Source organism: Dactylosporangium cerinum, assembly GCF_042653625.1.
Classification (GTDB): Bacteria; Actinomycetota; Actinomycetes; order Mycobacteriales; family Micromonosporaceae; genus Dactylosporangium; species Dactylosporangium cerinum.
In genome coordinates, this window is the sequence record NZ_JBHSIU010000019.1 from 201,763 (window position 1) to 258,239 (window position 56,477).

53 protein-coding genes (1 of these 53 running past the window's edge) are annotated in these 56,477 nt (G+C 71.4%); 29 read left to right on the top strand and 24 right to left on the bottom strand.

What is annotated here, in order from left to right; all coding sequences use genetic code 11:
- Nucleotides 1-320 precede the first annotated feature (320 nt).
- The 6 genes from ACFPIJ_RS18685 to ACFPIJ_RS18710 all read left to right on the top strand — a co-directional run bounded on the left by ACFPIJ_RS18685 (nt 321) and on the right by ACFPIJ_RS18710 (nt 4,976).
- Entirely contained in the window at nt 321-464 is a 144-nt protein-coding gene (locus tag ACFPIJ_RS18685; protein WP_380116406.1) for a hypothetical protein, read from the top strand.
- Nucleotides 465-709: 245 nt separating this feature from the next.
- The gene (locus tag ACFPIJ_RS18690; protein WP_380116824.1) at nt 710-1,216 is read left to right on the top strand and encodes a barstar family protein; all 507 of its coding nucleotides are present in this window, start codon (nt 710-712) and stop codon (nt 1,214-1,216) included.
- Nucleotides 1,217-2,068: 852 nt separating this feature from the next.
- Nucleotides 2,069-2,689 carry a hypothetical protein gene (locus ACFPIJ_RS18695; RefSeq protein ID WP_380116407.1) on the top strand — a complete coding sequence of 207 codons (621 nt, stop codon included), beginning with the start codon at nt 2,069-2,071 and terminating at the stop codon, nt 2,687-2,689.
- A gap of 363 nt (nt 2,690-3,052) precedes the next feature.
- Nucleotides 3,053-3,469, top strand: a complete 417-nt coding sequence (locus ACFPIJ_RS18700; RefSeq protein ID WP_380116408.1) for a hypothetical protein — start codon at nt 3,053-3,055, stop codon at nt 3,467-3,469.
- A 494-nt stretch (nt 3,470-3,963) separates the two neighbouring features.
- Nucleotides 3,964-4,152, top strand: coding sequence for a hypothetical protein (locus ACFPIJ_RS18705; RefSeq protein WP_380116409.1), 189 nt, complete (start codon nt 3,964-3,966; stop codon nt 4,150-4,152).
- 23 nt (nt 4,153-4,175) lie between these two features.
- Nucleotides 4,176-4,976: a WD40 repeat domain-containing protein gene (locus ACFPIJ_RS18710; RefSeq protein ID WP_380116410.1), complete on the top strand. Its 801-nt coding sequence runs from the start codon at nt 4,176-4,178 to the stop codon at nt 4,974-4,976.
- Nucleotides 4,977-5,029: 53 nt separating this feature from the next.
- Here ACFPIJ_RS18710 and metH read toward each other — a convergent pair whose 3' ends face one another.
- On the bottom strand, nt 5,030-8,680 hold the full coding sequence (gene metH / locus ACFPIJ_RS18715) for a methionine synthase (RefSeq protein ID WP_380116411.1): 3,651 nt from the start codon (nt 8,678-8,680) through the stop codon (nt 5,030-5,032).
- Nucleotides 8,681-8,816: 136 nt separating this feature from the next.
- On the opposite strand from metH, the gene ACFPIJ_RS18720 reads away from it, so the two are divergent.
- From ACFPIJ_RS18720 to ACFPIJ_RS18730, 3 genes are all read left to right on the top strand, one after another.
- Nucleotides 8,817-10,256, top strand: coding sequence for a glycine hydroxymethyltransferase (locus tag ACFPIJ_RS18720; RefSeq protein ID WP_380116412.1), 1,440 nt, complete (start codon nt 8,817-8,819; stop codon nt 10,254-10,256).
- A gap of 96 nt (nt 10,257-10,352) precedes the next feature.
- Nucleotides 10,353-11,111 carry an aspartate/glutamate racemase family protein gene (locus ACFPIJ_RS18725; protein WP_380116413.1) on the top strand — a complete coding sequence of 253 codons (759 nt, stop codon included), beginning with the start codon at nt 10,353-10,355 and terminating at the stop codon, nt 11,109-11,111.
- Entirely contained in the window at nt 11,108-12,514 is a 1,407-nt protein-coding gene (locus ACFPIJ_RS18730; protein ID WP_380116414.1) for an MFS transporter, read from the top strand. Before ACFPIJ_RS18725 ends, ACFPIJ_RS18730 begins: the two co-directional genes overlap by 4 nt.
- Here ACFPIJ_RS18730 and ACFPIJ_RS18735 read toward each other — a convergent pair.
- Entirely contained in the window at nt 12,450-13,634 is a 1,185-nt protein-coding gene (locus ACFPIJ_RS18735) for an FAD-dependent monooxygenase (RefSeq protein WP_380116415.1), read from the bottom strand. The two genes, ACFPIJ_RS18730 and ACFPIJ_RS18735, sit on opposite strands and share 65 nt — an antisense overlap.
- Nucleotides 13,635-13,719: 85 nt before the next feature.
- Between ACFPIJ_RS18735 and ACFPIJ_RS18740 the strand changes: the two genes are divergently transcribed.
- Nucleotides 13,720-14,985: a DUF2786 domain-containing protein gene (locus ACFPIJ_RS18740; protein WP_380116416.1), complete on the top strand. Its 1,266-nt coding sequence runs from the start codon at nt 13,720-13,722 to the stop codon at nt 14,983-14,985.
- Nucleotides 14,986-15,083: 98 nt separating this feature from the next.
- Nucleotides 15,084-15,641, top strand: coding sequence for a hypothetical protein (locus ACFPIJ_RS18745; RefSeq protein ID WP_380116417.1), 558 nt, complete (start codon nt 15,084-15,086; stop codon nt 15,639-15,641).
- On the opposite strand, the gene ACFPIJ_RS18750 is transcribed toward ACFPIJ_RS18745, so the two are convergent.
- Nucleotides 15,609-16,304 (bottom strand): DUF998 domain-containing protein, encoded by a 696-nt coding sequence (locus ACFPIJ_RS18750; protein ID WP_380116418.1) that lies wholly within the window; start codon nt 16,302-16,304, stop codon nt 15,609-15,611. The two genes, ACFPIJ_RS18745 and ACFPIJ_RS18750, sit on opposite strands and share 33 nt — an antisense overlap.
- A gap of 177 nt (nt 16,305-16,481) precedes the next feature.
- On the opposite strand from ACFPIJ_RS18750, the gene ACFPIJ_RS18755 reads away from it, so the two are divergent.
- The gene (locus ACFPIJ_RS18755) at nt 16,482-17,588 is read left to right on the top strand and encodes a glycosyltransferase (RefSeq protein WP_380116419.1); all 1,107 of its coding nucleotides are present in this window, start codon (nt 16,482-16,484) and stop codon (nt 17,586-17,588) included.
- On the opposite strand, the gene ACFPIJ_RS18760 is transcribed toward ACFPIJ_RS18755, so the two are convergent.
- Together ACFPIJ_RS18760 and ACFPIJ_RS18765 are read right to left on the bottom strand one after the other, a co-directional pair.
- Nucleotides 17,473-20,634, bottom strand: coding sequence for a hypothetical protein (locus ACFPIJ_RS18760; RefSeq protein WP_380116420.1), 3,162 nt, complete (start codon nt 20,632-20,634; stop codon nt 17,473-17,475). The genes ACFPIJ_RS18755 and ACFPIJ_RS18760 overlap by 116 nt on opposite strands.
- A 65-nt stretch (nt 20,635-20,699) precedes the next feature.
- On the bottom strand, nt 20,700-23,402 hold the full coding sequence (locus tag ACFPIJ_RS18765) for a CHAT domain-containing protein (protein WP_380116421.1): 2,703 nt from the start codon (nt 23,400-23,402) through the stop codon (nt 20,700-20,702).
- 155 nt (nt 23,403-23,557) lie between these two features.
- On the opposite strand from ACFPIJ_RS18765, the gene ACFPIJ_RS18770 reads away from it, so the two are divergent.
- The 3 genes from ACFPIJ_RS18770 (at nt 23,558) to ACFPIJ_RS18780 (ending at nt 26,793) form a co-directional block, all read left to right on the top strand.
- Entirely contained in the window at nt 23,558-24,772 is a 1,215-nt protein-coding gene (locus tag ACFPIJ_RS18770; RefSeq protein ID WP_380116422.1) for a S8 family peptidase, read from the top strand.
- 108 nt (nt 24,773-24,880) lie between these two features.
- The gene (locus ACFPIJ_RS18775; protein WP_380116423.1) at nt 24,881-26,002 is read left to right on the top strand and encodes a hypothetical protein; all 1,122 of its coding nucleotides are present in this window, start codon (nt 24,881-24,883) and stop codon (nt 26,000-26,002) included.
- Nucleotides 25,999-26,793, top strand: a complete 795-nt coding sequence (locus tag ACFPIJ_RS18780) for an SDR family NAD(P)-dependent oxidoreductase (RefSeq protein ID WP_380116424.1) — start codon at nt 25,999-26,001, stop codon at nt 26,791-26,793. Before ACFPIJ_RS18775 ends, ACFPIJ_RS18780 begins: the two co-directional genes overlap by 4 nt.
- Nucleotides 26,794-26,826: 33 nt before the next feature.
- Here ACFPIJ_RS18780 and ACFPIJ_RS18785 read toward each other — a convergent pair whose 3' ends face one another.
- The 9 genes from ACFPIJ_RS18785 to ACFPIJ_RS18825 all read right to left on the bottom strand — a co-directional run bounded on the left by ACFPIJ_RS18785 (nt 26,827) and on the right by ACFPIJ_RS18825 (nt 35,384).
- Nucleotides 26,827-27,435, bottom strand: coding sequence for a response regulator transcription factor (locus tag ACFPIJ_RS18785; RefSeq protein WP_380116425.1), 609 nt, complete (start codon nt 27,433-27,435; stop codon nt 26,827-26,829).
- Nucleotides 27,436-27,446: 11 nt separating this feature from the next.
- On the bottom strand, nt 27,447-28,544 hold the full coding sequence (locus tag ACFPIJ_RS18790; protein WP_380116426.1) for a sensor histidine kinase: 1,098 nt from the start codon (nt 28,542-28,544) through the stop codon (nt 27,447-27,449).
- 10 nt (nt 28,545-28,554) lie between these two features.
- Entirely contained in the window at nt 28,555-29,292 is a 738-nt protein-coding gene (locus ACFPIJ_RS18795) for an ABC transporter permease (RefSeq protein ID WP_380116427.1), read from the bottom strand.
- A gap of 1 nt (nt 29,293) precedes the next feature.
- On the bottom strand, nt 29,294-30,328 hold the full coding sequence (locus ACFPIJ_RS18800; RefSeq protein WP_380116428.1) for an ABC transporter ATP-binding protein: 1,035 nt from the start codon (nt 30,326-30,328) through the stop codon (nt 29,294-29,296).
- A gap of 83 nt (nt 30,329-30,411) precedes the next feature.
- Complete coding sequence (locus ACFPIJ_RS18805) at nt 30,412-31,383, bottom strand: ABC transporter ATP-binding protein (protein WP_380116429.1); 972 nt, start codon at nt 31,381-31,383, stop codon at nt 30,412-30,414.
- Nucleotides 31,380-32,192 (bottom strand): ABC transporter permease, encoded by an 813-nt coding sequence (locus ACFPIJ_RS18810; protein WP_380116430.1) that lies wholly within the window; start codon nt 32,190-32,192, stop codon nt 31,380-31,382. The genes ACFPIJ_RS18805 and ACFPIJ_RS18810 overlap by 4 nt, the downstream gene beginning before the upstream one ends.
- Nucleotides 32,185-32,979: an ABC transporter permease gene (locus ACFPIJ_RS18815; RefSeq protein ID WP_380116431.1), complete on the bottom strand. Its 795-nt coding sequence runs from the start codon at nt 32,977-32,979 to the stop codon at nt 32,185-32,187. The genes ACFPIJ_RS18810 and ACFPIJ_RS18815 overlap by 8 nt, the downstream gene beginning before the upstream one ends.
- Before the next feature lie 11 nt (nt 32,980-32,990).
- Nucleotides 32,991-34,304 carry an HNH endonuclease signature motif containing protein gene (locus ACFPIJ_RS18820; RefSeq protein WP_380116432.1) on the bottom strand — a complete coding sequence of 438 codons (1,314 nt, stop codon included), beginning with the start codon at nt 34,302-34,304 and terminating at the stop codon, nt 32,991-32,993.
- A gap of 90 nt (nt 34,305-34,394) precedes the next feature.
- The gene (locus tag ACFPIJ_RS18825; RefSeq protein ID WP_380116433.1) at nt 34,395-35,384 is read right to left on the bottom strand and encodes a helix-turn-helix domain-containing protein; all 990 of its coding nucleotides are present in this window, start codon (nt 35,382-35,384) and stop codon (nt 34,395-34,397) included.
- A 70-nt stretch (nt 35,385-35,454) separates the two neighbouring features.
- Here ACFPIJ_RS18825 and ACFPIJ_RS18830 point away from each other — a divergent pair, with 70 nt between their 5' ends.
- The gene (locus ACFPIJ_RS18830; RefSeq protein WP_380116434.1) at nt 35,455-35,916 is read left to right on the top strand and encodes a rhodanese-like domain-containing protein; all 462 of its coding nucleotides are present in this window, start codon (nt 35,455-35,457) and stop codon (nt 35,914-35,916) included.
- Here ACFPIJ_RS18830 and ACFPIJ_RS18835 read toward each other — a convergent pair.
- Nucleotides 35,902-36,900 carry a zinc-binding dehydrogenase gene (locus ACFPIJ_RS18835; RefSeq protein WP_380116435.1) on the bottom strand — a complete coding sequence of 333 codons (999 nt, stop codon included), beginning with the start codon at nt 36,898-36,900 and terminating at the stop codon, nt 35,902-35,904. The genes ACFPIJ_RS18830 and ACFPIJ_RS18835 overlap by 15 nt on opposite strands.
- A gap of 44 nt (nt 36,901-36,944) precedes the next feature.
- Nucleotides 36,945-37,637, bottom strand: a complete 693-nt coding sequence (locus tag ACFPIJ_RS18840; protein WP_380116436.1) for a class I SAM-dependent methyltransferase — start codon at nt 37,635-37,637, stop codon at nt 36,945-36,947.
- 115 nt (nt 37,638-37,752) lie between these two features.
- On the opposite strand from ACFPIJ_RS18840, the gene ACFPIJ_RS18845 reads away from it, so the two are divergent.
- The 9 genes from ACFPIJ_RS18845 to ACFPIJ_RS18885 all read left to right on the top strand — a co-directional run bounded on the left by ACFPIJ_RS18845 (nt 37,753) and on the right by ACFPIJ_RS18885 (nt 48,378).
- Nucleotides 37,753-38,304 carry a (2Fe-2S)-binding protein gene (locus ACFPIJ_RS18845; RefSeq protein ID WP_380116825.1) on the top strand — a complete coding sequence of 184 codons (552 nt, stop codon included), beginning with the start codon at nt 37,753-37,755 and terminating at the stop codon, nt 38,302-38,304.
- Entirely contained in the window at nt 38,301-39,287 is a 987-nt protein-coding gene (locus tag ACFPIJ_RS18850) for an FAD binding domain-containing protein (protein WP_380116437.1), read from the top strand. The genes ACFPIJ_RS18845 and ACFPIJ_RS18850 overlap by 4 nt, the downstream gene beginning before the upstream one ends.
- On the top strand, nt 39,284-41,440 hold the full coding sequence (locus ACFPIJ_RS18855) for a xanthine dehydrogenase family protein molybdopterin-binding subunit (RefSeq protein WP_380116438.1): 2,157 nt from the start codon (nt 39,284-39,286) through the stop codon (nt 41,438-41,440). Before ACFPIJ_RS18850 ends, ACFPIJ_RS18855 begins: the two co-directional genes overlap by 4 nt.
- Nucleotides 41,441-41,591: 151 nt before the next feature.
- Nucleotides 41,592-42,659, top strand: coding sequence for a LacI family DNA-binding transcriptional regulator (locus tag ACFPIJ_RS18860; RefSeq protein ID WP_380116439.1), 1,068 nt, complete (start codon nt 41,592-41,594; stop codon nt 42,657-42,659).
- 5 nt (nt 42,660-42,664) lie between these two features.
- Nucleotides 42,665-44,281, top strand: a complete 1,617-nt coding sequence (locus ACFPIJ_RS18865) for an FAD-dependent oxidoreductase (RefSeq protein WP_380116826.1) — start codon at nt 42,665-42,667, stop codon at nt 44,279-44,281.
- A 40-nt stretch (nt 44,282-44,321) separates the two neighbouring features.
- Entirely contained in the window at nt 44,322-45,602 is a 1,281-nt protein-coding gene (locus tag ACFPIJ_RS18870) for an ABC transporter substrate-binding protein (RefSeq protein WP_380116440.1), read from the top strand.
- Nucleotides 45,599-46,483 carry a carbohydrate ABC transporter permease gene (locus tag ACFPIJ_RS18875; RefSeq protein WP_380116441.1) on the top strand — a complete coding sequence of 295 codons (885 nt, stop codon included), beginning with the start codon at nt 45,599-45,601 and terminating at the stop codon, nt 46,481-46,483. Before ACFPIJ_RS18870 ends, ACFPIJ_RS18875 begins: the two co-directional genes overlap by 4 nt.
- Nucleotides 46,473-47,303, top strand: a complete 831-nt coding sequence (locus ACFPIJ_RS18880; protein ID WP_380116442.1) for a carbohydrate ABC transporter permease — start codon at nt 46,473-46,475, stop codon at nt 47,301-47,303. The genes ACFPIJ_RS18875 and ACFPIJ_RS18880 overlap by 11 nt, the downstream gene beginning before the upstream one ends.
- Before the next feature lie 13 nt (nt 47,304-47,316).
- Nucleotides 47,317-48,378 (top strand): LacI family DNA-binding transcriptional regulator, encoded by a 1,062-nt coding sequence (locus ACFPIJ_RS18885; RefSeq protein ID WP_380116444.1) that lies wholly within the window; start codon nt 47,317-47,319, stop codon nt 48,376-48,378.
- Between the two features lie 105 nt (nt 48,379-48,483).
- Here the strand turns inward: ACFPIJ_RS18885 and ACFPIJ_RS18890 are convergent, their stop codons facing one another.
- Both ACFPIJ_RS18890 and ACFPIJ_RS18895 read right to left on the bottom strand, forming a co-directional pair.
- Nucleotides 48,484-48,840 carry a histone-like nucleoid-structuring protein Lsr2 gene (locus ACFPIJ_RS18890; RefSeq protein WP_203852988.1) on the bottom strand — a complete coding sequence of 119 codons (357 nt, stop codon included), beginning with the start codon at nt 48,838-48,840 and terminating at the stop codon, nt 48,484-48,486.
- Nucleotides 48,841-49,204: 364 nt separating this feature from the next.
- Nucleotides 49,205-49,561, bottom strand: coding sequence for a TIGR02611 family protein (locus ACFPIJ_RS18895; protein ID WP_380116445.1), 357 nt, complete (start codon nt 49,559-49,561; stop codon nt 49,205-49,207).
- Between the two features lie 398 nt (nt 49,562-49,959).
- Here ACFPIJ_RS18895 and ACFPIJ_RS18900 point away from each other — a divergent pair, with 398 nt between their 5' ends.
- Complete coding sequence (locus ACFPIJ_RS18900) at nt 49,960-50,391, top strand: SsgA family sporulation/cell division regulator (RefSeq protein ID WP_380116446.1); 432 nt, start codon at nt 49,960-49,962, stop codon at nt 50,389-50,391.
- A 137-nt stretch (nt 50,392-50,528) separates the two neighbouring features.
- Here ACFPIJ_RS18900 and ACFPIJ_RS18905 read toward each other — a convergent pair whose 3' ends face one another.
- Nucleotides 50,529-50,828 carry a DUF4873 domain-containing protein gene (locus tag ACFPIJ_RS18905; RefSeq protein ID WP_380116447.1) on the bottom strand — a complete coding sequence of 100 codons (300 nt, stop codon included), beginning with the start codon at nt 50,826-50,828 and terminating at the stop codon, nt 50,529-50,531.
- Nucleotides 50,829-50,902: 74 nt separating this feature from the next.
- Here ACFPIJ_RS18905 and ACFPIJ_RS18910 point away from each other — a divergent pair, with 74 nt between their 5' ends.
- Together ACFPIJ_RS18910 and ACFPIJ_RS18915 are read left to right on the top strand one after the other, a co-directional pair.
- Nucleotides 50,903-51,805, top strand: coding sequence for an AurF N-oxygenase family protein (locus tag ACFPIJ_RS18910; protein ID WP_380116448.1), 903 nt, complete (start codon nt 50,903-50,905; stop codon nt 51,803-51,805).
- A gap of 28 nt (nt 51,806-51,833) precedes the next feature.
- Nucleotides 51,834-52,016, top strand: a complete 183-nt coding sequence (locus ACFPIJ_RS18915; protein ID WP_380116449.1) for a hypothetical protein — start codon at nt 51,834-51,836, stop codon at nt 52,014-52,016.
- A gap of 164 nt (nt 52,017-52,180) precedes the next feature.
- Here ACFPIJ_RS18915 and ACFPIJ_RS18920 read toward each other — a convergent pair whose 3' ends face one another.
- The 4 genes from ACFPIJ_RS18920 to ACFPIJ_RS18935 form a co-directional block, all read right to left on the bottom strand.
- Nucleotides 52,181-52,855: a class F sortase gene (locus ACFPIJ_RS18920; protein ID WP_380116450.1), complete on the bottom strand. Its 675-nt coding sequence runs from the start codon at nt 52,853-52,855 to the stop codon at nt 52,181-52,183.
- A gap of 20 nt (nt 52,856-52,875) precedes the next feature.
- Complete coding sequence (locus ACFPIJ_RS18925) at nt 52,876-53,769, bottom strand: DUF4397 domain-containing protein (protein ID WP_380116452.1); 894 nt, start codon at nt 53,767-53,769, stop codon at nt 52,876-52,878.
- Between the two features lie 212 nt (nt 53,770-53,981).
- Complete coding sequence (locus ACFPIJ_RS18930; protein ID WP_380116454.1) at nt 53,982-54,809, bottom strand: CAP domain-containing protein; 828 nt, start codon at nt 54,807-54,809, stop codon at nt 53,982-53,984.
- Between the two features lie 106 nt (nt 54,810-54,915).
- Nucleotides 54,916-55,551 (bottom strand): TetR/AcrR family transcriptional regulator, encoded by a 636-nt coding sequence (locus ACFPIJ_RS18935; protein WP_380116455.1) that lies wholly within the window; start codon nt 55,549-55,551, stop codon nt 54,916-54,918.
- Between the two features lie 33 nt (nt 55,552-55,584).
- Between ACFPIJ_RS18935 and ACFPIJ_RS18940 the strand changes: the two genes are divergently transcribed.
- Entirely contained in the window at nt 55,585-56,253 is a 669-nt protein-coding gene (locus ACFPIJ_RS18940; protein WP_380116456.1) for a pentapeptide repeat-containing protein, read from the top strand.
- On the opposite strand, the gene ACFPIJ_RS18945 is transcribed toward ACFPIJ_RS18940, so the two are convergent.
- Nucleotides 56,198-56,477, bottom strand: partial view of an STAS domain-containing protein gene (locus ACFPIJ_RS18945; RefSeq protein ID WP_380116457.1) — the 3' portion only. 185 nt of this gene lie beyond the right edge of the window; 280 of the gene's 465 nt are visible here — the last part of the coding sequence; its start codon lies off the right edge, out of view — the gene reads right to left on this strand; it ends in the stop codon at nt 56,198-56,200. The genes ACFPIJ_RS18940 and ACFPIJ_RS18945 overlap by 56 nt on opposite strands.

A 56,477-nucleotide genomic window follows, 5' to 3' on the forward strand; every position in this document is an offset into this window, starting at 1 on the left:
TCAAGTCGGCTTTGCCGGAATGCACACTCCGTTCGTGTTGGCGAGGGTCAGCCTTTTGTCGCTTGTGGACGCCAGCGCTTGAGTGGGAAGATCGCGGGACCTTACTACTCGAGGCAAGATGGGGGTCACGTGGGGAAGAACGCAGACAATGAATGGCTGTATGGAGTTATTATAGTCCTTCTAATTATAGTCGGCTGTCTTTGCTGCGGGAATTATGAGGGGTACTATTCAGGCTACTAGGGCGTGCCTTGTTGACCATCCGGCGCTGGATGCAGTAGGTAGATGGCCGTATCACGACGGCATGCGCTGACTGGCGAGGGATGGGCGCCGTTGCAGCCGTTACTGCCGGCCGGCCCGGGGAGGCGATCACCGCCGCCACCGAGGCAGTCGCCCTGTATCAGCAACTCGGCGGGACGTCAGGCAACCTCGCGCTCCTCGACGGCATCATCCGAACAATGCCGTAATACCGTGGCAGGCCAAGCGGGGGCAGCACCCCGACCACGCCGACAGCACAGCGCTGTTGCCCCGCGACGCCGAGAACGCTCTGGCCTGATTGCCCGCCGTGTCCGGTCTCAGGACCTCCGTGACACATCGGTATCAGGACCTAGGTGACAAGATCGGTAGGTTGTATCGGGCCCAGTTCGCCTATCGTGTGGCGGTGACCGCGTTTGATGCTGATGCTGATGCTGAGCGGCTTGACTACTGGTTGATGGCCAACACGTTCGTGACGCTGTTCTGGCGTCCCAGCGTCTTCGATGAGGCCGTTCAATGGCTGGCTGGCCACGGGTACACGATCGTGCATCTCGACGCGCGACGCTGGGCGACGGAAGCAGACATGCATCGTGACGTTGCCAGTGCTCTGGACTTTCCCGACTACTACGGACACAACCTCGACGCGCTGAACGACTGCCTGCGAGATGTCGTCGCCTACCGGTACGGCACCACACGGGAAGCAACTGGTCTCCTTATCGCCTTCAACGGCTACCACGCCTTTGCTGAGGCAGATCCTCGGTGCGCCGCCGAGGTCTTGGACATCATTGCTGGGCAGGCCCGGTCGGCGGCGTTGATCGGTCACCGGATGCTGTGCCTGGTCCAGAGCGACGATCCGCAGATCGCGTTCGAACCAGTGGGTGCTATGCCGGTGTTGTGGAACCACCGTGAATGGCTCGATGCACGCCGGCGGCCTGGCAGCGATCCACACCCTCTGATCGCATGACCGTCTAGCCGGACGTGTCACACACGTCCCGAGACTGATCTGTCACGCATGTCGTGAGACCCGACACCTGATTGCCCGCCGCCAGGTGAGAACTTTCTGTACGTCTTCAAGGCGGCCCTGACGGGCCGCTCGCGCAGCTCGGGCCACGCCGCGCCTTGCCGCTTCGCTCCCGGCGCGGCGGTCCCGGCCGCGCGCAAGGTCCCGATGGGCACGCCGAAGCCCCGGCCATCCTCACTGACGAGGAGCCAGGGCTTCAGTACCGAGTTGTCGACGTCGATCAGTCAGCAGCGCCAGATAGCCAGAGAATCAGCATGACCCCGAGCCCGCCGATCACAAACCAGACGAACGCCGCCAATGCAACTTTCGAGAAGGCGGGAGGCGGATGCGAGTGTCTGGCCACCTGCGCATCATCGCCCGCAACTTGCAGAGGCCGCCACCCCGCGACTGTATGCAAGTCCACGCCGGGTCCGTCGCGGCTCGCTGTCTTGCCTCCGGCGGGCAGGGCCTCCGGCCGCTGCACCCGGGGGTGTGCCTCCGGCGGCCAGGGCTGCTCGCCCGTGGACCCCGGCAGCCCGGGAAGCCCGGGGGTGGCTCCGAGCCCTCCCGTTGCGCACCGGAGGCAGTCATGCCGCACCACCGGGGCGCCAGCGTCCGCGTAAACGATCCGGCCCGTCCGTCATGGCGCCCCGGCGGCACAGCATGACCGGGCAGAGCCTGCGCAACGGGAAGCCTCTCCGGGTCAGACGCATGTTGCGGAGCAACCGCGAAGACAGAATCGCTGCCCGTGCACGAGCCGGGGAAACTGTCGTACCCAACGTTTATCGTCAATGTCATCACGGTGGGGAGGACCGGATGGACGACAGCGCGCACAAAGCACGGCTCGCCAACGCCAGCACGTCGCTGGCGGAGTGGCTGAGCCCCATCGGCTTCTCGTCCGCCACCGCCAGTCAAGTGACCGCGCGGTTGACGGCTGAGGTCGAACGATGGGCCGAGCACTACGGATTCGCCTGCGCAACCGAGGGGTCCGTTCAGTACTACCGCGAAGGGCTGTTCGGCCCCCGCTGGACCAACGGCTACATCGACGTCGTCGGCATCCGACCGACCGGGCTGAGCCTCGCCGTCGAGATTGACAGGACCGACAAGGTCCGGTCGCTTGCCAAGCTCGCCAGCCGCGCCGCCGACGGAACGGTCGCCATCTGGCTGCGCTGGTGCCACGCCACCTCCATGCTGATGCCGCCCGGCGTGGCCGCAGTCGACTTCCGGGTGGACCGCTACTACACCAACACTGGTCCCCGGTTCCGACGGCAGCCGCACCTCACGTGGCCTGCCCCGCCGGCAAGGCTGAAGCCGCCGCCCAGGCTGACCTACCAGCCGCCCCTGTTCGACATCCCTCCGACCGTCGACCAGCCACAGCGCAAGCGACCAGGCGAGACCGACCCGCCAGCGCGGCCCGGACGCTATCCCGCAGCCTGACCCAGCCTGGAGAAGCCGAGGCAGAGGTCGGACTCCAGCTCGGCCGAGCAGCTCCCTCTTGGGAGAAATCTGGGAGACGATCTTGCCGAAAAGGCTCCAGAGCACCCTCGCAAGCCACCCGGTACCAACGCATTGACCAGGCATTTTGCGAAAACCGGCAGGTCCGCGAGAGAAGTTGACCTTATTCACACCGAAGAGGTCACTGGTTCGATCCCAGTATCGCCCACCGCAGCTCAAGGGCCATTTCCCATCGAGGGAAGTGGCCCTTGAGCTTTGCTCGGTGACTATCTGCGTGCCAGCGGGACGCTGCGGGACGGAAAAGTCGGTAGTGCTTCGCTCCCTGCGGCTGCCATTGTTGCCGTTGTGAGAGCTTCACCCGACAGTCATCTCGACCAGTACGAGCTGATCGCTCGCGACCGCCTGAGCCCCATCTTGGGCATGTTCCGCGACGTCGATGTCCCTGGTGGGCCGGAAGGCATGCATGACTTCGAGGTTGATCTTGCTGACGGGTCCGTCGCGGCGATCGAGGTGACCAGCGAGGTCGACTCGCAGCGTCTGAGGACGGGCGCGGCCGCGCAACGCACTTTCCCGCAGCTGACGCTGGACGGCTCCGTCCCGACGTGGGTCGTTGGCCTGGAAGACTCCGCCGAGGTCAAGAAGATCAAATCTTTGCTGCCATTGCTATTGGGAGACCTTGAGGCAGCCAATCGACGACACGTTTATGGCGGCTACGACCCCGCCGACCCGTTCGCGCTCCGGCTATCTCCGCGCAGGGCCTGAACAAGCTGAACAAGCTCAATCGGACAGGGACGCGAGCCACTCAGAAGCATCTGGTCGTCGTCGCTGACTCATTCAGCCAAGCCGGCATGGGCATTTCGCTGGCATTGCGCAGCCGGACAGAGCGAGGGGCGGCCGAGTACGGCATTCCGACGTTTACGCCGCCAACGCCATTGACGCACCTATGGCTGCTTCCGTCGATCAACGAGTGGGATGGCCTGGTGTGGGATGCGACATCAAGATGGTCGATCCTGGCCGGACGGCCCACCAGCTTCTAGGCGAACCAACCCCGAGACGTTGAAGATGACCGCTCTCCAGTTGATCCGTTACGGATCAGCGTCACATGATGCGTGACAGCTCCGGCTAGACGATCAAGTCGGTTGGACAGGTTACGCCGTGGGTTGGCATAGCGGTAGAACGGTCGTGCTCCAATACCGGTCGCGGTGCCCGCGTCGCGCTCGTAGGCTGCCGCTCAGCGGGTGTGCTGGGGAGGGTTTGTGAGCAGGAAGCGGTACGTCGCCCGTGGGGTACCGGGTGGGTATCGCATCTGGGACAACAGGGGTCGCCGGTGGTGGGGCGATCTCTATGAGTTGTGTCCGGACGACCTGCTGGCCGAACTGAACGGCGACGCGAATTACGAGAAGATCACTGCCCTTCTCAAGCGTTACCGGGCGTTGAAGCGGTAGAAAGCTTCCGTTGGACGCTCGGTGTGGGCGGCCGCGCCGTCCAGAGCATCGTGGCCCAGATCGACTTCCGCCCGCGTGACCTTGCCCTGTCGCCTTACGGCGACCTCGTCGTCATCGGTGCGCAGGAGGCGGTGGTCCTGTCCGCCGCCGGCGCCGCGCAGCACTGGAACGCCGTCACACGCTTCGCGACCAGCCCCGACCTGCGCGCCGCGTCGGTCGTCCACGACCGTCTCGCCGTGCATCGGGAGACACCTGACGGCACGGCCGCGCTGCACCTGGTCGACCCGGCGACCAGGACGGTGTCGATGTCGACCGGCATGACCGGCACCGGGATCGCGAAGTTCATCGGGCCGGACATCGTCTGCACCTATTCCAGGCGGTCGGAACTGACGATCCACGTGGGTGCCGGCCGCGCCGACCCCGCGGTGCATGCCGTCGTGGTGCCGCCGCTGGCCAGCCTGGACGTCCGCCTGCTCGACGACGGGCACGCCCTGCTGCTGCTCGGTCATGAGGACGGCAGGATCTCCTTGGCGGAGCTGTCCATCGACGCGGAGCAGTTGCGCGTGACCGAACTGTGGCAGCACCCGGCGCATACCAGGCCGGTCACCACTGTCACCATCTCCGGCGGGTTCATCGTCTCGGGAAGTGCGGACAGGACCATGCGCCTGTACCCGCTCAGGGATCGATGGGAGATCGGTGGACACCTGCCGCTGCACCGCAGCGTCCGATGCCGCGGCATGCTCATCGCCGGCGTCAGCGGTCCGCAGGAGCGCGAACTGCTCCAGACACTGATCGACACCGACCAGAAGGCGCTCGTGTCGTAGCCGGCGCGCGACCCGGACCTCCCGCCGCGGTGGCGGTGGCCCGGGCCCGGGCGTCAGGTGGGGTCGTAGGCGAGGTTGGGGCGCAGCCAGCGTTCGATCTCCTCGACCGGCAGGCCGCGGCGGGTCGCGTAGTCCTCGACCTGGTCGCGGTTGATGCGGCCGACCGTGAAGTACCGCGAGTCCGGGTGGGCGAAGATCAGGCCGCTGACGGCCGCCGCCGGGGTCATCGCGAACGACTCGGTCAGGGCGAGGCCGAGCTTGTCGGCCTCGAGGAGGTCGAACAGGGCCTGCTTGAGGGAGTGGTCGGGGCTGGCGGGGTAGCCCAGCGCCGGGCGGATGCCGCGGAACCGCTCCGCGTGCAGGTCCTCCAGGGCCGGGGCGGCGTCGGGCTCGAACCAGGCCCGGCGGGCCTCGAGGTGGATGTACTCGGCGAACGCCTCGGCGAGCCGGTCCGCGAGGGCCTTGACCATGATGGCGCGGTAGTCGTCGTTGTCGGCCTCGTAGCGGGCGGCGAGTTCCTCCGCGCCGTGGATGGCGACCGCGAACCCGCCGAGGTGGTCGGGGAACGCGTTCCCAGGCACGGGTGGGGCGACGTAGTCGGCGAGGCAGCGGTTGGGGCGGCCGTCCGGCTTCTCCGTCTGCTGGCGCAGCATGGGGAAGGTGACCGCGTTGTCCAGGACGACGTCGTCGCCGTGGGAGGCGGCGGGCCAGAAGCCGTAGGCGCCGCGGGCCGTCAGGGAGCCGTTGGCGATGATCTCGTCGAGCAGGGTGTTGCCCTCGGCGAAGAGCTCGGCGGCGACCGGCTGGTCCAGGATCGCGGGGTACTTGCCCTTCAGCTCCCAGGCGAGGAAGAAGAACTGCCAGTCGATCATCTCGCGGAGCGTCTGCAACGGCGGCTCGACGATCCGTACACCGGTGAAGTCCGGCACCGGAACGTCCGCGAACGACACGTCCGAGGCGTTTGCCCGGGCCTGCGCGAGGGTGAGCAGGGCGGTGTGCCGGCGCTCGGCGTGCTGGCGGCGCAGGCGCTCCTGCTCGTCGCGGTTGTCGGCGGTGAGCTGCGCCACCCGGTCCGCGTCGAGCAGGCCGGCGACGACCCCGACGACCCGCGAGGCGTCCTGCACGTGGACGGTGTTGCCCTCGTACGCCGGAGCCACCCGCACCGCCGTGTGCTGCCGCGACGTGGTGGCGCCGCCGATGAGCAGGGGCAGCGTCAGGCCGCGGCGCTGCATCTCGGCGGCGACCGCGACCATCTCGTCCAGCGACGGGGTGATGAGACCGGACAGGCCGATCGCGTCGGCGCCCTCCGCGACCGCGGTGTCGAGGATCTTCGCGGCAGGGACCATGACGCCGAGGTCGATGACCTCGTAGTTGTTGCAGCCGAGGACGACGCCGACGATGTTCTTGCCGATGTCGTGCACGTCGCCCTTGACGGTCGCCATGACGACCTTGCCCTGACCGCTGCGGCCGCTCTGCGCGGTGCCCGCGGCGCGGGCGGCCTCCTTCTCGGCCTCCATGAACGGCTCGAGGTACGCCACGGAACGCTTCATCACGCGGGCGCTCTTGACCACCTGCGGCAGGAACATCTTGCCGGCGCCGAACAGGTCGCCGACGACCTTCATGCCGTCCATCAGCGGACCCTCGATCACCTCCAGGGGACGCTTCGCCTCCAGGCGCGCCTCCTCGGTGTCGGCCTCGATGAAGTCGACGATGCCGTGCACCAGTGCGTGGGACAGCCGCTCACGGACCGGGGCCTCACGCCACGACAGGTCCACGACGCGCTGGGTGCCCGAGCCGCTGACCGTGCCGGCGAACGTGACGAGCCGGTCGGTTGCGTCCTCACGCCGGTCGAACAGCACGTCCTCGACCAGTTCGAGCAGGTCGGCGGGGATGTCCGCGTAGACGGCGAGCTGACCGGCGTTGACGATGCCCATGTCGAGCCCCGCGCGGACCGCGTGCAGCAGGAACGCCGAGTGCATCGCCTCACGCACGACGTCGTTGCCGCGGAAGGAGAAGGACAGGTTGGAGATGCCGCCGCTGGTGCGCGCGCCGGGGCAGCGCTGCTTGATCAGCGGCAGCGCGTCGATGAACGCCTTGGCGTAGCCGTTGTGCTCGGCGATGCCGGTGGCGACGGCGAGGACGTTCGGGTCGAAGATGATGTCCTCGGGCACGAACCCCGCGCGGTTGACCAGCAGGTCGTACGCCCGGCCGCAGATGTCCACCTTGCGCTGCGTCGTGTCGGCCTGGCCGAGCTCGTCGAAGGCCATCACGACGACGCCGGCGCCGTAGGAGCGGATGATCCGGGCCTGCTCCAGGAACGGCTCCTCACCCTCCTTGAGGCTGATCGAGTTGACGACGCCCTTGCCCTGCACGCACTTGAGGCCTGCCTCCAGCACGCTCCAGCGCGAGCTGTCGATCATGATCGGGATGCGGGCGACCTCGGGCTCGGTGGCGATGAGGTTCAGGAACGTGGTCATCGCCTGCTCGCTGTCGAGCAGGTCGGCGTCCATGTTGACGTCGAGGAGGTTGGCGCCGCCGCGGACCTGCTCGAGGGCCACGTCGACCGCGCCCTGGTGGTCGTCGGACTCGATGAGCCGGCGGAACCGCTTCGAACCGGTGACGTTGGTCCGCTCACCGATCATGACGAAGCCGGTGTCGGGGCCGATCTCGAACGGCTCCAGGCCGCTGAACCTGGTCGCCGGGGCGGGCGCCGGGACGTGGCGGGTCGGCAGCCCCCGGACCATTTCAGCGATCTTGCCGATGTGGGCGGGAGTAGTGCCGCAGCAGCCGCCGACGACGTTGACCAGGTGGTCGGACACGAAGCCCGCGAGCAGGCTGCCGGTCTCCGCCGGGGTCTGGTCGTAGCCGCCGAACGCGTTGGGCAGGCCGGCGTTCGGGTGCGCGGCGACATAGGTGCCGGCGAAGCGGGCCAGGTCCGCGACGTGGGGACGCATCTCGGCGGCGCCGAGGGAGCAGTTGACGCCGACGATGAGCGGGTCGGCGTGCTCGACCGAGCGCCAGAACGCCTCGACGGTCTGCCCGGACAGCGTCCGGCCGCTCAGGTCGACGATCGTCACCGAGATCCACAGCGGCAGGTGCGGCGCGACCTCGCGGGCCGCGGCGACGGCCGCCTTCACGTTGAGCGTGTCGAAGATCGTCTCGATGAGCAGCAGGTCGACGCCGCCCTCGGCGAGCGCGCTGATCTGCTCCGCGTAGGTGGCCTTGACCGTGTCGAACGTCACGGCCCGGTAGGACGGGTCGTCGACCTTCGGCGACAGCGACAGGGTGACGTTGAGCGGGCCGACGGACCCGGCGACGAACCGCGGGCGCTCCGGCGTGGAGAACTCGTCCGCCGCCTGCCGGGCCAGCCGCGCACCCTGCACGTTCATCTCGCGGACCAGCGACTCCAGGCCGTAGTCGGCCTGGGCGATGCTGGTGGCGGTGAACGTGTTGGTGGTGGTGATGTCGGCGCCCGCGGCGAGGTACTGCCGGTGCACATCGAGGATCACGTCGGGCCGGGTCAGGATCAGCAGGTCCGGGTCGCCGGTGACGTCCTGGACGTGGTCCGGGGCGATCAGATCACCGCGGTAGTCCTCGGGCTTGAGGCCGGCCGCCTGCAGCATGGTGCCCCACGCGCCGTCGAGCACGACCACACGCTCGTCGAGGAGCTTGCGGAGATCTGCAATCGCAGTTCTGATCGGCACCGGGATCCACCTTCCGTGGGTCAGACGGAAGGCGCCCTTACGGTGAGTGAAACCAGGTCGAGCGTGGCGGATCGTCGATGACCCGTCGCAGCGCCTCTCGCCCCGACCCCGAATTCTAGCCTGTTACCGTGGCGACATGAACGCCCAGAGTTCGGAATCGATCGCGGTCAATGCCGCACTCGACGTGGTCAGGGCCGTCGAGCCACGGATCGCGGACGCCATCGCCGGCGAGCTGACCGCCCAGCGCGAGTCGCTCAAACTCATCGCCAGCGAGAACTACGCCTCCCCTGCCACGCTGCTCGCGATGGGTAACTGGCTCAGCGACAAGTACGCCGAGGGCACCGTCGGCCGCCGCTTCTACGCCGGCTGCCAGCAGGTGGACACCGTCGAGTCGATCGCGGCCGAGCACGCCCGTGAACTGTTCGGCGCGTCACACGCGTACGTCCAACCACATTCTGGGATCGACGCGAACCTGGTCGCATTCTGGGCGGTCCTGGCGCAGCGGGTCGAGGCGCCGTTCCTGCGCGAGAAGTCGGTCCGCCAGGTCAACGACCTCACCGAGAGTGACTGGGCGCAGCTCCGCCACGACTTCGGCGACCAGCGCATGCTCGGCATGTCCCTGGACGCCGGCGGGCACCTGACCCACGGCTTCCGGCCGAACATCTCCGGCAAGATGTTCCACCAGCGCAGCTACGGCACCAACCCGACGACGGGCCTGCTGGACTACGACGCGCTGCGCGAGACCGCCCGTGAGTTCCGCCCGATGATCATCGTCGGCGGTTATTCGGCGTACCCCCGCAAGGTGAACTTCGCGACGCTGCGGGAGATCGCCGACGAGGTCGGCGCGACCCTCATGGTCGACATGGCGCACTTCGCCGGGCTCGTCGCCGGCAAGGTCTTCACCGGTGACTTCGACCCGGTGCCGCACGCCCACATCGTCACCACCACGACCCACAAGACCCTGCGCGGCCCGCGCGGCGGCATGGTCCTGTGCCAGCCGGAGCTCGCCGACCAGGTCGACCGCGGCTGCCCGATGGTGCTCGGCGGTCCCCTGCCGCACGTCATGGCCGCCAAGGCGGTCGCGCTCGCCGAGGCCCGCACCGCGTCGTTCCGCGACTACGCGCAGCGGGTCGTCGACAACGCCGCCGCGCTCGCCGAGGGGCTGCGGCGTCGCGGCGTGCGGCTCGTCACCGGCGGCACCGAGAACCACCTGGTGCTCATCGACGCCTCCCAGCTGGGCGGCGCTCCCACGGGACTGACGGGCCGGCAGGCGGAGGCGGCGCTGCTGGACGCCGGCATCGTCACCAACCGCAACGCGATCCCGCAGGACCCCAACGGCGCCTGGTACACCTCCGGCGTGCGCATCGGCACCCCCGCGCTCACCACCCGTGGCCTGGGTGTCGCCGAGATGGACACGATCGCCGAGCTCATCGCCACCGTGTTGAGCAGCACCCGGCCGGCCGCGGACTCGAAGGCCAAGTACACCCTCGACGAGTCGGTCGCGGCGAAGGTGTCGGGCCAGGCGTCCGAACTGCTCGCCGGTTTCCCGCTGTACCCGGAGATCACCCTGCGCTGAGCCGCAGTACTAGCCCACAGTGCTAGCCCGAAGTCGCAGCCGTACCCGCCTAGACATCGATCAGCGGGTATGGTTGCGGCCACGGGGGGTGGGTGCGTGCTGGGTGTCATCGGTGGCGTCGGTCCGGTCGCCACGATCGAGTTCTACCGGTTGCTCGTCGCGGAGGTCCAGGCCCGCACGGGCGCGTGGCCGGACCTGCTGGTGCACAGCCAGCCGATGCCGATGCGTCTCGTCCACGCGGTCCTCGCCGGCTCCGGTGGCGCGGCTGACGACGCTGCGATCGACGCCGGCGTCGACGCTGAGGTCGATGCGCTGCTCACCACCGCGCTGGACACCCTCGAGCGGGCCGGCTGCGACCTCGTCGCGATGCCCTGCAACACGTTCCACCGGCACCTGCGGCCGCTGCTCGCCGGGCGCAACCTGAAGCTCATCGACATGGTCAACGAGACCATCGACGCCGCCGCCGCCCGCGGCCTGCGCCGCCTGGTGCTGCTCGCCACCGGCACCAGCGTCGACCACGAGGCGTACGCGGCGGCCCGGCTGCGCGGCATCGAGATCCTGCGCCCCGCCGACCAGTCCCACGTCGTCGCCCTCGTCGAGCGCTGCGTCGGCACGGGCAGCGCCCCGCTGGACCTCGCCGCCGCGGTCAGGTCGGCGGAGCTGGCGGTGGCGGGGGCGGACGCCGACGGGGTACTGCTCGGCTGCACCGACCTGACGGTCCTGCGCGAGGGCCTGTCGCGGGTCACCCCGGTCGTGGACAGCCTCACCTGCCTCGTCGCCGCGTGCGCTGACGCACTGACCGATACAGCACTGACTGATACAGCACAGACCGATACAGCACAGACCCGCGCATGAGGGCCGTCGCGGTCTGCCTGAGCTTCTTCCTGGTCATGCTCGACAGCACGATCGTGACCGTCGCGCTGCCGTCGATCGGTGGTGGCACCGCGACGCTGCAGTGGGTCGTCGACGCGTACACGGTGGTGTTCGCGGCACTCGTCCTCGCCGGCGGTTCGCTCGCCGACCGGTTCGGCGCGCGGCGGGCATACCGCGCCGGCGTGATGATCTTCACACTCGGCTCGATCATGTGCGCCGGCAGCGGCACCGCCAGCGCGTGGCTGATCGCCGGGCGGGTCGTGCAGGGTGTCGGCGCGGCCGTGCTCATGCCGAGCTCGCTCGCCCTGATCCGCTCCACCTACCCCGAACCGGCGACGCAGGCCCGCATCATCGGCCTGTGGGGCGGCCTCGGCGGGGTCGCGGCCGCGGCCGGGCCGCTGCTCGGCGGCGCGCTGCTCAGCGTCGCCGGCTGGCCCGCGCTGTTCCTGCTCAACGTGCCGTTCGCGGTGCTCGTCCTGGTCGTCAGCGGCGGCCTGGTCGACCCGCCCGTGGTCCCAGGCGCCCGCGTCGACGTCCGCGGCGTCGTCACGTCGACCTGCGGGCTGGCGCTGCTCGTCGCCGGCTGCATCGCCCACCGCGCCGACCTCGTCGCCGGCGGCGCACTGGTCCTCGGGCTGTTCGTCGCCCTCCAACGCGGAGCTCTCCAACGGCGGGCCTTGCAAAGCCGCCGCCCCGCGTCCATGCTGCGCCCCGACCTGCTGCGCCACCGCGCGCTGCGAGCGACGGTGATCACGGGGTTCGCGCTGAACTTCGGCTTCTACGGGCAGTTCTTCCTGGTCACGTTGTACCTGCAGCAGCAGCGTCACCTGTCGCCGCTGCTGACCGGGGTAGCCCTGGCGGTGCAGGCCGCCGGCGCCGTCGTCGGGTCCCCGTTCGGCGGCTGGGCCACCCACCGGTCCGGCCCGCGCACGACGATGCTGATCGGCCTGCTCACCGGCGCCGCCGGTTTCGTCGCCCTGGCACTGTGCGCGTCGGGTCCGCTGCCCGCCGTCCTCGCCGCGCTGTTCGTGATCGGGTTCGGCATCGACACCGCCATGACCGCGGCGACGTCGCTGACGCTGCAGGTCGCGCCCGACGGCCACGCCGGGGTGGCGAGCGGGCTGCTCAACACGATGCGCCAGGTCGGCAGCGCCCTCGGGGTCGCGGTGCTCGGCGCGATCGGCGGCTTCGCGACCGCGGTGCTGATCGCCGCCGGCACCTACCTGGCGGCGGCGGTGCTCGTCGCGCTGCGGACCGCAGCGCCTGGAACTACAGCACCCGGAACTGCAGCACCCGGAACTGCAGCGCCCGCCCTGCCCGCTACGCCTGCACCTCCTGCGCCCCCCGCAGTTCCGCGTGCGCGTCGTATTGGTGGATCCAGCTGACCATGTCGGGCAGGTTGGCGAGGCGTTCGTTGCGCGCCTGCGCCTCGGGGCCGTCGGGCACCTGGAAGCACTTCGCGTTGCCGCGGGAGCCGAGCTGCAGCTGCCGGGCGCGGGGCTTGCGAACCGTCTCGTACGCCGCGAGGGCCTCGCCGACGCTCAGATCCGGCTGCCCCAGGAAGTGCGCGAGCACCGCCACGTCCTCGACGGCCTGGTTGCTGCCCTGCCCGGCGTGCGGCAGCATCGGGTGCGCCGCGTCGCCGAGCAGCGTGACCCGCCCGGTGCTCCACCGCCGCAGCGGCTCCCGGTCGAACAACGCCCAGCGGCCGGTGTCCTCGACGGCGCCGAGCATCGCGAGCACCGTGTCGTTGAAGCCCTCGAACGCCGCGACCGCCTGGCTCGCGTCGCCCTTCGCCGACCACGACTCGTCGGTCCAGGCCTCATCCCGCGTGTACGCCACGAAGTTGATCAGCTCGCCGCGGCGTACCGGATAGACCACCAGGTGGCTCACCGGCCCGAGGAAGAACGTCAGCCCCATCTGATCGCCGCCCGGGACCTTGTCGACCGGGACGAGGCCGCGGAAACAGCTCATCCCGGCGAACACCGCCTCGTCGGGCCCGGCGACGTGCTGCCGGACGGTCGAGCGGACCCCGTCGGCGCCGATCACCAGGTCGGCGTGGGTGCTGGAGCCGTCGGCGAACGTCACGTCGACGCCGTCGGGCGTCTCGTCGATCGCGACGCAGCGCTTGCCGAGCCGTACCCCATCACTGCCGAACGCGTCCAGGAGCACCTGCTGCAGGTCGGCCCGGTGCAGGCCGAGGAACGGCGCACCGAACCGCTCGGTGTACCAGTCACCCATCGGGTGCTCGTAGAACAGCTCACCGGTGCGCCACTCGTGGAACTGGATGCGGTGCAGGTCCGAGCCGACCTCCCGCAGCGCCGGGCCGAGACCGAGGCGTTCCATCAGCCGGGACCCGTTGGCGCCGAGCGACACCCCGGCCCCGATCGCGCCGAACGTGGTCGCCTGGTCGTACACCTCGACCTCGTGACCCTCGGCCCGCAGCGCGATCGCCGCGGTGAGGCCACCGATTCCGGATCCGATGACTACGACGCGTGAAGACATGACACCTTCTCGACTCGTGGCTTGATGTGCGGGCCTGCCGGACAGCGACGGGAGCCTATCAGTGGGCCGCGGGTAGCCTTGCGCAGTGCTTACAGCCTCAGCGGCAGACCAGATCAAGGCGGTGCTCAACGGCAGCGTCGGGTACGAGCGTGGCCTCGACACGCTGACCGTCGCGCCCGCCGCGGAGGTCGACCCAGCGCTGTTCGCCGCCCTGCAGTCGGCCTGCAAGCGGCTGTTCGAGCGGGGCTGGCAGCCCGGCGAGCTGCACCGGGTCGTCGGACGGCGCGGCACCGTGCCGCACACCGTGCTCGTCACCGACGCCGTCGCCGCGCACCTGCGGGGCTTCCGGCCGGCCACGGTCGACCCCCGCTGGCGGGCCCAGGCCGACGCGCTCGGTGCCACCGTCTGGTGGCCGGCCGACAACGTCTACTTCGACCGGCTGCCCGCCCGGTGGCGGGTCGACCGGATCGAGATCCTCGACACGGTCCTGGTGCTGCTCGGCATCCTGCGGACGCTGCCGGCGATCGAGGTGCTGATCCCGGTTCCCGGCACGGCCGTGGCCGCCCCCGCCTCGAAGAAGGCCGGCACGAAGGCCGGCGCGACGAAGGCCGTCGACGTGCGGCTGCTCGACCGGGTGCGCGCGCTGCTGGCGAAGGCCGAGTCGACGACGTACCCGGCCGAGGCGGAGACGTACACCGCGAAGGCGCAGGAGCTCGTCGCCCGGCACAGCATCGACGAGGCGCTGCTCGTCGCCCGGGGCGGGGCGACCGGCGCCTCGTCGATGGTCGTGCCGTTCGCGCGCCGGATCGGTGTCGACCACCCGTACGAGAGTGAGAAGGCCTCCCTCCTCGACGCCGTCGCCCGCGCGAACCGCTGCCACGCGGTGTGGTCGCCGGAGCTCGGGTTCGCCACCGTGTTCGGGTTCGACAGCGACATCGACGCCGTCGACCTGCTCCACACGTCCCTGCTCGTGCAGGCGAACCGGGCCATGTCGGCGGCCGAGCCCCTGGGCGTGCAGGCGAACGGCAAGGCGGGACGCGCCCGGCTGAAGACGTTCCGCCAGTCGTTCCTGGTCGGGTTCGCGGTCCGCATCGGCGAGCGGCTCACCCAGGCGAGCGAGGCCGCGGTGCAAGACACGATGAAGGGCACAGTGGAGGACACGGACGCCTCGCCGCAGGATCTGCTGCCGGTGCTCGCCGCCCGCGACGCGCAGGTCCGCGAGACGATGGAGCGCGTGTTCCCCCGCACCGTGCGCGGCCGCGGCACCCGCGTCGACAGCGACGAGGGCTGGGACTCCGGCCGCGCCGCCGCCGACCGCGCCGCGCTGCATCAGGGGCCGCGTCAGGGCTAGCGGCCGACCCTGAGAGGCCGCTCAGGGTCGGCCCATCGGGGTGCTGTCCGGGCTCCGCCCTGATGCCGGTGCGCATCGGCGGTTGCGAGTCTGCACGTATGACTCGCCAAGTTACTTCCCCGCTGGTACGGCTCGGTGCTCCCGTTCTGCTGTTCGTCTACGGCACGCTGCGGCTCATCGACGGCAGCGACGGCCACCACGACAAGGACGGCGCCCTGTGGAATGTCGGCCACATCTGCTTCTTCGTCGCGTTCGTCCTGCTGGGGGTGCTGACCGTGCACGTGTACCGGGCACTGCGCCCGGTACACGCCACGCCCGTCCGCCGGGGTGTTGCTCTCGCCGCGACGGCCGCCGGGGTGTTCGGCGCGGCCTGTTTCCTGTGGGTGATCGTCGGGGACCTGTTCCCGTCGTTCCCCGCGCTGCCCGACGGGTTGCAGATCGCCGGTCCCGCCCTGTTCCAGGTGGGCATGCTCACCCTGCTGGTGCTGCTGGTCCTCGCGCGGCTGATCCCGGTGTGGAGCCCGGTCCTCGTGGTGGCGGCGTTCGCGGCGATCGGCGTGAACCTCGACCTGATCCCCGTTGCCGCCGTCCTGCTGTTCGCCGGGCTGCTGCCCCTGGGGCGCTCACCGCACGCCGCGACCAGCCCCGCGCTGTAGCACCGTGAGGGCGGCGGCGATCCAGTTCCAGGCCACGGCGACACCCAGGAACAGCGTGAGCGCGCCGCCCTGACCGCCGGTCATCGCCCACCCGAGGCCGAGCGCGAACAGCACCCCGGCGACCCGCCCCGACACAGCCCAGCCGCGCTGGCCGGCCTGCGCTGTCTGGCCTGCCTGGCCTGCACTGCCGAATCTCGCGGCCAGCACGAAGCACAGCGCGATCATCGAGAAGAACGACAGGCTGCCGCCGACGTTGTGCAGGATCATGTGGCCGCTCATCGTGGTCAGGCGACCGGCCGGAGTACCGAGCGGGAACCCGTCGCTCGCGTCCATCCGGAACACCGCCGCGATGAGCAACCCCACCCCGATCAGCGCGAGCAGGATCGGCCCCCACGTGCGCCCCCGGCCGCCCTGGAGCACCCGCCGGGCGCCGATCGCGCCGGCAACGCTGAGCAGCCCGGTCACCACGAAGCTGGTGGTCTGCACCCAGCCGAGGTCGCCGAGCGCGAGCATGCTGATCGGGTGGCGGGTGATGTCGTACCCGTCGCGCGTCGCCGTCTGCACGACGGCGGCCACGGTGAACACGGGCGCGGCGAGGACCGCGGCGGCAAGGAGCCTGGGGGCGGCAGTGCTGGTGAGGGCAGTGCTGGTGGAGACAGTCATCATCGGAGCCTTCCGGTGGCGTCAGGAGCGCCTCGGTTCGTGCGCTCACTGACGCGTCGAACAGCCGACCGCGATTTCGACATGAACCGCTGAGCCCCCTGAACCGCTGAGCCCCCTGAACCGCTGAGCCCCCGCGTGCGTGCACGAGGTATGCGGATCCTCTTCAGTGCGTGCCCGATGTTCGGTCATGTCAATCCGATGCTGCCGCTGGTCCTCGCCGCCCGGGACGCCGGCCATGACGTGGTCGTGGCCACCGGCGCCGACATGGTCGCGAAGCTGGGCGGGCACGGCGTCACCACGTGGGCGGTCGGGCCGACGCACCGCGAGGCGGGCGGCGGTCCCGGGACGAACTGGCTCGCGTACTTCGCCGACACCGCCCGTTCCCGCGCCGCCGACCTCGTGCCCCTGGCGGTGGACTGGAAGCCCGACCTCGTCATCTCCGAGGACACCGAACTCGCCGGGCCCGTCGCCGCCGCCGTCACCGGGGCGCGGCACGTCGTGCACGGCATCGGGATCATGCCGCCGATCCAGCTGTGGAGCGCGCTCGGCCCGATCCTCGACGACCTGTTCGCACAGTTCGGCACGAGCGGCGACCACCGCGCGGCGACCTACCTGGAACTGTGCCCGCCGAGCCTGCAGCAGCCCGCGGCGGGTACAGCGGCAGGCACAGCGGCGGGCACAGCAGCTGAGCGGATCTGGCCGGATGCCGTGCCGCTGCGGCCGGTCCCGGGAACCCCGGGGCCCGGCGAGCGCCTGCCGGCCGCGGTGGACGCGCTGCCGTTCGAGCGGACGGTCCACGTCACGCTGGGCACGGTGTTCCACGACAACCGCAATGTGCTGCACACCGCGATCGCGGCGCTGTCGGCGCTGCCCGTGAACGTGGTCGCGACGGTCGGACCGGGCGTCGACCCCACCGGGTTCGGGCGGCAGCCGGCGCACGTGCTGCTCGCCCCGTACCTGCCGCACGCGCTGCTGCTGCCCCGCTGCGCGGCGGTCGTGTCGCAGGGCGGCGCCGGGATCATGTTCGGCACGTTCACCAACGGCCTGCCGCACCTGGTGCTGCCGCAGGGCGGCGACCAGTTCATGAACGCGGAGGCGGTCGAACTCGCGGGCGCCGGCCTGGCCCTGCACCCGGCCGAGGTGACCGGGGCCGCGGTCACCGACCGGGTCACCCGGCTGCTGGAGGGGGACTCGTTCGCGACGGCTGCGGCGACGGTACGCGCCGAACTCGCCGCCATGCCCGACGCGGCGACGGTGCTGCACACGCTCCACCGAGCGCCATGAGCAACAGCCCGGCAACGGCTGCGGCGGCGGGCAGGGTGGCCGGGATGCCGAGGTACACGGTGATCCCCAGGATCCGTGACAGCCCCCACGGCAGCAGCGCCAGCTGGTCGTTCCAGATCGTCAGCGCCCGCTCCAGGCCGATCGCGGTGACCAGCCCGCCGAGCACCGCCAGGGGCACACCGGCCGCGACGAGCAGCGTCCCGGTCACCCGGCGGCGCAGCAGCCCGTGCCGGTCGCGCAGGACGAGACCCGTGGCCACGAACAGCCAGCCGAACGTCGCGAACGCCACGCAGACGTAGACGGATCTGGCCGTCGGCGCGGTCCAGAACTCCAGCCAGTAGTGCCCCGGCCCGCGCACGGCGAGGACGGCGAGGAGCAGCACGGTCCGCAGCAGCGCCACCCCGCCGATCGCCGCCCACAGGTGGAACGGGTCCCGCCGCCCGATCAGCAGCCTGGCCGTGACGGCGAACAGCAGCCAGGCGCCGAGCGTCGCGACGAGATGTGCCGGCGCCGCGAACCAGGTGTAGACGAGCCGGCTCGCGACCAGCGCCGCCGCCGGCACGGCGATCACGACGACCCGGTCGGCGCGCGTCGGCGTGCTGCCGGTGCTGTCAGTGCTGCCGGGGTCCGCGAGCCGCCACGGCCGTGTCGCGCCGACCCACAGCGCCCGCAGCCCGAACCAGCGCCGGCGCGACCTCAGCGCACCCATCGCCAGCACCGCGAGGAGGGCCACGAGCAGCGCCCTGGCCAGCCACGCCATCGCGAGGTCCCGGTCGGCGCGGGCGGCACCCAGGTCGGCGGCGGTGAAGTTGTACGCGGGCAGATCCACGTCCCCGCCGTACCGCGTGACGTGCGCGGCGCGGGCGGCCTGGTAGCGGCTCTCGGCCTTGTGCCACGCGTCGTAGGCGGCGCCGTCGCCGGTGTCGAGCCACTGCGCGTGCCGCAGCACCATGGTCCGGTACGCCCCGAGCGTGCCGAACAGGTCTGCCTCGTAGACCAGGGTTTCGATGAGCTTCGCCCGCAGCACCGGGTCGTGCCAGGTGGCGGGGTCGGTCGCGGCGACCGCGGCCCGCATGCGGCCGGCGAGTTCCACCGCCCGCTCCCCCTCCGCGACGGCGGCGTCGACGGCGCCAGCGCCGGCAGGATCGGCACCCTGATCACGGGTCACCGCGTAGATGCTGTCGAGGGCGGCCGAGTCGCCGGTGACGATGTCCCACTCGAAGATCCACATCATGGGTGGCGGTTCGAGGCCGAGGGCACGCACGGAACGGTCCGCGTACGCCCCGATGTACAGCCCCTTCGTCACCGCCTCCCGGGACATCGCGAACATCTCGCAGACGGCCGCGACGGTCGCCGGGTCGTTCGAGAACGTCTGCCGGACCCAGTCCGCGGTCAGCTGCGCCGCCGGTACGTCCGGATCCTGCGCGAGCCGTCCGAGGGTGTACGCGTTGAGGTCGTACAGCTGCCAGAACCCGGTCCTCAGGTACAGCGTCATCGGTCCGGCCCGCAGCGGTCCGCCGTCCTGCGTCCACGTCCAGATGCCCTCGACGTGCGGGTTGGCGGCGAGGAACTGTCGCAGCGCCTGCTGGTGCAGCCCGGTCAGGTCGTTGGGCAGCGCCCCGAACCCCTCGAACTCGCGCCGGGCCTGGAACTCCACGATCCGCCGCTGCGCGCCGGCGGTAAGGGTGCCGTTGAACGGCAGGTGGGAGTAGAAATCGCCGAGCGTGTACTTCGTCGACACGATGAGGTGCGGGTCGTCGATGCCGCCGAGGACCTCGTCGTAGGACTCCGGGTTGGTGTGCAGGTCGCCGACGGCACCGACGCCGACGCTCCAGGTGCGGAAGATGAGATCCTTGTCCGCGGTGCCGGCGACGTACAGCAGGGCCCGCAGCATGGCGCGGACGGCGTCGACGCCGGTGACCGCGATCTTCGACGAGTAGTCCCAGCCGGGCTGGGAGTAGACGTCGCCGCCCTCACCGATGCGGACCATCAGCCCGGCGACGAACGGCATCGCCTCGAACAGCTCGGTGAGACCCAGTTGGTACACCTGCCAGAACCGGGGGTCCGACAGCCTCGCCTCGCCGGTGCTGCCGCCGAACTCCCGCTGCAGGTAGCGCTCCAGCGGCGGCGACACGGCCAGCATGTCGGTGAGCAGGTAGACCCGCATGCCGAGGTCGGCGGCGTGGCGGAACACGGGGCCGAACGCGGCGACCAGCGCCCGCGCGCGAGCGACGTGGTCGTCGCCGTCGGGATAGACGGCGTGCCCGTCGCCGACGAGCGAGAACGTCACGTATTCCAGGAAGCCGGGGACGACGACGCCGTTGTAGCCCTGCGCGAGGGAGTGCTCGACGAACTGCCGGAACTGCCCGTCGATCCGGTCGACGGCGGCCCGGTCGACCCACGGCGCGGCGGGCAGCAGTGCCTTGCCGACGATGTCGGTGTTGAGCGAGTAGTCGGTGCCCGCGGCGAACGCGGCCGGGTCGGACTCCCGACCGACGGACCCGGCGTCGGTGAGCCGCAGACCGAGCCGCGGCGCGAAGACGCCTGCGCCGTCACCGGCACCCGGCGGGGGCAGCACCGCGGTCCCGGAACGGATCCGGTCGGCGACGGCATACAGGCCGGCGGCGGCGCCACTGACACCGGCGGCCTCGACAACGATCGCCGTGCCGTCACCCCGGAGCCGGTATGCCTCGGGCGACGGGTCGAACGGTGCCCCGCCGACGACGACCCGCAACTGCCCGGCGCTGCTACTGCCGGTGTCAGGGCGCGGCTCCTGGCTGATCGTGGGGCGGGGCTGGCCGCGCTGGACGAGCGCGTCGGTGACAGCGGCGGCAGCGAGCGCGAGCCGGGGGTCGTGCTCGACGCTGATCGTGTCGATCTGCGGCGCCGCGACCAGCGGCGTCAACGGCGCGGCGACGGCCCGCTCGGCCGGGACGGCCGCCGGGCTGAACGACAGGCCGAGGGCGCCGCCGACACCCCACGCGACGAGCGCACCGAGCATCAGCAGCACCACGGCTGCTGTCAGCGGGGTCCACGGGCGTCGCATGCGGCACATCGTAGAGCGGGGGTCCGACAATTCCGTGACCCGAATCAGAAAAAGATTCGGAAAAGTCAGCCCGCCCCGAAGCAGACGAAACTGTCGGTGCTCGCGCGCAACGCCAGGTCCGACTGAGCCGTCGACTGGGCTGTCGACTGGGCCAGTGCGAGCGCCGTCGCCGGGGGATGGCCCTCGGCGAGGTGGGCGTACAGGTCGCGCATCAGCAACCGCGTCGCGCCGTCGTCGACCGGCCCCGTGCTCGCCACCACCGTCGCGGTGCCCATGTTCAGCAGCGCCGAGACCAGCCCCATCAGCTCGTCGCCCGGGTGCACCTCGGCCAGTCCCGTGTCGCAGCCCGACAGCACGAGCAGCGCGGGCGGGCGGCGCAGGACCGACAGGTCGTACACGGTCAGCGGGCCGTCGGCCAGCATGAGGAACGAGAACAGCGGGTTGTCCACCCGGAACTCGCCGTGCGAGGCGATGTGCCCGATCGCGGCCCCGTCGAGGGCGGCGAGCGCGGGCGCCACCCGGGCACGCTCACCGGCGAGCACCGTCGGGCCGGTAATCCCCGCAGCAAGCTGGTCAGCGGCGATCTGTTCGACCTCGGCGGCCGCCTGCGCCGCGGACGGCGCGCCGACGAGGACCATGCGCCCGGCGGTTCGCGGCTGGGTCGCGACCCGCCACCAGATCGCGGCGGACGGCGCGACGGTCATCGACCTGCCGCGCAGCCGGGGCAGCATCGTCCACGGCATCGCGTGCAACGCCCCCGTCGGTACGAGCACCAACGGCCCGTTGTCACCGACCAGATCAGCGCCGATCAGATCAGCCACCGGGTCGAGCAGCAGCCGGTCGAGGGTCTCGACGCCACGGGCTACCCTGCCGGCGCTGGTGCCGCCGTGGCCGAGGATCTGGCCGCTGAGCGCGATCCGCAGGTGCTCGAGCTCGGTCGTCACGGGCGCGATCGGCCCGACGACGCGATGCGTCACGCGGTACCCGCCCGCTGTGCCGCTCCCTGCGCTGCCCCCTGTCCTGCTGACGACGAGCGCGTGCAGGACCCCGTCGATGGCGAGCAGTTCCAGCAGGACCCGCCCGTCGAGCGCGGCGACGAGGTCGGCGAACGGGACGTCGGTCCGCGCGGTCGGCCCGGAGCCCGGCACCCGCCACGAGCGGCGGCGGATCTCCGCCTCCAGGGACCGTTGCCGGCGCAGGAGCCGCCCGGCGCGTTGTGGGCCTGCCGGCGCCGCGGCCAGCTCGCCGGTGATGCGGCGCAGCTCGCTGAGGTGCCTGGCGACGACCGGGTCACTGGACGGATGCGTCGGTGGCAGGGACAGCGCCGCCGACCGGCACCGCTGCGCCCAGGTGAGCGCCTCCCGCGGGCCGCCGTGGTCCAGGGCCAGCCGCAGCCGCAGCCCGGCGAGCGCCGCCGCCTCGACGCTGCCGCGGACCCGCAGTTCGGTCGCGCCGAGGCTGGCCCGGTACTCGTCGGCGATCCGCAGCCCCACTGTTGCTGCCCTTGCCGCGGCCCTGGCGGCAGCTGCGTCGGTGCCGCGCGCGAGCTCCAGCCGGGCCCGGACGTGCCACCAGCGCACCCGCAGCGGCGCCGGGCCGTACTTCGACGCGGCGGCGGCCTCGTCGAGCAGCTCGGCGGCGGTCCCGCACTCGCCGAGGTCGACGGCGAGCTGGGCGGCGTCCAGCAGCGCCTCCCAGCCCGGCTGCGGCCAGCCTGCCGCCACCAGGGCCTGCCCGGCGGTGCGCAGGTCCCGCAGCGTGCCCCGGTGCGCCCGCCCGGACGCGACGACCGCCGCGAGCTCGGCGACCCTGGCCCGCGCGATCCACACGCCGCGCTTCTGCCGCGTGAACACCTTCCGGGCGGCGGCCGCGGCGGCCCTGGACTCGGTCGCGTCGGACTGGGCGGCCGCGAGCCGGGCCATCATCAGATGCGCCTGGCCGAGCACCGAGTCGAGGTGCCCGTCGGTGCAGGCCGCGATCGCGGCACGGATCGCGGTGTCGGCCTCCGGCAACAGGCGTACCGACAGCAGCAGGTCCGCGCGGTCCAGCAGGCTGACCGCGTCGACGCCGGTGTTCCACAGCCGGTCGTGCGCCCGGTCGTACCGGGACAGCGCCGTCGGCACATCGCCCGCCTGCGCGGCGACGAAGCCCAGGTTGTGCTCGACCTGCGCGGCCGCGGTCGCCATCCCGAGCCGGTTGTACAGCGTCTGCGCGGCGCGCAGGTCGGCCTCGGCGAGGCGGAGATTGCCCCGGAACCCGTGCAGCACCCCGCGGTTCGTCAGGGTCCGGGCCTCCCACACCTCGTCGCCGGACTGGCGGAACGCGCGCAGCGCACCCCGGTACAGCTCCATCGCCTCCTGGTCGAACCCGAGCCGGCGCAGGATCAGGGCCCGCTGCATGGTCGCCCGGGCGCGGCGCTGCCCCTGCAGGTCGGCCATGGCACGGTCGATCTCCCGCAGCGCCGCGGTGGGCCGGCCCAGGTCGTCGAGGATGAGGGCGTGGCTCATCCGGGCCTCGGCCTCGTACTGCGTCAGCCGGTGGCGCCGCGCGACGGCGATCGACGCGCGCAGGTGCCGGGCGGCGTCGGCCGCGTCCTGCCGGGCGCGCGCGGCCAGGCCCAGCGTCCGCAGCGCCACCGCCTGCGAGGCGCGGTCGCCGGTGCGCAGGGCATCACGCAGGGCTGCGTCGGCGAGTACCTTGGCCTTGCCCGGATCGGCCATCACAATCGGCAACAGCCGCTGCGCCAGCTCGTCGGCGGTGGAGGACACCCCCGATGTGTATCACGGGCGGTGTGTATAGAGGGCGGTGTGTATCAAGGGCGGTGTGTATCAAGGGCAGCCGGCGACGTCTCATGTCAGCGGTCCGTCTGATGATGAGTAGCCAGTGCTGAGTAGCCAATGACGACCGCCTTTGAGGAGCAAGCATGTCCGTTGCACGAGAACGTCTCGAACGGTGGCTGCAGACCCGCGACGAACGGCTGTCCGGGTTGCCGTGGTTGCGCACCGAGACGCACGCCGGTCGGACGGTGCGGTTCGTCGCCGACGAGATCCTGGTCCAGGACTCCGGCACCGCCATCGCCCACCGCACCCTGGCCGGTCTCGGCCACCGCACCAGTGAGATCGCCGAGGACGAGCCGTCGGCGGGGCTGCGTCGCCTGCGCACGTCCGGGCTCGACGTCTCCGCCGCTGTCCGCCGGTTGCGGGGCCAGCTGCCGCAGGGTTCGGTCGTCGGCCCCAATCACGTCTTCATGTCCACGCCGCACGAGCACGGTGGCCCGTTCGGCCCGCCGGTCGCGGTGGACGCCCCGCCGGCGAAGCTGACGCCCGCGAAGCCGGCCGAGGCGTCGGACACCACGTCGCCGGTGCGGGTCGTCGTCATGGACACCGGCATCTGGCTGGACAGTCCGCTGCCGGCCGGCTGCTACACGGCGACGCCCGAGAACCACGAGACCGTCCTGGACGGCGACGCCGACGGCATGCTCGACTCCGACGTGGGACACGCCAACTTCATCGCCGGGGTCGTCGCGCAGGACACCGCCGGCGCGCAGGTCCGCATCGTGAAGGTCCTGGACAGCTTCGGCGTCTGCACGGAGGCCGACCTCGCCGTCGCGATCACCGGCCTCACCGACACCGACGTGCTCAACCTGTCCCTCGGCGGTTTCTCGGTCGGCGACCTGCCGCCGGCCGCGCTGTCCGCCGCCCTGCAGACGTTCCTGTCGGGCGGCGACCGGGTCGTGGTCGCCGCCGCCGGCAACAACGGCATCGCCGACCGCCCCTTCTGGCCGGCCGCATTCGCTGCTGGGGCTGCTTCAGGGAGTAATGCAGGGGGTGCTGCCGGGTGGGCGGCGCAGGTCGTCGCGGTCGCCGCGCACGACGGCACCGCGATCTGCGAGTGGAGCAACACCGGGCCGTGGGTCAGCGTCGCCGCACCCGGCGCGGACATCGTCAGCACGTACATCAACCATGAGCTGTTCGCGAGCGGCTGGGCGGCGTGGAGCGGCACGTCGTTCGCCACGCCGAAGGTCGTCGCCGCGATCGTCGACCGGGTCGCCACGGCCGGCTCGGTCACCGCCGCGGCCGCCGCGGTCCGCGCCGAGGCGCAGGGCAACCCCCTGGGCGGCTACCCGGCACTGCGCTGAGCTTTCAGACAGCACAGTTCTCAGATAGCACACACGTACGAACGTGAATGTTCGTGAATCCCGCACTATTGGTTACGCTCGATGCACCAATAGTGACGGGATTGACGGATGCTGGGAGACGGCACGCTGCTGGTGTACTGCTCGGCCAACCAGGCGCTGCGGTGCGCGCCGATCGCCGAGCGTCCCGGCGCGGGCCTGGTCATCTCGCCGTACCAGCGCGACGAGGCGGGCCTGCTCGCCACCGCCGCGTACCTGCTGCGCCAGCGCCGGTTCGAGGCGCCGCTGCTGCTCGACGCGGCCCGCTACGCCGGGCGGGCGCGACTGCCGGCGAGCGCCCCGTTCAACCCGCGGTGGCTGCGCCGGCAGCGGGAGTTGGGGGTGCCGGTGCTCACCGACTCCGGGTACGTCGACAGCGGCGACGAACCCGGGCTCGCCGGCATCCTGCACCGCGCCGCCGTGCTGCCCGACACGATCGCCGTCCTGCCGCTGCACCCGATCTGGCTGCAGGACCGGCTGCACCGCACCGTCCTGACCGGCCACATCCGCGCCGCCGGTGCTCCCGTCGCGCTGGTGCTGGAGGCCAACCGCGACCCGTTCGCCCTCCCCGGTGTGGTCGAGGGGCTCCTGGCGGTCCTCGACTGCGGTGTGCCGACGCTGCTGCTGCGTTGCGACGTGTCGGCCCTCGGCGCGCTGTGCCACGGCGCGCGCGCCGCCGCGGTCGGCACCGTCGCCGCCCTGCGCCACCTGACGCCCCGCCCTCCCCCGGCTGCTGGGCCGGCTGCTGGGCAACCCCACGGGTTCCGCCCCGCGGCGCCGTCAGCGGTCTTCCGCCCGACGCTGTCGTACCGCCGGATCGGCGCCATCGCCCGGGCCCACCGCCGCCATCCGGACCCGGACCTGTTCGGCTGCGCCTGCACCGTCTGCGACGGCCGCGACGTGGACTGGATGACCGCGCTGAGCGACCGCGACCGCGAGGTGCCCGCGTTCGAACACTCGATCCGCGTCCTGCAGGACCTGCGCGACGAACTGCTCGGCACGGGAGACTGGAAACAGAGCTGGACCGCCAGGTGCACGGACGCTGTGTACCGCTCCCGCGAACTCGGCTGGGACCCCGCCCCGATGCTCCGGCACTGGCAGCGGCAGCTGGAAGTCCAGCGCCAGCCGGGAATGCAGCGCCAGCCGGGAATGCAGGGGCGAACCGGGCCGGCAGTGGCACGATTGACGGCGTGAAGATCGAACTTGCCGGTCGCACCGCACTCGTCACCGGCTCCACCCAGGGCATCGGCGCCGCGATCGCGCTCGGCCTGGGCCGCGCCGGTGCCCGGGTCGGCGTCAACGGCCGCACCACCGAGTCCGTCGGCCGGGCCGTGGCCACGCTACGGGAGCAGGCGCCGGACGCCGAGTTCGTGGCCGTCGCCGCCGACGTCACCACCGACGATGGCACCCGCACCGCCCTGCAGGTCCTGCCCGACGTCGACATCCTCGTCAACAATCTCGGCATCTTCGGCTCCCGGCCGGCCCTGGAGATCACCGACGACGAGTGGCGCAGGTACTTCGAGACGAACGTCCTCACCGGCGTACGGCTCACCCGCGCCTACCTCCCCGGGATGAAACTGCGGGGGTGGGGCCGGGTGCAGTACATCGCGAGCGACTCCGCCGTCGCCATCCCCGCCGAGATGATCCACTACGGCATGTCGAAGACGGCGCTGCTCGCGGTCTCGCGGGGGTTCGCGAAGGAGGCCGCCGGCACCGGCGTCACCGTCAACTCCGTCATCGCCGGCCCGACCCACACCGGTGGCGTCGAGGACTTCGTGTACTCCCTGGTCGACCACGACCTGCCCTGGGACGAGGCGCAGCGTGAGTTCATGCGCCGGCACCGCCCCAACTCGCTGCTGCAGCGGCTGATCGAGCCGGAGGAGATCGCCAATCTCGTGGTCTACCTGAGCTCCACGTTCGCGTCCGCGACGACCGGCGGAGCGGTACGCGTCGACGGCGGCTACGTCGACGCGATCCTGCCCTAGTACTTACAGCAGCCCGTCTCACAGCAGCCCATCTCACAGCCAGCCGTTGGACTGGGCGACGCCGACGGCCTCGATGCGGTTGCGGGTGCCGGTCTTCGTGATCGCCGCCGACAGGTAGTTGCGCACGGTGCTCTCCGACAGGTGCAGCCTGGCGGCGATGTCGGCGACGGTCGCGCCGCCCGCCGACTCGCGCAGCACGTCGCGTTCCCGGTCGGTGAGCGGGTCGGGCCCGGCGGCGAGGGCCGCCGCGGCGAGGGCCGGGTCGACGACGCGTCCGCCGGCGTGGATCCGGCGGACCGCCGCGGCGAGTTCCTCGACCGGGCCGTCCTTCACCAGGAAGCCGCTCGCGCCGGCCTCCATCGCGCGGCGCAGGTACCCGGGCCGCCCGAACGTCGTCAGGATCAGCACCCGGCACCCGGGCAGCCGCCGGCGCAGCTGCGCGGTCGCGGTGATCCCGTCGCCGCCCGGCATCTCGATGTCGAGCAGCGCGACGTCGGGCCGGACCCGCTCGGCTGCGGGGACGATCTGGTCACCGGTTGCGACCTGCGCGACCACCTCGAGATCCGGCTCCAGGTCGAGCAGCAGCGCGAGCGCGCCACGCATCATGCCCTGGTCCTCGGCCAGCAGCACTCTGATCGTCATCACCACATCCGTCACAGTGGCAGTCTCGCGACCAGCGCGAACCCGCCGCCGTCGCGGGCGCCGGCTTCGAGGGTGCCACCGGCGGCCCCCAGCCGCTCGGTGAGTCCGCGCAGCCCGTTTCCCGGGGACGCACTGCCAGGGGTCGCGCCGTTGTCGACGACGCTCAGGGCCGCCGCGCCGTCCGCAGTGAAGATCTCGATGTCGCAGCGTTGCGCGCCGCTGTGCCGGACCACGTTCGTCGTCGCCTCGCGCAGCACCCACGCGAGGAGCCGGTCGGTGTCGTCCGGCAGCGGGTCCGCGGTCCGTTGCACCGTCGCGGCGATCCCCGCGCTGGACAGCACCCCCTTCGCGCGGGTCAGCTCGGCGGTCAGCCCGGCCTCCCGGTACCCGGTGACCGCCTCGCGGATCTCGACCAGCGCGCGGCGCCCGATGTCCTCGATGTCGGCGGCCTGCGCGGCGGCCGCGGCCGGGTCCCGTTCGGCGATGCGGCGCACCACCTCGGCCTTGACCACGATCACCGACAGCGTGTGGCCGAGCAGGTCGTGCAGGTCGCGGGAGAACCGCAGCCGCTCCTCCGCGACCGCGGCCGTCGCCAGGGCGTCCCGGGTCTGCCGCAGTTCACGGATCAGCCGCTGCATCTGGCGTACCGCGCCGGCCAGCCCCGCCGCGAGCACGGTGCCGACGACGGTGATCAGCGCCTGCTCGAGCGCGTCGTGCAGCAGACCAAGCAGCATCGTCGCCGCCACCACGGACGCGAGCACGGCGACCGCAACGGTCACCCGTTCCCGGCCCGCGTACACCGCCACGCCGCACGTCCCGACGAACAGCAACACGGGGAGCCAGTGCTCGCCGTACGCGGCGGCGAGCCCCACCCCGAGCGCCGCCACGACCGCGAACCCGGCGGTCGAGACCCGGCTCAGGTCGTCCCGGTGGTCGAAGCCCAGCGTGGTGACGACCGTGTACGTGATCGCAAACAGCCCGAGCCCGACCCCGGCGACCACCCCGGCCGGTCCGCCGTGGATCGTGCCGGCTGGCTCGAGCAGTGGAAACATCCACACCCCGACCCAGAGCAGCCCCGCTACCGAGGGCCGCCAGCGTTTGCTTGGCATGATCAGCACCCTACAAGCTGGCCGTGCTGCGGACCGACCGGCGGAACCCCACGACGGCGAGGCCGGTGAACGCGACCATCCAGCCGGCGAGCGTCAGCAGGTCGGTGATCGTCGGCGAGCCACCGAAGGCAACCTGCCACGACATGTCGGCGTACGCGTGGGTCGGCAACCACCGGCCGACCGCCGCGACCCAGCCGGGCAACGCGTCCAGCGGCAGCCACAGCCCTCCGACGACCGACATCCCCAGGTACACGAGCAGGTTGAGCGGCTGCACCGTCTGCGCGGTCGCCAGGTACCCCATGCCGAGGCCGAGCAGTGCGAACGGCAGCGCCCCGAACCACAGCAGCGGCACGATCGCCAGCCACTGCACCGGGCCGAGCCGTACCCCGTTCACGATGACCCCGGCGACGCACAACGCGACCACCGGGACGATCGCGGTCACCATCGCCGCGAGCCCCTTGCCGACGACGACGCGCACCGGCGACAGCGGCGTGAGCCGCAGCTGCCGCATCCAGCCGATCGACCGGTCGACCACAACCCCGGAGGCGTAGTTGAGCAGGGCGCCGATCGCTCCGTACCCGGCCATGCTGACCATCGTGTACGTCGCGGCCACGTCCCGGTCCTGCCCGGTGAGCCCGTGCAGGTTCGTGAAGAGCAGGTAGCTCAGCAACGGCATCAGCACCGCGAAGATGAGCAGCCCGGGCATCCGGGCCAGCCGCCGCAACTCCAGCCGCACATACGCGCGCACGTCAGATCCTTCCGTTGGTCAGTGCTGTGTTGGCCAGTGCTGTGTTGGCCAGTGCTGTGTTGGCCAGTGCTGTATTGGCAGGCGCTGTGTTCTTCAGCGCTGTGTTGGTCAGGGTCAGGAACGCCTCTTCCAGGCCGGCGCCGACGACCTCGAGGTCCCGGAGCAGACCGGCGGCGGCGAGCGCGAGCACCGTCGCGTCCGAGTCGGTGGTGGTGAGCACGACCCGCCCGCCCTGCCGCGTGACGGCGACGACGCCGGGCAGCGCTTCCAGGAGCGCTGCTTCCGGCAGCGCCGCCGGTGCGACCACGCTCACGGTCCGGACGCCGACCATCTGCTTCACGCTCGCGGCGGTGCCGTCGGCGATCACCCGTCCCCGGTCGAGCACGACGATCCGGTCGGCGTTGTCGTCGGCCTCCTCCAGGTAGTGCGTGGAGAACAGGACGGTGCGGCCGTGCGCGGCGTACCCACGGATCGCGGCCCAGAACGCACGCCGGGACCGGACGTCCAGCGCCGCCGTGGGTTCGTCGAGGATCAGCAGGTCGGGCCGGCCGATCACGGCCATCGCGAACCGGAGCCGCTGCTGCTGACCGCCCGACAGCCGCTCCACGGTGCGCCCGGCGAGCCCTTCCAGATCGGCGAGCGCGAGGGCTTCGCGGACGGGCATCGGCCGCGGGTACACCGCGTGCAGGAACTCCAGCAGATCACCGACGCTGGACCGGGGCGGCACCCCGCCGGCCTGCGGCATGGCGCCGATCCGCCCACCGGCGACGGCCTTGTTGACAGTGCCGCTGACGGCCTCGCCGAACAGCCGGACGGTGCCGGACCGCGGTCGCAGCATGCCGAGCAGCAGGAGCAGCGTCGTGGACTTGCCGGCACCGTTCGGCCCGAGCATCGCGACGACCTGACCCGGCTCGATCCGCAGCGACACGTCCCGCACCGCGAACCCGTCAGCGGCATGCTCAGTGACGTTCTCAGCGGCATTGTCAGTGACGTTTTCGTAGGTGTACGACACCCTGTCCAGCTCGACTGTGGCCATGGCTCGACGGTATGGCGCGGGCTCCGGAGCCGGCAGATTCGTCCGTCGCACGCCGGCGGTGACATTTGTACTGGCCCGCAGTACTAGCCCGCATACAGCCGTCGCACCACGTCTTCGATGTCGGGTTCCTCGATGGTGAGGTCGTGGACCTGCACCTCGCGCTGCGCCACGGCGGCCAGGATCGCCGCGACCGTCGTCTCCCCCGGCCCGAACGACAGCTGCTGCCGCAGCCCCCCGCCCTCCATGCCGACCAGGCGCGTGCCGGGGATGCCGTCCAGCGGCGGCGCCGGGTCGGTGAGGTCGAGGACCACGTGGCGTTCGGCGCCGACCTGCTCGACCAGCTGGGCCAGGGTGCCGTCGAACGCGAGCCGCCCGTGGTCGACGACCAGGATGCGTTCGGTGAGCCGCCGCACGTCGCCCATGTCGTGGGTCGCGAGCAGCAGGCTCGTGCCGTGCAGGGACCGTTGCTCGATCAGGAACAGCCGCAGCCGCTCCTTGCTGAGCACATCGAGGCCGATCGTCGGCTCGTCGAGGATGAGCAGCTCCGGCCCGTGCAGCAGCGCCGCCGCGACCTCACCGCGGATGCGCTGCCCGAGCGACAGCTGCCGCACCGGCGTGTCCACGAACTCCCCGAGGTCCAGCCGGTCGACGAGCTCGTCGGTGCGGTCACGCACCGCGTCACGCCCGAGCCGGTGGATCGCGCCCAGCGCCACGAACGAGTCCCGCAACGGCAGGTCCCACCACAGCTGGCTGCGCTGGCCGAACACGACCCCGATCCGCCGCGCCAGCTGCCGCCGGTGCCGCAGCGGGTCGAGGCCGCAGGTCAGCGCCGAGCCGGAGGTCGGTTTGAGGATGCCGGTGAGCATCTTGATCGTCGTGGACTTACCGGCCCCGTTCGCGCCGATGTACCCGACCGCGGCGCCCCGCGGCACGCTGAACGTCAACCCGTCGACCGCCGCCTTCGCCCCGAACACCCGCCGCAGCGCGACTGCCGCGATGATGTGCTCTGCGCTGCTGGCACTGCTGACACTGCTGGCACTGCTGGCACTGCTCATGATCCGGCTCCCGTGTAATGCCGCAGGCCCGCCCGCCAGCCGAGCAGCGCCACTGTCCAGACCGCCGCGGCGGCGATCGGCGAGCACCAGCCGAGCACGCCGGCGGGTATGCCACCGGGCGCCGCGCCGGGAATGTCGAGCAGGGCCAGCACCGGCAGGTACGCGACGAACGCGGCCGGCACCACGAACGTGAACAGCACCCGCGCCGGTGTACCGAAGACGCTCGTCGGGAACTGCGCGGCGTAGTTGCCGCCGTAGACGAACGACGCCGTGAACTCGGTCCCCTCGACCAGCCAGAACTGCACGGCCGCGGCCCCGACGAACAGCGCCGCGAACAGTGCCGCGCCGGCGCACACCGTCACCGCGAGCAGCGCCGCCTTCGCCGGTGACCACGCCACGTCGGAGTGCGCCAGCGCCACGACGGCCAGCGCGGAGCCCGCGGCGGTGCGCCCGAACCGCCGCAACGAGATCTCCGCGGTGATCAGCTGGGCGAGCACCGGCAGTGGCCGCAGCAGGAACGCGTCGAGCGTGCCGGACCGCAGATAGGTCGGCAGCGCGTCGAGGTGCCCGACAACGAGATCGGCGAGGCTGAACGACACGTGCCCGATCGCGAACACCAGCACCGCCGCGGGAAAGTCCAGCCCGCCGAGCGCCGGCACGTTGGCGAAGATGACGTAGATCTCCAGGAACCCGCTGATCGTCGCGCCGAGACTGGCGACGAGCTCGATCGCGAACGACCCCCGGTACACCGTCTGCGCCCGCATCCGCAGCCGCACCAGCACCACGTAGGGATTGGCCTTGCTAACCACCCTGGATCACCAGCTTGCGGGTGCCGAGCGTGAAGATGAGGCGGCCGGCGACGAGCAGGCCGGCGGCCCACGCGGCCTGCACCGCGAGCAGCCGGACCGCGTCCCAGCCGGCGGAGTGGCCCATGAGCACGTCGATCGGGGTCTGCAGCATCGACGGGAACGGGGTCGCTGCTGCGGCTGCGGCGAGCCACCCGGGGAACCACTGCACCGGCACGGCAAGCCCGCACAGGATGTTGGTGACCAGCAGGTACAGCGTCATCGGGCCGCGCAGGTCGAGCAGCCAGAACGCGGTCAGGTTGACCAGCCACCGGCACGCGAACGACACGACGACCGCGAACGCGACGCTGAGCAGGCCGAGGACGTATGCGCCCGGGTCGCCGGGCAGCGCCAGCCCGGTCACCGCGGCGCCGACGGCCAGCGGCGGCAACCCGCGGGGCAGGAACACGAACGCGGCCCGACCGAGATCGGCGGCAAGATGGGCGAGCATCGGATCGACGGGCCGGGCCAGATCGACGGCGACGTCGCCGGTACGGATCCGCTGCGCCAGCTCGTTCCACGCGAAGAAGTAGACGGGGCCGATGAGCGCCTGCCCGAGCCACACGTAGGTGACCCCGGTCAGCGCGTCGTAGCCGCCGAGCGTGCCCCCTGCGGCGGCGATGGTCGCGGTGATGACGCCGGCGCGGATCAGGCCGAACACGCTGTTGGTGAACGCCCCGGCGAACGCCGCCAGGCGGTAGGTCGACCATCGCCGGAAACCGATGCCGACGAGCGTCAACCAGAGGCGCACAGCGCGTAACGCTATCTGCGTGGATGGAACGTGTTGCGACGGGGTGTGCGGGTGCCGTCGACATACGCCGGCGGGATGAACTCGGGCAGCCGGTCGACCGGGTTGAGCCGCACCTGCCAGTCGCCGTGGTGGATGAGGCGGTGGTGGACACCGCACAGCAGGACGCCGTTGTCGACGCTGGTCGGGCCGTGGTCGGCCCAGTGCACGACGTGGTGGCCGTCGCACCAGCGGGCGGGCCGGGTGCAGCCGGGGAACGCGCAGCCGCCGTCGCGCAGCGCGAGGGCCCGCCGGATCGCGCCGGTGAACAGCCGCTGCTCGCGGCCGACGTCGAGGACCTCGCCCCGCGAGCCGAGCACGACGGGCAGGATCAGCGCGTCGCACGCGAGCCGCCGCGCGGTCTCGGCGCTGATCGGCGAACCGTCGTCGAGGCGCGCGCCGCCCCGCGCCGCAGCGCCGGCGTGCGACGCGGCGGCGCTGTGCATGTCCGCGAGGGTGTCGAACGGGACGATGACCGAGACGTGTGGCCGGTCGCCGCCGTTGGCCGGGAGCGAGCCGGTGAACTGGGCGATCCTGCACAGCTCCATCAGCGCGTCGGCTCGCTGCTGCCGCGGCGAGCGCAGCACCGCGTCGCTCGCTGACCCCGCGGCCGGGCGCGGCTCGTGCTGTGGGCCGCACTGGGCGTCGATCGTCTCGCGGAGCAGGGCGGCCTCGGCGCGTTCGAGCACGACGCGGACGCGGGTCTGCTGGGTGCCCGGCACGTCGTGGAACGTCAACGACCTGGCCAGGTGCGCCCGCTCGGCCTCGTGCTCGGCGGCGTGCGCCTCGCGGCGTTCGGCCTCCTCGGGGTCGAGCTCGTGCAGCAGCTGGGCGGCACGTTCGCGCAGCCCGTGCCGGTCGGAGTGGACGGCCTCGTCGAGCAGCCGCGCCTCGCCTTCGGCGCGGTGCTGCGCCGGCAGGTCCCTGAGCAGGTCGACGATCGCCTCGGCCTGCTCGACGTTGACGTCACCGGACGCGAGCGCCTCGGCCGTCGCGGCGTGCTCGTCGCTGTCGAGCGCCTGCCCGAGCCGCAACAGCCGCCCGGCGAGACCGGTCGTGATGCGGTGCCGCTGGTGCAGCCACTGCGACGCGGACGTCATGCCCTGCCGCGCCGGCAGGCCGCGGCCCTGGATCTCGCGGATGACGGCGAGGTGCGCGGCGCTGACCCGCTGCTGGTGCGCGTAGACCAGGTCGACACGGGCGCTGAGCTCGTCGTCGGTCCACGCCCACGGCTCCGACATCGGGCCGTCGCCCAATGCCGAGTCCACCACCGCGAGCACCTCATCCACCCCCGCAACCTAACCCAGGGGTACGACACGAATTCCCGCCCGTGATTGCCCGGCTACACAGTGCGAGACAACCCGGCGTGAGACAGGCGGTCAGTGCGTCTGGGTGCGGAACGCTTGCCGGTACGCGGACGGCGAGGTGCGCATCGTGTTCGCGAAGTGGTGCCGGTACGTCACCGGCGTGTCGAACCCGACGGCCGCCGCGATCTGTTCGATCGGGGTGTCGGTCGACTCGAGCAGCGCCAGGCTCGCCTGCACGCGCTGCCGGATCAGCCAGCGGATCGGGCTGGTCCCGGTCGTGCGGGTGAAGTGCCGCAGGTACGTCCGTGCCGACATGTGCGCCTGCCGGGCCAACGCGTCGACGGTGAGCGGCTCCGCGAGGTGCGCGAGCGCCCAGTCGACGCTGCGGGCGATGCGGTCGTCACCACGATCGGCACCACGACCGGCACCGCGAGCGGCGCTCTCCGGCATCGGCGCCTCGATGAACTGGGCCTGGCCGCCGTCGCGGTGCGGCTGGACGACGAGCCGGCGGGCGACGGCGTTGGCGATCGTGGCGCCGTGGTCGACACGGACGACGTGCAGGCACAGGTCCAGGCCGGCGGCGCTGCCGGCGCTGGTCCACACGTCGCCGTCGGCGAGGTAGAGGACGCCGGGATCCACCTGGACGGCGGGGAACCTGCGCTGCAGCAGCTCCGCGTACCGCCAGTGGGTCGTGGCGCGCCGGCCGTCGAGGAGCCCCGCGGCGGCGAGCGCGAACGCGCCGGAGCAGATCGACAGGATGCGGGCGCCACGGTCGTGCGCGGTGCGCAGCGCGTCGAGGACCGCGGGCGGCGGGTCGTGGTGGACGTTCGCGACGCCGGGAACGATGACGGTGTCGGCGGCCGCGAACTCGTCCAGCCCGAACGGCGTGGTGAGGGTCGCGCCGCCGATCATCGGCACCGGCGCGTCGCTCGGCGCGCACACGGCCAGCCGATACCAGGGGCGCTCGAACTCGGGGCGCGGCAGCCCGAACACCTCGGTGACGATGCCGGTCTCGAACGCCGACATGCCCGGGTACACCAGGACGGACACGCTGCGACTCATGGCGGTATCTTAGCGAACGGTGGCATTCACGCCACTGTTGCGACGGGTACCCCCACCGCACGATGAACGCATGCCGAACACAGCAACCCCGAATGCAGCAACCCAGAACACAGCCGCTGTCAGTCACTTCGCGGAGCGACTGCGGTTCGAGACCGACGTCAGTGACGTGCACGCCGCGCTCGAGGCCGGCGCTCCCGGATACGTCGTCGTCGACTCGCGCGGGCCGCAGGCGTGGGCGCAGGGCCACCTGCCGGGCGCGGTGCACCTGCCGACCGCGGAGATCGCCGCCCGCGCGGCCGAGGTCGTGCCCGCGAACATGCAGGTCGTCACGTACTGCTGGGGGCCCGGCTGCAACGGCGCGACGCGGGCGGCGCTCGAGTTCGCGAAGCTCGGCTACCAGGTGAAGGAGATGCTCGGCGGATACGAGTACTGGGTCCGCGAGGGCTTCACATTCGAGACGGCGACCGGATCCGACCGGCGGCCGGCCGACGAGCTCACCGCGCCGCGCTGGGCCGTCTCATGCGACTGTTAGCACCGTCTTGCCGATCGCGGTGCGCGACTCGATCGCGGCGTGGGCGTCGGCGGCGCGTTCGAGCGGGAACGTCTGCCCGATCAGCGGCGTGAACCGGCCCTCGGCCACGTCCCGCAGGGCGCGGACCAGGTAGGCGCGGAACCGGTCCGGGTCGAGCTGGACGGATCCGATGCCGGTCGCGGTGATGCCGCGGGACCGGGCGACCTCGGGGTCGACGGTGGCGAACCCACCGGCGGGGGTGCCGTGCGCGGAGAACCGGCCGCCTTCGACGACGAGGTCGAACGCGGCCCGGCCGTAGTCGCCGCCCGCGCCGTCGAGGACCACGTCGACGCCGCCGACGGCCTCCCAGACCGTGTCGGTCCAGTCGGCGACGCCGTAGTCGACCACGACGTCCGGGCCCAGTGACCCCAGTGACCCCAGTGACCCCAGTGGGCCCGGTGCGCCCAGTCCGCGCAGCGCGTCGAGCTTGGCGGCGCCGCGGGCGGCGGCGACGACGGTCGCGCCGGCGGCCTTCGCGGCCTGGACGAGCAGCGCGCCCATGCCACCCGCGGCGGCGGTGACGAGGACCCGGTCACCGGCGACGACCTTCACGACGTCCATGAGCGCGAGCGCGGTGACACCGTCGTGCAGGACGGCGACCGCGGTCCGCGCGTCGACGCCGTCGGGCACGTCGACGAGGGCGGCCTCGGGGACGGCGACGCGGGTCGCGTACCCGCCGCCCGCGTGCCCGAGCCGCGCGACCACCCGCCGTCTTGATTTTGTTCCGGCTGGAACTGTGCCGGCGATGCCCACGCCGGGGCGGTACGGCAGTGTGACGGGGAAGTACGCGCCGCCGCCACCGGACCTGACGAGGGTCTCCAGCCACAGCGTGTCGGCCGCCTCGACGTCGACGAGGACCTCGCCCTCACCGGGGACGGGGTCGGGGACTGCGCGTGGTTCCAGCACTTCCGGTCCGCCGAAGCGGGTCACCTCGATCGCCTTCATGCGTACAAGCCTGAAACCTCAAGCTCTGTTGAGGTCAAGCCCGTTCACACCGCAGCCGTGAGCCAGTGCCGGCCGGCGTCGAGGTGGCGTTCGAAGCGCAGGCCCGCGCCCGCCAGCGCGGCGTGCAGGTCGGCGCGGCTCAGCCGGCGCGTGGCGAACCGGTGCGACCACACTGTTCCCCCGGCAGGCTCTGTGCCGCCGGCGACCCGGTACGTGCACATCGCCTGCAGAACGGTGCCGTCGTGGGACAGCGGGGTGTCGGTCACCTCGATGCGGCCGATGCGGCCGGTGACCGGGCGCATGTCGGCGAACACCCGGTCGAACCAGACCGGTGGCAGCCACTGGATCAGGACCCGGCCGTCCGCTGCGAGGTGCCGCCGGCACGCGGCGAGGAGCCGTCCCCGCAGCCGGTCGTCGGGGGTGTTGACGAGGTGACTTGCCAGCAGTACCACCGGAAACCGCCGATCGAGGTCGAGCGTCTCGATGTCGGAGAGGACGGTGATGAGGGCGGATGCCGGGCCGCGCACGTGCGCCAGCATGTCGGCGGAGTTGTCGACGGCCGTGACCGGATGACCGAGGTCGATGAGCGCGTGGGTGAGGCGGCCGGCGCCGCAGCCGAGGTCGAGGATCTCCGCGCCGGGTGGGATCGCCGCGTGGACGATGTCGGGCTCGCCGGTCGTCGGGAGCAGCGTGTACAGCTCGACGGGGCAGCCGTCTCTGGTCACCGCGCCGTCCATCGATCCACGGTCCCACACTTCGGGTGACTTCAGGGGGCGGGCGCGCGCCGGCACGCATGGGCGCGGCGCGGTTGGGCAGCACGAGACCGTGGAGAGACAGTTCACGAGCGACCTCATGTTCTGCGTCAACGGTCACCCGCAGGAGTTGCGCGTCGACAACCGGGCGACGCTGCTCGACGTGCTGCGCGAGCAGCTGGCGCTGCCGGGCACGAAGAAGGGCTGCGACCACGGGCAGTGCGGCGCGTGCACGGTGCTGCTGGACGGCCGGCGGGTGAACAGCTGCCTGATCCTCGCGGTCACCTGCCACGACACGGCGGTCACGACCGTCGAGGGGCTCAGCAGCGGCACCACGACCCAGATGGCGACCCCGTGGACGGCACAGCCGCACGAGCGTCCGTCGCTGCATCCGATGCAGGAGGCGTTCGTCGCCCACGACGCGCTGCAGTGCGGCTACTGCACCCCGGGGCAGATCTGCTCCGCGGTCGGCATGCTGGAAGAGGCGGCTGCCGAGGAGGCCAAGCTCGACGAGGACGAGATCCGGGAGCGGATGTCGGGCAACATCTGCCGTTGCGGCGCGTACGTGAACATCGTCGCGGCCATCCAAGAGGTCGCAGCGCAAGAGATCGCAGCACAAGAGGTCGCAGCGCAAGAGGTGGCAGCGCAGTGAAACCGTTCGAGTACCAGCGGGCCGAGGCGGCGGACTCGGCGGTCGCCACGATCTCGCGCACCGGAGCGGCATACCTGGCCGGCGGGACGAACATCGTCGACCTGATGAAGCTCGGCGTCACCGCCCCCGACCTGCTCATCGACGTCACCGGCCTGCCGTTGCGGGACATCGAGGCGCTGCCGGACGGCGGGATGCGGGTCGGCGCGCTCACCGCGAACAGTGACCTCGCCACCGATCCGGCGCTGCGGACCAGGTTCCCGGCGGTGGCCCTCGCGCTGCTGTCGGGCGCGTCGGCGCAGCTGCGCAACCGGGCCACGATCGGCGGGAACCTGCTGCAGCGCACCCGCTGCCGGTACTTCGTCGACGTCACGAAGTCGTGCAACAAGCGGCGGCCGGGTGCCGGCTGCGCGGCCCGCGAGGGCGAGCACACCGACCTGGCGATCCTGGGCGCGTCGGAACAGTGCATCGCGACGAACCCGTCGGACCTGGCGGTGGCGCTCGCGCTGGTGGACGCGCGGATCGAGCTGCTCACCGAGGACGGCCCGGCGAGCATGAGCGTGCACGAGTTCTTCCGGCTGCCCGGCGACCGGCCGGAGCGGGACACGAACCTGCCGCCGGGCGCGTTGATCACCGCCGTGGTCCTGCCGGCGACCCCGATCGCGCGGATGTCGACGTACCGCAAGGTGCGGGACCGGTCGTCGTTCGCGTTCGCGGCCGGGTCGGTCGCCGCCGCGCTCGACGTGCGGGACGGGATCGTGCGGGACGTGCGGCTGGCGTACGGGGCGGTGGCGCACCGGCCGTGGCGGGCGTACGCGGCGGAACGGGCGCTGCAGGGCGCGACGGCGACGGTCGACAACTTCGAACGTGCCGCCGACGAGGAGCTCGCCGCGGCGAAACCGTTGCGGGACAACGGGTACAAGGTCCCGCTGATCCGCAACCTGACGGTCGGCGTCCTGCGCGGGATGACGGAGGCGAGCTGGTGACCAGCACACAGACCCCAGCAGGGACCCAGGCAGGGACGGCAGAGACACAGCGCAGCGTCGGGACCGCGAGCCCGCGGGTCGAGGCGCGGGACAAGGTGACGGGGCGGGCGCCGTACGCGGTCGACCATCCCGTGCCCGGTGCCGCGTACGCGTGGGTGGTCCAGTCGACCGTGGCCCGCGGGCTCGTCGTCGACGTCGACACGTCGCGGGCCCTGGCCGAGGACGGGGTCCTCGGGGTGCTGTGGCACGGCAACGCGCCGCGGCTGGAGCCGGTCGGCGACCCGGAGCTGATGGTGCTGCAGTCGGCGCGGATCGCGTACCGGGGGCAGGTCGTCGCCGTCGTCGTCGCGACGTCACCGGAGGCCGCGCGGGCCGGCGCCGACCGCGTGCGGGTCCGTGAGGACGGCATGACCGCGGACACGGTCCTGCGCATCGACCATCCGGCGCTGTACCAGCCGGTGCAGGTCAACGCCGGCTACCCGGCGCGGTCCGCGATCGGCGACATCGACGCCGGGCTCGCCGCCGCCACGGTGCGGGTCGATGCGACGTACCGCACGCCGGCGGAACACCACTGCGCGATGGAGCCGCACGCGACCACCGCGTTCTGGGAACGTGGCTGCCTCGTCGTGTTCGACGGGACGCAGGCCTCGACGGCGGTGTCCGAGACGCTCGCCGGGCTGTTCGAGCTGCCGCCGCAGCAGGTCCGGGTCATCAACGAGCACGTCGGCGGCGGGTTCGGCGGCAAGGGCGCGCCGAAGCCGAACGTGGTCCTGGCCGCGATGGCGGCGCGGCTCGTCGGCCGGCCGGTGAAACTGGCGCTGACCCGGCAGCAGCTGTTCGCGGTCGCCGGGTACCGCACGCCGACGATCCAGCGGATCCGGCTCGGTGCCGCCGACAACGGCCGGCTCCTCGCGATCGGGCACGACGCGGTCAGCCAGACCTCGCAGCTGAGTGAGTTCGTCGAGCAGAGCGCGGTGCTGTCCCGGCACATGTACGCCGCGCCGAACCGCCTCACGACGCACCGGGTCGTGGCGCTCGACGTACCGACGCCGGTGTGGATGCGGGCGCCCGGGGAGTGTCCGGGATCGTTCGCCCTCGAGTCCGCGATCGACGAGCTGGCATACGCCGGCAACTGGGATCCGGTGCGGCTCCGGATCGACAACGAGCCAGCGGTACACCCCGAGGAGCGGATCCCGTTCTCCAGCCGGCACCTCGTGCAATGCCTGCAGGAGGGGGCGGAACGCTTCGGCTGGACGGATGCCTCCGGCCGGGTGGTGCGCGACCCGCGGCCCGCGGTGCGCCGCGACGGGGAGTGGCTGGTCGGCACCGGGGTGGCGGCCTCGACGTATCCGGCGTTGACGTGGCCGTCGACGGCCCTGGCGCGGGCGACCGCCGACCAGCGCTTCGACGTGGAGGTCAACGCCGCCGACATCGGCACCGGCGCGCGGACCGTCCTGCGCCAGATCGCCGCGGACGCCCTGGACGTGCCGATCGTAGAAGTGGAGATCACGGTCGGCGACTCGGCGATCGGCCCGGCGACCGTCGCGGGCGGTTCGATGGGGACCGCGTCGTGGGGCTGGGCGGTGACGAAGGCGTGCCGGCTGCTGCGGGAGCGCATCGAACGCGACCACGGCGGGCGGGTGCCGGCGGGCGGCGTCGCGGTCCGGGCCGACACGACCCTGGAGATCCGGGACCGTCCCGAGTTCGCCCGGCACGCCTACGGCGCCCAGTTCTGCCAGGCGCGGGTGTCGACGGTGACGGGTGAGGTGCGGGTGGACCGCCTGCTGGGTGTGTTCGCCGCCGGGCGGATCATGAACCCGACGACGGCACGGTCGCAGTTCCTCGGCGGCATGACGATGGGCCTGTCCGGGGCGCTGCTGGAGCGGTCCGTGCTCGACTCACGCACCGGCGACTTCGTGACCGGCGACCTGGCGGCGTACCACGTGGCGGTCAACGCGGACGTGCCGCGGATCGAGGTCGCGTGGCTGGACGAGCACGACCCGCACCTCAACCCGATGGGTGTGAAGGGCATCGGCGAGATCGGCATCGTCGGCACGGCGGCCGCGGTCGCGAACGCCGTCCACCACGCGACCGGCATCCGCGTCCGCGACCTGCCGATCGGACTGGCGCAGATGATCGGCCGACTGCACTGAAGCAACAGCACTGAAGTAACAGAGCTAATGCGTATTAGTCAGTAACGCGAACGGGTAACGAAACCTCTCCGACGGCTTGACGGACCAGCGAGGCCCGGCGCACGATTCGTGCCCAGAGCCTGCTGATACGCATTAGCCAAGGAGATCCCCCGTGGGACGTCGAGTCACGCAGCGCGACATCGCGCGGATGACGGGCGTCAGCCAGGCGACCGTGTCGCTGGTGTTGAACGACAGCGACGGCAGCAACAGCAAGGGTGTGCGGATCGCCCAGGACACCCGGCAGCGGGTGCTCGACGCGATCCGCGCCACTGGCTACGTCGCCGACGTCGTCGGGCGGCGGCTCGCCGACCGCAGCAACCGGATCCTCGGCGTGTTCACGTACGAGCCGGTGTTCCCCAGCGCGACCGCGGACTTCTACCACCCGTTCCTGGTCGGTATCGAGCAGCGCGCCGAACAGCTCGGCTGCGACCTGCTGCTGTTCACCTCCGGCCCGCACCGGATGCGCCTCGCCGACGGCTGCATCGTGCTGGGCCGCTCGATCGGCCGGGACGAGCTGGCCCGGCTCGTCGCCGAGCACCACCCCTTCGTCAGCGTCGGCCGGCGCGACTCCCCGGACGTGCCCTACGTCGGCGCCGACTACGGTGCCGCGACCGCCGCCCTGGTCGGCGCGGCGGTCGGGCTCGGCCACCGCCGCCTCGCGTACGTCGGCACCGGCGGCCCCGCCGAGTCGCATCTGGACCGCCTGCGTGGCTTCGCCGACGCGTGCCTGGCCGCCGGGGTGTACGCGACCCACGCACAGCGCCAGCACACACAGAGCCAGAAAGCACTCGCCGACGCGGTTCCGCGACTGCTGGCCGACGGCGTCACGGCGTTGTTCCTGGAGGAGCCGGCGGACGCGGCCGAACTGATCGCGATCCTGCGCGGGCACGGCCGGGACGTCCCCGGCGACGTGTCCGTCGTCGTGCTCGGCGAGCCGACCCGCGCGGGCGCCACTCCCCCGCCGCTGGACGTGACCCGGTTCCGGACGCCGCGCCGCGAGATGGGCTGGCAGGCGGTCGACCACCTCACCGAGATCGTCGGCGGCGGCTTCGAGCCGGGTCCAGCGCGGCAGACGTTGCTGGCCTGCGAACTCGTCGCCGGTGAAACCCTGGGAACAGCCCCCAACAGCACAAGTCTCAACAGCAGCAGCAGCAATATCACCAGCAAGGAGCGCACGTGAAGGAAATGGCGGCGGACGTCCTCGTCGTGGGCGGCGGACTCGGCGGGGTGGCGGCGGCACTGGCCGCGCTGCGGGCCGGGCGGACGGTCGTGCTCACCGAGGAGTACGACTGGCTCGGTGGCCAGCTCACCAGCCAGGCGGTGCCGCCGGACGAGCACACGTGGGTCGAGCAGTTCGGCGTGACCGCGAGCTACCGGGCGCTGCGCGACGGGATCCGCGACTACTACCGGCGGTACTACCCGCTCACCGACGCGGCCCGGCGCTGGACGCATCTGAACCCCGGCGCCGGTGGCGTCAGCCGGCTCTGCCACGAGCCCGCCGTCGCGAAGGCGGTGCTGGAGGCGATGCTGCAGCCGTACCGTGGCAGCGGCCGCCTCACCGTCCTGCAGCCGTGGAAGGCGACCGCCGCCGAGACGGACGGGGACCGGGTCACCGCCGTAACAGGAAGGTACCGAGAGGGCGGCGAAACCACGATCACGGCGCGGTACGTGCTGGACGCGACCGAGACCGGCGAGCTGCTGCCGCTGACCGGCACCGAGTACGTGACGGGCTTCGAGTCGCAGGACGACACGGGCGAGCCGAGCGCGCCGGCAACCGCGCAGCCCGGCAACATGCAGGCCGTCTCGGTGTGCTTCGCGGTCGACCACGTCGACGGCGACCACACGATCGACCGGCCCGACGCGTACGGGTTCTGGCGGGCGTACACGCCGCCGTTCTGGGGTGGCCCGCTGCTGTCGTGGCGGTCCCCGCACCCGCGGACCCTGGAGATCTCGGAGCGCAGCTTCACCCCGAACCCGGACGACGACCCGCTCCGGGTGCTCGCCGACCAGCGGGTCAACCCCGGTGACGCGAACCTGTGGACGTTCCGGCGGATCGCGGCCAGGAACCTGTTCACGCCCGGCGCCTACGCCAGCGACATCTCGCTCGTCAACTGGCCGATGATCGACTACTTCGAGTCGCCGGTGATCGACGTGCCCGACGCCGCCGAGCACCTGTCGCGGGCGCGGGAGCTGTCGATGTCGGTGCTGTACTGGCTGCAGACCGAGGCGCCGCGCCCCGACGGCGGCACCGGCTTCCCCGGGCTGCGGCTGCGCGGGGACGTCACGGGAACAGGCGGCGCGGGCTGGGACGGTTCTGGTGGGGGCCTTGCGCAGGCGCCGTACATCCGCGAGTCGCGGCGCATCCTCGCCGACTACACCGTCGTGGAGCAGGACCTGTCCCACGCCGTGCGTGGCGACAAGGGCAGCGTCGCCTACCCCGACTCGGTCGGTGTCGGCATGTACCGCATCGACCTGCACCCGTCCACGGGCGGCGACACGTACATCGACGTGCCGTCCAGCCCGTTCCAGATCCCGCTCGGTGCGCTGCTGCCCCGCCGGGTCGAGAACCTCCTGCCGGCGGCGAAGAACCTCGGCACGACCCACATCACCAACGGCTGCTACCGGCTGCACCCCGTCGAGTGGAACATCGGCGAGGCCGCCGGCGCGCTCGCCGCGTACTGCCTGGACGTGCGCACCACCCCCCGCGCCGTCCGGGCCGACCCTGCCCTGCTGGCCGCCTTCCAGTCCCGCCTGACCGACGACGGCGTCGAGCTCGCCTGGCCCGACGTCTCTGCTTACTGAAGACCCGGCCTGCTGAAGACACCCCCAATAGGAGACCCCCATGCGAATGAAGACAGCGCTGGCAGTCGCCACCGCAGCTCTGCTCGGCCTGACCGCGTGCGGCTCAGGCGACGACGACACCCCCAAGGACACCGGCCCGGTCTCGCTGCGCATGACGATCTGGACCGCCAACGAGGCCCACCTGAAGCTGTTCAACGAGATCGCGGGCGAGTACAAGGCGGCGCACCCGAACGTCACCGAGATCAAGTTCGACTCGCTGCCGTTCGACACGTACACCACGGCGCTGACCACCCAGATCGCCGGCGGGAACCAGCCCGACCTCGCCTGGATCCTGGAGAACTCCGCCCCTGACTTCGTCTCCTCCGGCGCGCTGGTACCACTCGACGACACGCTGAAGAAGACCCCGGGTTACCAGTTCGAGGATCTCGGCGCCAGCCCGATGAAGCTCTGGCAGCAGCAGGGGAAGCTGTACGCGTACCCGTTCTCGACCTCGCCGTTCGGCGTGTTCGTCAACAATGACCTGGTGAAGAAGGCCGGCAAGCCCACCCCCGCGGAGCTCATCGCGGCCGGTAACTGGACCTGGGACACGGCGCTGCAGACTGCGGCCGCCGTCAACGCCTCGACCGGCAAGGCGGGCCTCGTCGTGCGGGACTTCGACTACAAGTCGTGGCAGAACCTGGCCAGCTTCTGGGGCGGCTGGGGCGCGCAGGCGTGGAGCGCCGACGGCAAGACCTGCGGGTTCGACAAACCCGAGATGGTCGACGCGATGACGACCCTGCACAAGGCGATCTTCACCGACAAGGCCCTGCCCGGCCCCGGCGTCAGCGCCGACTTCTTCGCCGGTGACGCGGCCATGACGATCACCCAGATCAGCCGGGCGTCGCTGCTGAAGAACCAGTTCGGCTGGGACCTGGTGCCGCTGCCGAAGGGCAAGGTCGGCGACTACGCGGTGTTCGGCCAGGCCGGCATCGGGGTGTTCAAGAAGGGCAAGCACGCCGACGCGGCGCAGGAGTTCCTCGCGTTCATGACCAGCCCCGCGAACTCGGCGAAGCTCGCCGCGTACTTCCCGCCGCCGCGCACCTCGCAGCAGACCGCCGAGACCCTGGCCAAGACCAACCCGCTGCTCAAGCCCGACCAGCTGCAGAAGGTCGTCGTCGACGGGATCGCCAAGGGCGCGGTCGGCCCCAGCCACGCCGGCTTCGCCGAGCTGTCGCAGACCGTCCGCGCCAGCCTCGACCCGCTGTGGCAGCCGCAGGCCGACGTCAAGGCGGTGCTGTCCGGCGTGTGCGCCAAGATCGCCCCGCAACTGGCGAAGCAGTGAAACTGCGGACCAGAACCGCTGACCGGCTGGCTGGGTGGCTGTTCATCGCCCCCCAGCTGGCCGGCTCGGCCGTCTTCGTCTTCGCGCCGCTGTGCATGGTGCTGTGGTACAGCCTGCACGAGTGGAACGTCCTCGCCGACAGCTTCGAGTTCGTCGGCGCCGACAACTACCAGGCGCTGCTGGACGACCCGTCGCTGCCGTCGGTGCTGCGCGCGACCGGGATCTTCTCCGTCGGCCTCGTGGTGTTCAACCTCAGCCTGGCGCTGCTGCTCGCGGTGCTGCTCAACCAGCGGCTGCGGGGGCTCGCGGTGTACCGCACGCTGTTCTTCTCCCCGGTCGTCGTGTCGCTGGTCGCCTGGACGATCGTGTGGGGCTTCCTGCTGCAGTCCAACGGCGGCGTCAACGGACTGCTGCAGGCCGTCGGGATCGAGGGTCCCAACTGGCTGCGGACCGGCCCGACCGCGATGGTGTCCGTGATCGCGGTGCAGGTGTTCAAGAACGTTGGCCTCAACATGGTGCTGTTCCTCGCCGCGTTGCAGGGGGTACCCGGTGAGCTGTACGAGGCGGCCCAGCTGGACGGCGCGTCGGCGTGGACCAGGTTCCGGCGTATCACCGTGCCGATGATCAGCCCGACGATCCTGCTCACGTCGATCATCACGGTGGTCGGCTCGCTGCAGGTCTTCGCCCAGATCGCCGTGCTCACCCAGGGTGGCCCCGGCACCTCGACCACCGTGCTCGTCTACTACCTCTACCAGCAGGCGTTCCAGTTCCACCACTTCGGCTACGGCTCGACCCTGGCCATCCTGCTGTTCGTCATCGTGCTCGCCCTGACCCTCGTGCAGTGGCAGCTGCGCCGGAAGTGGGTCGTCCATGAGCAGTAAAACGAAAGTGTTCGTGTACGGGCTGCTGTCCGTGCTGTGCGTCCCCTTCGTCTTCCCGACGTGGTGGATGGTGACGTCGTCGTTCAAGCCGACCAGCGAGATCTTCGCCTACCCGCCGCGGTTGCTGCCCTCCGAGTGGCACTTCGGCGCCTACCGGGAGGTGTTCCAGCTGCAGCCGTTCGCGCAGCAGTACTGGAACAGCCTGTACATCGCCGCGATCGTCACCGTCGGCACGATGGTCGTCGCGTCCCTGGCCGGGTACGCGTTCGCCAGGATCCGGTTCCCCGGGCAGAACGCTCTGTTCGTGGTCGTGCTCACCGGCCTGCTCATCCCGAGCGAGGTGACGATCGTGCCGCTGTTCCAGCTGTTCAACCGGTTCGGCATGATCGACACGCACTGGCCGCTGATCCTGGTGCCGATCTTCGGCGCGCCGAGCGTCCTGGCGACGTTCATCATGCGGCAGTTCTTCGTGACCCTGCCGAAGGAGCTGGAGGAGGCGGCGCGCGTCGACGGGCTCGGCCGGTTCGCGACGTTCCGGCGCATCGCCCTGCCCCTCGCCCGCCCGGCCCTCGGGGCGGTCGGCATCTTCACGTTCCTCAACAGCTGGAACCTGTTCCTGGAGCCGGTGGTGTACCTGTCGAGCAAGGACAAGTTCACGTTGCCACAGGCGCTGACGCAGTACGTCGACGCGTACGGCGGCCCCATGTGGGACGTGCAGCTGTCGGCCGCGACGCTGACCGCGCTACCGGTCCTGGTCGTGTTCGTGATCGCGCAGCGCCAGTTCGTGGAAGGCCTGGCCCATACAGGCCTCAAAGGGTGATACACCTTCGCCTGTGAGCAGACGAGTCACGCAGCGGGACATCGCGCGGATGACGGGGGTGAGCCAGGCGACCGTGTCGCTGGTGCTCAACAACCGCACCGGTGACGACGTGCGGATCGCGCCAGAGACCCGGCAGCGGGTCCTCGACGCGATCCGCACCACCGGCTACGTCGCCGACCCGGTGGCCCGCCGGCTCGTGTCGGGGCGCAACCGGATCCTGGGCGTGTTCACGTATGAGCCGGTGTTCCCCAGCACCGCCGCGGACTTCTACCACCCGTTCCTGGTCGGCATCGAGCAGCGGGCCGAGCAACTCGGCTGTGACCTGCTGCTGTTCACGTCGGGGGCACAGTTCACGTCGGGGGCACAGTCGGGGGGCGCAGGCGCGCATCGGAAGATCTTCCACGCGGACAGCCGGATCGGGATCGCGGACGGCACGATCCTGCTCGGCCGGCGGGTCGACCGGGACGACCTGGTCCGGCTCGTCGGCGAGGGGCACGCGTTCGTGTCCGTCGGCCGGCGTGACGACGCCGGCGGCCCGGTCCCGTACGTCGGCGCCGACTACCCGGCCGCGGTGGCGGCGCTGGTCCAGCGGGCGGGCGAGCTCGGCCACACCCGAATCGGCTACCTGGGCACCGGCGGGCCCGCCGAGTCGCACGCGGACCGGCTCCGCGGCTTCCAGCCCGGCGGCGACCGGCTGCACCTACCGCTGTCCGGGCCGCTGTCAGGGCAACTGTCCGGCTGGCTGGACGCGATCGGGCGGGAGCGGCTCACCGCGGTGTTCCTGGAGGAGCACGCCGACGCGGTCGCGCTGGTCGTGGCGGCCCGGGCCCGGGGCTGGTCGGTGCCGGGCGACCTGTCGGTGGTGGCGCTGGGCGAGCCGGCCGGCACCGGGCCGCTCGACGAGGAGATCACGCGGCTGCGGATCCCGCGCCGGGAAATGGGCTGGCAGGCGGTGGACCAGCTCACCGCGGCCATCGAAAGCGGCGGTGCCGGGAACGCCGGGGTCGACGCCGCGGTGCAGCGGCTGCTGCCCTGCACCATCCATGCCGGTGCCACCCTCGTTTCCCGGCGGTGATTGCGAACGAGCCGCGACCCAGCTGGGCCGCGACTCGATCACTGCTCGATCGCGCGTTTCGCCGGAATGCGACGCTGCATCGACCGGTTTCTCAACTCGTGGTAATTAGCGGCCGGCTTCGGCGTGGTAGCGGTCCACCACGTCCTGCTTGATCCGGCCCCGGTCGGAAACGTCGATCCCCTTGGCCTGCGCCCATTCCCGAATGGCACGGTTCTGGTCGCGGTCGCCGCGGGTGACGCCCCGGCCACGCACGTCGCGGCCGCGCACGGTGCTGACCACGCCACCCCGCCCGATCTTCGTCGCGGCGGCGACGAACGGGGCGACGGCGTCGCGCAGCTTCGCCGCGTTGGACGCGGACAGGTCGATCTCGTACTGCACGCCGTCGAGCGCGAACACGATGCTCTCGGCAGCGGGCTTGCCGTCGATGTCGTCGATCAGCTCGTGGATGACGCGTTTCGCCATGAGTGGCCTTTCCTCAGGTGCTGCCAATTGCGTACACGTGCCGCATCATTCGGACACGAACCAAGATGTTCAGCGGGATACTACGCCCCGATACCGGGCGAGATCACTCCCACCGTACCGTTCTCGCGCAACCGGCGCTGAATCAGCGCCGCACGAAACGCAGACAACATGAAACGCGCACAATCGGTTAAGGCGGCATCCACAGATCAAGGCGGATCCCAGCACAGATCACAGCACAGATCGGCGCGTCTACCGAGTCACCCGGCACGGATGTCCTTGGCTCATCCTGGACCGCAGCATGATCGCTGTCGTGAAGTCAGGCGAGCACCCAGGCGGGCACTCAAGCCAGCACTCAAGCGAGCACTCAAGCCAGCAACTGGAGCGAGAGCAGCAACGCCGCACCGACGATGAGGAGCAGGCCGCCGACGGAGACGACCCGCACCAGCCAGGAGCCGTCCCGCACCAGCTTGGTCCAGCGCAGCAACTGCCGGCGGGTGAACACCAGCAGCCGGCGGGCCCAGTGGAACTCCATGGCCAGGATCGCCAGGCCGCCGAGGATGACGAGCCAGCCCGGCCCGGGCAACGGCAGCAGCACCACACCGACGGCGATGACCAGCGTGCCGGCGAGCGCGACCACGATCTTCACACCGAACCGGCCGATGCGGGTCGCGTAGAGCCGCTCACGCCAGCCGAGCATCCGGGCCAGCAGCCGACCCGGCAACCCGGTCCTACTACCCGCCCCGGAGCCCTGCTCCGGCGCAGCGACACGCCGGAAGTCACCCGGTGGGGAGGCAAGCGGTCCGGAATCAGGCGTAACGCCCGACCCGTCCGCCTCACTGTCGCGCAATTTCCGTTCCCATCACTGGATAACCCGTCACTCCCACGAACCACTGGACGTTACCCGAATGAATTGACGTACGACCCACACGTCACGTCAAGGACCCCGGTCACGCTCTGAAAACCGGACATCGCGCACACGTTGTTCGGTTGACGGCAAATCGGGCCCAGAAACACTACAGAGTGAGATCGCAGAATCACTACGCGTAACACTGGGAATCGCCTCAACATAAGAGAGGCGGGGCACGGCATGCTCCGCAGCGGTGCCGGGGGGAGTACGACATGAGCGCTATCCGACCATCGACCGTCGAGGTCGAGACATCCCTACGACTCGTCGCGCCCGACGCGACTGCATTGCCGGTGCGAGCCAGCTTGCGATACGACCCGAGCGACCCGTACGCGGTCCACGTCCTCTTCCACGCCGAGTCGGCGGGGGGCGAGCCGGTCAGCTGGTCCTTCGCCCGTGAACTGCTGTTCACCGGCCTGGACGAGCCCGCGGGCATCGGCGACGTGCGGGTCTGGCCGTGGAACGGTCCACGCGGCGACTTCGTCGCGCTGGCCCTGTCCTCACCGGACGGCAACGCGCTGTTCGAGGTTCCACGCAGCGTGCTGGTGCGCTTCCTGCGCCGGACGTACAGCGCCGTGCCGCGCGGGCACGAGACCGACCACCTGGACGTCGACAACGCGGTGAACCGGCTCCTCGCCGGCCGCTGAGCACGTCCAACCCGAACAGCCCAGCACCACCGGGACCGCGTCAACCGGGCGCCACACCGACGGTCACCCTCCGCGAGCAGCCCGCCAGCTGCCGAGGGCCAGCCGGAGGGTGGCGCCCGACGTTTACCCAGCGTCTCTTACACAGCGCCGTGCGGCGGGGCGCCCGTGCCGGCGAAACGGACGTTGCCCCACGGGTCGATGTCGAGCAGGCGGGCCGGCACCGGGTCCGCGGGCGCGCACCGCAGTTGGACGTCGCGGCGGCCGGCGCGCACCAGCGCTGAGATCTCCTCCGGGACGTCGGCGGCACCGGTCATCCTGCCGCCCCAGTGGTACCGGCCGTCGAGCGGCTGGAAGTGCCCGCTCAGGTGCAGCTCGACGGCGTGGGCGGCGCCGTCGACGAGCAGCTCGGCCTTGACCGGTTGCGGTTCCTCAGGCATGGTACTGATGAGTACCAAGTCCTGCCGGAGCCGTCAAGGAGCAGCTCCGTCAAGGTGCAACTAAGGAGCAGCTCATGTCTGTCGTCGACGAGCGCGAAGCCAACGCCGCGCGGCTGCTGAAGATCTCCGCCGGCAACTCCTACGACCCGGACGTCGACATCGACTGGCGGGCGCCGCTCGACCCGGAGCGCATGTTCGCCCCCGCGCACCGGCTGTCGCTGTTCGGCACGCCACTGTGGGACGGGCTCACCCCGCAGCAGCGCGTCGAGCTGTCCCGGCACGAGGTCGCCAGCATCGCCAGCATCGGCATCTGGTTCGAGATGCTGCTCATGCGGATGCTGCTGCGCCACATCAGCGACCAGGACCCGCGCACGGGCCACGTGCAGTACGCGCTGACCGAGGTCGGCGACGAATGCCGGCACTCCATCATGTTCGCGCGGATGATCGAGGCGTTCGGCACGCCCGCGTACCGGCCCGCGCCGCTCGAACGCGCCCTCGGCAGGTACCTCGGCGCGACCGCCGGTGGGGTGCAGACGTTCGCCGCGGCGCTCATCGCCGAGGAGATCCTCGACGCCCTGCAGCGCGAGGCGATGGCCGACGACAGCCTCCAGCCCCTGGTCCGGATGGTGTCGCGGATCCACGTCGTGGAGGAGGCCCGGCACATCCGGTACGCCCGTGACGAACTGGCCCGCCAGGTCGCGGCGAGCCGGCGGGGCTTCGGCGGCCGGGTGTCGCTGGCCTACTCGCGGCTCATGATCGGCCGGGCGGCGTGGACGGTCACCCACTCGCTGATCCATCCGGGCGCGTACGCGGCGGTCGGGCTCGACCCGGTCGCGGCGCGCGCGGCGGCCTGGCGCAACCCCGCGTTCCGGGAGACGCTGCGCTGGTCGGCGGAGCGGGTCACGGCGTTCCTGCAGGAGCTCGGCCTCGTCGAAGGTCCGGCCAAGCGACTCTGGCGCGCTTCGGCACTGCTCTGAGCGCGGCTCCGGTATTACTGTGAGCGCCATGAAGTGGGTATTGGTGATCGTCGGCGCGCTGCTGATCCTCTCCGGCGTGGTCTGGACGCTGCAGGGGCTGAACCTGCTCGGCGGCAGCGCCATGAGCGGCAACACGATGTGGGCGGTCATCGGCCCGATCACCGCGATCGTCGGCGCGGTCCTGTTCCTCCGCGGCGTGCGGAAGCGCTGAGATCCAGATCACGGGACGATGCGTGCCGGGCGCGCTACTGTCTAGTGAGTCGGTGTGCTGTGTGTCCCCGGGCCTCACCACACTGCCTTCACGGAATACCGTTCGGCTGGAGCCGTGATGCGCCTATCGCCGCGAGGCGACCTGGCACACCGACCCTAAACTTCTCAGCTCAGCACCGCGTAGACCACGACGTTGTCGCGGTAGGAGTGCCGGGCGGCGTCGAACTCGCCGCCGCACGTGATGAGCCGCAGCTCGGCCAGCGGCGTCGGGCCGTAGACCCGGTCGCTGGGAAACTTCGCCTTCGCGTAGTGCTCGCGGGCCGTCACCGTGAAGGTGAGCCACGCGCCGCCGCGCTGCACCTCGACCCGGTCGCCGGCCTTGAGCTCGTGCAGCTTGTAGAACACCGCCGGGCCGGTCCGCGAGTCGACGTGCCCGGCGAGGACCGCGGGGCCCGGGTCGCCAGGGGCGGTGCCGGCGGCGAACCAGCCGGCTTCCTCGTACACCTTGGGGCTCTGCAGTTGTCCTGCCGGGTCGATCGTCAGCGTCTCGAGACTCGTGTCGACCCCGAGCGACGTGATCCGCAGGCGCGTGGGCGGCGCATCGGCACCGTCCTGGGTGCTGGCGGCGAGGGTGCCCGGGTCCAGGTCGATGCGGTGCGGGACGATCCAGGTCGACTCACCGGCGTCGATGTCGACGCGACGGCCGACGAGCGTCGCCGCACCGATGTACACCGGCGTGGCGAGGGCGAGCACGCAGACGATCAGGGTCAGGGTCCGCCGCCGGCCAGGACTCAGGCGAAACGCGCGATGCCTGACGACCTGACCGGCGGACCTGACCATGCTTGCAGCCTACGAGGACATCAACCGGCGAGAACCCGCTGCCTGCGGCTACGGTTGTGGCGCAGCAGCAGCCCGCCGCCGATCGCCAGCACCAGCAGCACCCCGGCGAGGACCGAGACCGTCTGCCAGACGCCGAAGGCCCCGTCGTTCGCGGTGCCGCCGCCGCCGGTGTCGACACCGCCGGCCGGCACGCCGTTGCTGGTCGCGTCGGTGCGCAGCTGGGCGGTGAGGCCGCTCTTGCCGTCCAGGACGATCAGCGAGTAGACGCTGCCGGCCTTGAGCGGCGCGGTGACCGTGGTCGCGGCGGTGGTGACGCTCGGCGCGGTGAGCCGCAGCGTCCACTTGCCCGGGTCGACCACCTGGTAGTCGGTGGTCGTGGCGAACGCGACGTTGCCGGCGATCTTCGCGCCGTTGGCGATCGCCACGTCCAGGATCGGCTGCTTCACCGACGCCTGCACCACGCGGACCTTGGCCTTGCCCGGGTCCGGCAGCGCCAGGTCGTCGGGGATGACCCGCAGGCCGAGATCGGTGAACTTGCCGACGCCGGCGACCGTGTACGCCTTGCCCTCCACGACCGTGGCCTGCGTGCTCAGCACCGGCGGGCTGTCCGCGGCCGCGCCGGGCAGCCGCATCGCGACCGCGTAGGTGCCGGGTGCGAGGGGCAGGTACTTCGACACCACGCCGTAGCCGACCGCGTCGAACTTCTGCGTCGCCATCGACCCGTTGACCGAGCTCAGGTAGACGTCGACGGCGGGCGTGTCGGGCGAGAGGTGGGCGAGGCGGACATAGCCGACCCCGGCCGCCGCGGCCGGCAGGGCGCCGACGAGCGACCCGCCGAGTCCGAGCAGCGCCGCAGCGGCGAGCGCCACAGTCCGTCTCAGCCAGGCAGTCCGTCGCAGGGAGGCAGCGATCACGTTGATAGTCCCTTGCTCGAAAGACACGTTCGAGATGCGGGTGGAGCGCACCCACGCGAAGGGAAATTGAGTAATCCGCCCGGGCACCATAAGCACTGACCGATGTGCACGATGCCGAATGGCGCGCCGGAGCGCAACCACTGGACGGTCTTTTTCCTCTACCGGGCGGTATACCGATCGGTAGCTGTCACTGCAGTGGTGACGCGGCAGGGTTACCGGGGGCTGCCGAAGTCCTGGGTCCAGATCGGGGTCTTGCCCTGGTAGGCGAGGCCGACGCCGAGATCCTTCAGGCCGCAGTTCAGGATGTTGGCACGGTGCCCGGAGCTGTTCATCCACGCCTTCATGACGTCGGCCGGGGTGCGCTGGCCCTTCGCGATGTTCTCCGCCGCCCCGGACCACTTGTAACCCGCGTTCGTGATGCGGGTGGCGAAGCTGGTGCCGTCCTGCGAGGTGTGCGAGAAGTAGTCGTTGGTGGCCATGTCCTGCGAATGCTTACGGGCAGCCGTGGCGAGCTTCGCGTTGTACGCGAGCGGCTTACAACCGGCCTTCGCCCGCTCCGCGTTGACGATCACGAGCACCTGCTGCTCGTAGGACGAGTTGCCGGCGGCCGGCGCGGTCGTCTTCGGCTTGGCCGGCGGCGTGGTCGCCGCCTTCGTCGGGGTCGCCGCGGCGCTCGTCGGGGCGGCAGTGCTGGGGTCGGCGGTGGCGCCCTCGACCGGCGAGGACGGGTCCCCCGCGGCCGGGTCGCCGGCGTTCGCCGGGTCGCCGGTCGTGTCGCCCGCGACGGAGGTGCGGGCGGCGTCGCCGGTGTCGCCGTCGTTGCCGAGCAGCACCGCACCGCCGAACGCGGTGGCGCCGACGACCAGCAGGGCGGCGACGCCGACCCCGACGATCACGGCGAGCCGGGTGCCGCGACGGTGCCGCGGTTCATGACCCTCGGTGCCGGGCTCTGTGCCGTACTCGGTGCCGTACTCGGTGCCGTACTCAGGGCCGTACTCCGGGCCGTATTCAGGGCCGTATTCAGGGCCGTACGCGGACACCAGCTGCCTCCTGAGGCACAGACGACTCAACCGCACCGAAGCCTATGAGTACGGCGGCCGGCTTTCCCAACCAGGAGCGCCGATTTCACGATGACCTAAGCGAAACTTATGGTCCGGTGTCTGGGTGCAGCAGCGCGGTCACCGCGCGGCGCAGCACGGCGGTCGCGGCCGGGACATCGAGGTGCAGTTCGTCGCGCAGCATCGACCATGACGCGAACGTCGTGGCCACCGTCAGCGCGTGCAGGCTCGCTTCCCGCGCCGCGTCACCGCCGGCAGCACCACCGACGCCGTCCAGCTCGTCGGCGAACAGCTTCTCGAGCTCCTCGCGGGCGTTCGTGACATACCAGGTCCGGTTGTGCCGCAGCGCGGCGGAGAACGGCTCCCGCAGCCGGGCCGCCCGCGCCGCCGGTGCGATGAGCTCGAGCAGCCGGGCGCGCTGCTCGCAGTACACCTCGATCCGCTGCGGCAACGGGAGGTCCGTCGGCACGGGCCGGTGCTCGGCGAGCTGACGCTCCATCAGCCTGGCGCCGGCGGCGGCGAAGAGCCGCTCCATGTCCTTGAAGTTCGTCCACAGCGCCCGCAGGGAGACCCCGGCGCGCTCCGCGATCCGCTCCGCCGTCGGTTTGAGGTCGCCCTCCTCCAGCAGCGCGAGATGGGCGTCGACGATGGCCCGGCGGGTCCGCTCGGCCCGCAGTGTGCGCCCGTCGACCCGCCGCTGCCCGACCGCCGCCGTATCACTCATGACGCATCAGCCTACGTGTGTACGGTGAGGTGCGTGGCACTGCGCACCGTGCATGAACTCGACATCGATCTCCCTGTCATCGACCAGGGTGAGCTCGAGCCGGTCAGCGCGCCGTGGGGCGGCAACCTCAACGACGCCCACGTGCAGACCGGCCGCGCCATCCGCACCACCCTCATCGACGCCCGGTTGCGCCGCTCCCACCTGGAGAATCTCGACCTCAACGGGGTCGTGTGGGAGGACGTGACGGTCACCGGCTGCCGACTCGAGAAGGTCGACTTCACCGCGGCCCGGCTGACCGGGCTGACCTTCGAGCGGGTCCACTTCGTCAACTGCAAGCTCACCTGGGCCCATCTGGCCGAGTCGCGCCTCGGCGACGTGCTCTTCGAGGGGTGCCGGCTGGACGCGGCGACCCTCGACGACATCACGACGATCGGTCCGACCGGTTTCGTCGGTTGTGTCCTGGTCAACACCGTCTTCCGCGACTGTGTCCTGCCGCAGGCGGCGATGTCCGGATGCCGGCTGCGGCAGATGTCGTTCGAGAGCTGCGACCTGCGCGGCGCCGACCTGCGCGGCAACCAGCTGTCGGAGGTCAGCGGCGTCAGCAGCCTGCGCGGCGTGATCATCGAGCCGGCCCAGCTGCCCGGGCTCACCGACGCGGTGATGCGGGACCTCGGCGTGATCGTCCGCGGGCCGAAGGGTTGACCCGCCAGCGGGGCCGGCGGCGCTGCGGGTAGACCGGCTCGTCGACGCACGCCGCCGGCAGGCTCCCGCCGGCCGCTGCCCCACCCGTGAGCAGGTCGCGCGGGTCGGCCTCGACGGCGCCCTCGACGGTGGCGAAGGCCGCGATCGTGTCCATCCCGGTGGCGACCTGCGCCCAGGACCGGATCGCGGGTGACGGGGCGGCGAGCCGCAGCTCGCCGCCGCGC

Bases quoted from the DNA above. Each gene is read 5' to 3' on its own strand.
- ACFPIJ_RS18685 (WP_380116406.1), top strand. From the start codon at position 321: ATGGGCGCCGTTGCAGCCGTTACTGCCGGCCGGCCCGGGGAGGCGATC.
- ACFPIJ_RS18690 (WP_380116824.1), top strand. From the start codon at position 710: ATGGCCAACACGTTCGTGACGCTGTTCTGGCGTCCCAGCGTCTTCGAT.
- ACFPIJ_RS18695 (WP_380116407.1), top strand. From the start codon at position 2,069: ATGGACGACAGCGCGCACAAAGCACGGCTCGCCAACGCCAGCACGTCG.
- ACFPIJ_RS18720 (WP_380116412.1), top strand. From the start codon at position 8,817: ATGAACGCCCAGAGTTCGGAATCGATCGCGGTCAATGCCGCACTCGAC.
- ACFPIJ_RS18730 (WP_380116414.1), top strand. From the start codon at position 11,108: ATGAGGGCCGTCGCGGTCTGCCTGAGCTTCTTCCTGGTCATGCTCGAC.
- ACFPIJ_RS18735 (WP_380116415.1), bottom strand. From the start codon at position 13,634: ATGTCTTCACGCGTCGTAGTCATCGGATCCGGAATCGGTGGCCTCACC.
- ACFPIJ_RS18745 (WP_380116417.1), top strand. From the start codon at position 15,084: ATGACTCGCCAAGTTACTTCCCCGCTGGTACGGCTCGGTGCTCCCGTT.
- ACFPIJ_RS18750 (WP_380116418.1), bottom strand. From the start codon at position 16,304: ATGACTGTCTCCACCAGCACTGCCCTCACCAGCACTGCCGCCCCCAGG.
- ACFPIJ_RS18755 (WP_380116419.1), top strand. From the start codon at position 16,482: ATGTTCGGTCATGTCAATCCGATGCTGCCGCTGGTCCTCGCCGCCCGG.
- ACFPIJ_RS18760 (WP_380116420.1), bottom strand. From the start codon at position 20,634: ATGCGACGCCCGTGGACCCCGCTGACAGCAGCCGTGGTGCTGCTGATG.
- ACFPIJ_RS18770 (WP_380116422.1), top strand. From the start codon at position 23,558: ATGTCCGTTGCACGAGAACGTCTCGAACGGTGGCTGCAGACCCGCGAC.
- ACFPIJ_RS18775 (WP_380116423.1), top strand. From the start codon at position 24,881: ATGCTGGGAGACGGCACGCTGCTGGTGTACTGCTCGGCCAACCAGGCG.
- ACFPIJ_RS18785 (WP_380116425.1), bottom strand. From the start codon at position 27,435: ATGACGATCAGAGTGCTGCTGGCCGAGGACCAGGGCATGATGCGTGGC.
- ACFPIJ_RS18790 (WP_380116426.1), bottom strand. From the start codon at position 28,544: ATGCCAAGCAAACGCTGGCGGCCCTCGGTAGCGGGGCTGCTCTGGGTC.
- ACFPIJ_RS18800 (WP_380116428.1), bottom strand. From the start codon at position 30,328: ATGGCCACAGTCGAGCTGGACAGGGTGTCGTACACCTACGAAAACGTC.
- ACFPIJ_RS18805 (WP_380116429.1), bottom strand. From the start codon at position 31,383: ATGAGCAGTGCCAGCAGTGCCAGCAGTGTCAGCAGTGCCAGCAGCGCA.
- ACFPIJ_RS18825 (WP_380116433.1), bottom strand. From the start codon at position 35,384: ATGAGTCGCAGCGTGTCCGTCCTGGTGTACCCGGGCATGTCGGCGTTC.
- ACFPIJ_RS18830 (WP_380116434.1), top strand. From the start codon at position 35,455: ATGCCGAACACAGCAACCCCGAATGCAGCAACCCAGAACACAGCCGCT.
- ACFPIJ_RS18835 (WP_380116435.1), bottom strand. From the start codon at position 36,900: ATGAAGGCGATCGAGGTGACCCGCTTCGGCGGACCGGAAGTGCTGGAA.
- ACFPIJ_RS18840 (WP_380116436.1), bottom strand. From the start codon at position 37,637: ATGGACGGCGCGGTGACCAGAGACGGCTGCCCCGTCGAGCTGTACACG.
- ACFPIJ_RS18845 (WP_380116825.1), top strand. From the start codon at position 37,753: ATGTTCTGCGTCAACGGTCACCCGCAGGAGTTGCGCGTCGACAACCGG.
- ACFPIJ_RS18865 (WP_380116826.1), top strand. From the start codon at position 42,665: ATGGCGGCGGACGTCCTCGTCGTGGGCGGCGGACTCGGCGGGGTGGCG.
- ACFPIJ_RS18870 (WP_380116440.1), top strand. From the start codon at position 44,322: ATGCGAATGAAGACAGCGCTGGCAGTCGCCACCGCAGCTCTGCTCGGC.
- ACFPIJ_RS18880 (WP_380116442.1), top strand. From the start codon at position 46,473: ATGAGCAGTAAAACGAAAGTGTTCGTGTACGGGCTGCTGTCCGTGCTG.
- ACFPIJ_RS18890 (WP_203852988.1), bottom strand. From the start codon at position 48,840: ATGGCGAAACGCGTCATCCACGAGCTGATCGACGACATCGACGGCAAG.
- ACFPIJ_RS18900 (WP_380116446.1), top strand. From the start codon at position 49,960: ATGAGCGCTATCCGACCATCGACCGTCGAGGTCGAGACATCCCTACGA.
- ACFPIJ_RS18905 (WP_380116447.1), bottom strand. From the start codon at position 50,828: ATGCCTGAGGAACCGCAACCGGTCAAGGCCGAGCTGCTCGTCGACGGC.
- ACFPIJ_RS18910 (WP_380116448.1), top strand. From the start codon at position 50,903: ATGTCTGTCGTCGACGAGCGCGAAGCCAACGCCGCGCGGCTGCTGAAG.
- ACFPIJ_RS18915 (WP_380116449.1), top strand. From the start codon at position 51,834: ATGAAGTGGGTATTGGTGATCGTCGGCGCGCTGCTGATCCTCTCCGGC.
- ACFPIJ_RS18920 (WP_380116450.1), bottom strand. From the start codon at position 52,855: ATGGTCAGGTCCGCCGGTCAGGTCGTCAGGCATCGCGCGTTTCGCCTG.
- ACFPIJ_RS18935 (WP_380116455.1), bottom strand. From the start codon at position 55,551: ATGAGTGATACGGCGGCGGTCGGGCAGCGGCGGGTCGACGGGCGCACA.